The 57671-nt window shown below is 45.0% G+C and carries 48 protein-coding genes and 1 pseudogene (1 of these 49 running past the window's edge); 27 read left to right on the top strand and 22 right to left on the bottom strand.

Going from position 1 to position 57671, the window contains the following annotated elements; translation table 11 throughout:
• The 5 genes from KI655_RS06650 to KI655_RS06630 all read left to right on the top strand — a co-directional run.
• Positions 1 to 153: the 3' end of a hypothetical protein gene (locus KI655_RS06650; protein ID WP_285402924.1), read on the top strand. 333 nt of this gene lie to the left of the window's left edge; only the last 153 of its 486 coding nucleotides appear in the window; its start codon lies off the left edge, out of view; it ends in the stop codon at positions 151 to 153.
• Positions 154 to 192: 39 nt separating this feature from the next.
• Positions 193 to 606, top strand: coding sequence for a hypothetical protein (locus KI655_RS06645; protein WP_285402922.1), 414 nt, complete (start codon positions 193 to 195; stop codon positions 604 to 606).
• A 5-nt stretch (positions 607 to 611) separates the two neighbouring features.
• The gene (locus tag KI655_RS06640; protein WP_285402920.1) at positions 612 to 1070 is read left to right on the top strand and encodes a hypothetical protein; all 459 of its coding nucleotides are present in this window, start codon (positions 612 to 614) and stop codon (positions 1068 to 1070) included.
• Positions 1071 to 1230: 160 nt separating this feature from the next.
• The gene (locus tag KI655_RS06635; RefSeq protein ID WP_285402918.1) at positions 1231 to 2037 is read left to right on the top strand and encodes an arylamine N-acetyltransferase; all 807 of its coding nucleotides are present in this window, start codon (positions 1231 to 1233) and stop codon (positions 2035 to 2037) included.
• A 3-nt stretch (positions 2038 to 2040) separates the two neighbouring features.
• Positions 2041 to 2571, top strand: a complete 531-nt coding sequence (locus tag KI655_RS06630) for an NADPH-dependent FMN reductase (protein ID WP_285402915.1) — start codon at positions 2041 to 2043, stop codon at positions 2569 to 2571.
• Between the two features lie 80 nt (positions 2572 to 2651).
• Here the strand turns inward: KI655_RS06630 and grxB are convergent, their stop codons facing one another.
• The 3 genes from grxB to KI655_RS06615 all read right to left on the bottom strand — a co-directional run bounded on the left by grxB (position 2652) and on the right by KI655_RS06615 (position 4847).
• Entirely contained in the window at positions 2652 to 3284 is a 633-nt protein-coding gene (grxB, locus tag KI655_RS06625; protein ID WP_285402913.1) for a glutaredoxin 2, read from the bottom strand.
• Positions 3285 to 3545: 261 nt separating this feature from the next.
• Positions 3546 to 3704, bottom strand: coding sequence for a hypothetical protein (locus KI655_RS06620; RefSeq protein ID WP_152549216.1), 159 nt, complete (start codon positions 3702 to 3704; stop codon positions 3546 to 3548).
• A gap of 159 nt (positions 3705 to 3863) precedes the next feature.
• Positions 3864 to 4847: a Gfo/Idh/MocA family protein gene (locus KI655_RS06615; protein ID WP_285402910.1), complete on the bottom strand. Its 984-nt coding sequence runs from the start codon at positions 4845 to 4847 to the stop codon at positions 3864 to 3866.
• Between the two features lie 202 nt (positions 4848 to 5049).
• Here KI655_RS06615 and KI655_RS06610 point away from each other — a divergent pair, with 202 nt between their 5' ends.
• Both KI655_RS06610 and KI655_RS06605 read left to right on the top strand, forming a co-directional pair.
• Positions 5050 to 5532: a GNAT family N-acetyltransferase gene (locus KI655_RS06610; protein ID WP_285402908.1), complete on the top strand. Its 483-nt coding sequence runs from the start codon at positions 5050 to 5052 to the stop codon at positions 5530 to 5532.
• Between the two features lie 119 nt (positions 5533 to 5651).
• Positions 5652 to 6071: pseudogene (locus KI655_RS06605) on the top strand (murein L,D-transpeptidase family protein); the annotation flags it as partial.
• A 59-nt stretch (positions 6072 to 6130) separates the two neighbouring features.
• Here the strand turns inward: KI655_RS06605 and KI655_RS06600 are convergent.
• The 3 genes from KI655_RS06600 to KI655_RS06590 form a co-directional block, all read right to left on the bottom strand.
• Entirely contained in the window at positions 6131 to 6847 is a 717-nt protein-coding gene (locus tag KI655_RS06600) for a glycerophosphodiester phosphodiesterase family protein (protein WP_285402906.1), read from the bottom strand.
• Positions 6848 to 7052: 205 nt separating this feature from the next.
• A complete protein-coding gene (locus tag KI655_RS06595) occupies positions 7053 to 7655 on the bottom strand; it encodes a 2OG-Fe(II) oxygenase (RefSeq protein ID WP_285402904.1) in 603 nt (200 codons plus the stop codon).
• Positions 7656 to 7855: 200 nt separating this feature from the next.
• Positions 7856 to 9427: a response regulator gene (locus KI655_RS06590; protein ID WP_285402902.1), complete on the bottom strand. Its 1572-nt coding sequence runs from the start codon at positions 9425 to 9427 to the stop codon at positions 7856 to 7858.
• A gap of 304 nt (positions 9428 to 9731) precedes the next feature.
• Between KI655_RS06590 and KI655_RS06585 the strand changes: the two genes are divergently transcribed.
• Positions 9732 to 15947 (top strand): response regulator, encoded by a 6216-nt coding sequence (locus tag KI655_RS06585; RefSeq protein WP_285402900.1) that lies wholly within the window; start codon positions 9732 to 9734, stop codon positions 15945 to 15947.
• Positions 15948 to 16110: 163 nt separating this feature from the next.
• Positions 16111 to 16914 (top strand): MBL fold metallo-hydrolase, encoded by an 804-nt coding sequence (locus tag KI655_RS06580; protein ID WP_285402898.1) that lies wholly within the window; start codon positions 16111 to 16113, stop codon positions 16912 to 16914.
• Between the two features lie 112 nt (positions 16915 to 17026).
• Here KI655_RS06580 and KI655_RS06575 read toward each other — a convergent pair whose 3' ends face one another.
• Together KI655_RS06575 and rimK are read right to left on the bottom strand one after the other, a co-directional pair.
• Positions 17027 to 17452, bottom strand: a complete 426-nt coding sequence (locus KI655_RS06575) for a RimK/LysX family protein (protein ID WP_285402896.1) — start codon at positions 17450 to 17452, stop codon at positions 17027 to 17029.
• Positions 17453 to 17516: 64 nt separating this feature from the next.
• Positions 17517 to 18422: a 30S ribosomal protein S6--L-glutamate ligase gene (gene rimK / locus KI655_RS06570; protein ID WP_285402894.1), complete on the bottom strand. Its 906-nt coding sequence runs from the start codon at positions 18420 to 18422 to the stop codon at positions 17517 to 17519.
• A gap of 605 nt (positions 18423 to 19027) precedes the next feature.
• On the opposite strand from rimK, the gene KI655_RS06565 reads away from it, so the two are divergent.
• From KI655_RS06565 to KI655_RS06540, 6 genes are all read left to right on the top strand, one after another.
• A complete protein-coding gene (locus KI655_RS06565) occupies positions 19028 to 20785 on the top strand; it encodes an SgrR family transcriptional regulator (protein ID WP_285402892.1) in 1758 nt (585 codons plus the stop codon).
• Positions 20786 to 20959: 174 nt separating this feature from the next.
• Positions 20960 to 22012 (top strand): MBL fold metallo-hydrolase, encoded by a 1053-nt coding sequence (locus KI655_RS06560; RefSeq protein ID WP_285402890.1) that lies wholly within the window; start codon positions 20960 to 20962, stop codon positions 22010 to 22012.
• A 178-nt stretch (positions 22013 to 22190) separates the two neighbouring features.
• Complete coding sequence (locus tag KI655_RS06555; RefSeq protein ID WP_285402888.1) at positions 22191 to 22955, top strand: hydratase; 765 nt, start codon at positions 22191 to 22193, stop codon at positions 22953 to 22955.
• Positions 22956 to 23121: 166 nt separating this feature from the next.
• Complete coding sequence (locus KI655_RS06550; RefSeq protein ID WP_285402886.1) at positions 23122 to 23640, top strand: DUF6515 family protein; 519 nt, start codon at positions 23122 to 23124, stop codon at positions 23638 to 23640.
• Between the two features lie 100 nt (positions 23641 to 23740).
• The gene (locus KI655_RS06545; RefSeq protein WP_285402885.1) at positions 23741 to 25117 is read left to right on the top strand and encodes a Na+/H+ antiporter NhaC family protein; all 1377 of its coding nucleotides are present in this window, start codon (positions 23741 to 23743) and stop codon (positions 25115 to 25117) included.
• A gap of 220 nt (positions 25118 to 25337) precedes the next feature.
• Positions 25338 to 26411, top strand: a complete 1074-nt coding sequence (locus KI655_RS06540) for an AraC family transcriptional regulator (protein WP_285402883.1) — start codon at positions 25338 to 25340, stop codon at positions 26409 to 26411.
• A 17-nt stretch (positions 26412 to 26428) separates the two neighbouring features.
• Here KI655_RS06540 and KI655_RS06535 read toward each other — a convergent pair whose 3' ends face one another.
• The 3 genes from KI655_RS06535 to KI655_RS06525 form a co-directional block, all read right to left on the bottom strand.
• Positions 26429 to 27445 carry an alpha/beta fold hydrolase gene (locus tag KI655_RS06535; RefSeq protein WP_285402882.1) on the bottom strand — a complete coding sequence of 339 codons (1017 nt, stop codon included), beginning with the start codon at positions 27443 to 27445 and terminating at the stop codon, positions 26429 to 26431.
• Positions 27446 to 27569: 124 nt separating this feature from the next.
• Positions 27570 to 27953, bottom strand: coding sequence for a hypothetical protein (locus tag KI655_RS06530; protein ID WP_285402880.1), 384 nt, complete (start codon positions 27951 to 27953; stop codon positions 27570 to 27572).
• A gap of 261 nt (positions 27954 to 28214) precedes the next feature.
• Entirely contained in the window at positions 28215 to 29927 is a 1713-nt protein-coding gene (locus KI655_RS06525; protein WP_285402878.1) for an RluA family pseudouridine synthase, read from the bottom strand.
• A 307-nt stretch (positions 29928 to 30234) separates the two neighbouring features.
• On the opposite strand from KI655_RS06525, the gene KI655_RS06520 reads away from it, so the two are divergent.
• Together KI655_RS06520 and KI655_RS06515 are read left to right on the top strand one after the other, a co-directional pair.
• Positions 30235 to 31287, top strand: a complete 1053-nt coding sequence (locus KI655_RS06520) for a hypothetical protein (protein ID WP_285402876.1) — start codon at positions 30235 to 30237, stop codon at positions 31285 to 31287.
• A 105-nt stretch (positions 31288 to 31392) separates the two neighbouring features.
• On the top strand, positions 31393 to 31845 hold the full coding sequence (locus KI655_RS06515) for an NUDIX pyrophosphatase (protein WP_285402874.1): 453 nt from the start codon (positions 31393 to 31395) through the stop codon (positions 31843 to 31845).
• A gap of 159 nt (positions 31846 to 32004) precedes the next feature.
• Here KI655_RS06515 and KI655_RS06510 read toward each other — a convergent pair whose 3' ends face one another.
• The 5 genes from KI655_RS06510 to KI655_RS06490 form a co-directional block, all read right to left on the bottom strand.
• On the bottom strand, positions 32005 to 32292 hold the full coding sequence (locus KI655_RS06510) for a putative quinol monooxygenase (RefSeq protein WP_285402872.1): 288 nt from the start codon (positions 32290 to 32292) through the stop codon (positions 32005 to 32007).
• A 119-nt stretch (positions 32293 to 32411) separates the two neighbouring features.
• Entirely contained in the window at positions 32412 to 32870 is a 459-nt protein-coding gene (locus KI655_RS06505) for a hypothetical protein (protein ID WP_285402870.1), read from the bottom strand.
• An 848-nt stretch (positions 32871 to 33718) separates the two neighbouring features.
• Complete coding sequence (locus tag KI655_RS06500; protein ID WP_285402868.1) at positions 33719 to 34576, bottom strand: hypothetical protein; 858 nt, start codon at positions 34574 to 34576, stop codon at positions 33719 to 33721.
• On the bottom strand, positions 34577 to 35431 hold the full coding sequence (locus KI655_RS06495; protein WP_285402867.1) for an ABC transporter ATP-binding protein: 855 nt from the start codon (positions 35429 to 35431) through the stop codon (positions 34577 to 34579).
• A complete protein-coding gene (locus tag KI655_RS06490) occupies positions 35428 to 35799 on the bottom strand; it encodes a GntR family transcriptional regulator (protein WP_285402865.1) in 372 nt (123 codons plus the stop codon). Before KI655_RS06490 ends, KI655_RS06495 begins: the two co-directional genes overlap by 4 nt.
• Positions 35800 to 35965: 166 nt before the next feature.
• Between KI655_RS06490 and KI655_RS06485 the strand changes: the two genes are divergently transcribed.
• Positions 35966 to 38488, top strand: a complete 2523-nt coding sequence (locus KI655_RS06485) for an EAL domain-containing protein (RefSeq protein ID WP_285402863.1) — start codon at positions 35966 to 35968, stop codon at positions 38486 to 38488.
• Positions 38489 to 38534: 46 nt separating this feature from the next.
• Here KI655_RS06485 and KI655_RS06480 read toward each other — a convergent pair whose 3' ends face one another.
• The 4 genes from KI655_RS06480 to KI655_RS06465 all read right to left on the bottom strand — a co-directional run bounded on the left by KI655_RS06480 (position 38535) and on the right by KI655_RS06465 (position 44439).
• Entirely contained in the window at positions 38535 to 40274 is a 1740-nt protein-coding gene (locus KI655_RS06480) for an EAL domain-containing protein (protein ID WP_285402861.1), read from the bottom strand.
• Positions 40275 to 41027: 753 nt separating this feature from the next.
• A complete protein-coding gene (locus KI655_RS06475) occupies positions 41028 to 41561 on the bottom strand; it encodes a type II secretion system protein (protein WP_285402859.1) in 534 nt (177 codons plus the stop codon).
• 256 nt (positions 41562 to 41817) lie between these two features.
• Entirely contained in the window at positions 41818 to 43764 is a 1947-nt protein-coding gene (locus KI655_RS06470; protein ID WP_285402857.1) for a bifunctional diguanylate cyclase/phosphodiesterase, read from the bottom strand.
• A gap of 117 nt (positions 43765 to 43881) precedes the next feature.
• Positions 43882 to 44439, bottom strand: coding sequence for a hypothetical protein (locus tag KI655_RS06465; protein ID WP_285402856.1), 558 nt, complete (start codon positions 44437 to 44439; stop codon positions 43882 to 43884).
• Positions 44440 to 44953: 514 nt separating this feature from the next.
• On the opposite strand from KI655_RS06465, the gene KI655_RS06460 reads away from it, so the two are divergent.
• Together KI655_RS06460 and KI655_RS06455 are read left to right on the top strand one after the other, a co-directional pair.
• Complete coding sequence (locus KI655_RS06460) at positions 44954 to 45640, top strand: response regulator transcription factor (RefSeq protein WP_285402855.1); 687 nt, start codon at positions 44954 to 44956, stop codon at positions 45638 to 45640.
• A complete protein-coding gene (locus KI655_RS06455; RefSeq protein WP_285402853.1) occupies positions 45633 to 46994 on the top strand; it encodes a HAMP domain-containing sensor histidine kinase in 1362 nt (453 codons plus the stop codon). The genes KI655_RS06460 and KI655_RS06455 overlap by 8 nt, the downstream gene beginning before the upstream one ends.
• Positions 46995 to 47160: 166 nt before the next feature.
• Here KI655_RS06455 and KI655_RS06450 read toward each other — a convergent pair whose 3' ends face one another.
• On the bottom strand, positions 47161 to 47691 hold the full coding sequence (locus KI655_RS06450) for a GNAT family N-acetyltransferase (RefSeq protein WP_285402851.1): 531 nt from the start codon (positions 47689 to 47691) through the stop codon (positions 47161 to 47163).
• Between the two features lie 224 nt (positions 47692 to 47915).
• Between KI655_RS06450 and KI655_RS06445 the strand changes: the two genes are divergently transcribed.
• The 5 genes from KI655_RS06445 to KI655_RS06425 all read left to right on the top strand — a co-directional run bounded on the left by KI655_RS06445 (position 47916) and on the right by KI655_RS06425 (position 52527).
• The gene (locus KI655_RS06445) at positions 47916 to 49199 is read left to right on the top strand and encodes an HD-GYP domain-containing protein (RefSeq protein WP_285402849.1); all 1284 of its coding nucleotides are present in this window, start codon (positions 47916 to 47918) and stop codon (positions 49197 to 49199) included.
• 116 nt (positions 49200 to 49315) lie between these two features.
• Positions 49316 to 49642 carry a hypothetical protein gene (locus tag KI655_RS06440; protein WP_285402847.1) on the top strand — a complete coding sequence of 109 codons (327 nt, stop codon included), beginning with the start codon at positions 49316 to 49318 and terminating at the stop codon, positions 49640 to 49642.
• A gap of 526 nt (positions 49643 to 50168) precedes the next feature.
• Positions 50169 to 51377: a NupC/NupG family nucleoside CNT transporter gene (locus tag KI655_RS06435; RefSeq protein ID WP_285402845.1), complete on the top strand. Its 1209-nt coding sequence runs from the start codon at positions 50169 to 50171 to the stop codon at positions 51375 to 51377.
• Between the two features lie 206 nt (positions 51378 to 51583).
• On the top strand, positions 51584 to 51856 hold the full coding sequence (locus KI655_RS06430) for a hypothetical protein (RefSeq protein WP_285402844.1): 273 nt from the start codon (positions 51584 to 51586) through the stop codon (positions 51854 to 51856).
• Positions 51857 to 51912: 56 nt separating this feature from the next.
• The gene (locus KI655_RS06425; protein WP_285402842.1) at positions 51913 to 52527 is read left to right on the top strand and encodes a trans-aconitate 2-methyltransferase; all 615 of its coding nucleotides are present in this window, start codon (positions 51913 to 51915) and stop codon (positions 52525 to 52527) included.
• 101 nt (positions 52528 to 52628) lie between these two features.
• Here the strand turns inward: KI655_RS06425 and KI655_RS06420 are convergent, their stop codons facing one another.
• Positions 52629 to 53795 carry a DUF3541 domain-containing protein gene (locus KI655_RS06420; protein ID WP_285402840.1) on the bottom strand — a complete coding sequence of 389 codons (1167 nt, stop codon included), beginning with the start codon at positions 53793 to 53795 and terminating at the stop codon, positions 52629 to 52631.
• A 313-nt stretch (positions 53796 to 54108) separates the two neighbouring features.
• On the opposite strand from KI655_RS06420, the gene KI655_RS06415 reads away from it, so the two are divergent.
• Positions 54109 to 55461, top strand: a complete 1353-nt coding sequence (locus KI655_RS06415) for a diguanylate cyclase domain-containing protein (RefSeq protein WP_285402838.1) — start codon at positions 54109 to 54111, stop codon at positions 55459 to 55461.
• 150 nt (positions 55462 to 55611) lie between these two features.
• Complete coding sequence (locus tag KI655_RS06410; protein WP_285402836.1) at positions 55612 to 57264, top strand: DEAD/DEAH box helicase; 1653 nt, start codon at positions 55612 to 55614, stop codon at positions 57262 to 57264.
• Positions 57265 to 57671 lie beyond the last annotated feature (407 nt).

Here is a 57671-nt window from a genome sequence, read left to right as displayed (position 1 = left end):
ATTCGTTGGCAACAAGGGCAAAGAGTATCTCGACAAGAACTTCAAGATAATAGCGCTGTTGTTAGTCTGCAAGCTCGTATTGATATAGATGAAAATTTACTTGATGCGGATGACTATGAATTGGCAACCAATTGGGTTATCGAATGTGACTAGATTTTTAAAACCCTCGTAAGAGGGTTTTAAGGTTTTATGATGAAAACAATGATATTTCTTTTTTTGGTACTCTTTCTTTCTCCTTATGCGCTCAGTCATGTTCATAATAAAGCGTATGACAATGGCGATGAGTTAAATGAGCGCTGTGAGAGTGGTTCTGAGTATCATGAAAATCGTATATTTGATGGAATATCCAGTTCAGAATATATCAACTGGACTCAAGTAGAATTAATGAATGTTAGTAGTCGCTATGACTATTCTAATACCATGATCAATCACGTTAATGATGAGTATATATCATGTGACCTTATCATTGATTATGAATATAACGATAAGAAGATATCCATTAATTCTACGTATTTGGTTTCATTAGAGAATGATGAAATAAAAAGTACGGAAAATTCCACCAAAGAAGCGGTTAAAGACTTCATAGTAAGGGTGATAGTTAATTGAAAATCGTGGCCATATTACTTTCGGTGTTAATCTTTACTTCGCCTGTGATCGCAGCAACTCAGCATAAGACACTGAGGTTTACTAAGCATGTGCAAGAACAGTGCGGAATCACCGTTATTGATAACGCCGGAGAGCTGAATTTTGGCCAACGATTTGAAGGGCAAGCACTGCGTTTCAAGCTCACCTCAAACAAAAAGGGCGGTCGCGTGTTGCTTAAGCTGGTGTACTTTGACCTTGGTAGTTTTGAACAGGTCGTCACGCCATCTCAAGTGCACTTTCAAGTTGATGGTGCATTTCGCTATCGAGGCGATGTTGATTTCTGGCGGCAAGGTATCGAGCTAGAAGCGGACTTGCTACGCGAGTATCCAGAAGTAGCCTTAAGTGCAAGGGTAGATTTGCAAAACTACGATGCCCCTGCTGGGGAGCACTTTATCAATATGGAGTGGGGGATTGAGTGCTATTAGCTGTAATTGTTTAACTACTGGCTTTTTGGTCGATTTTTTCTTTTTCAATTGCTCTCTAAAAATAATTTAAAAAAGTGCTTTACCTAAAGTTAACTTGAGGTTTTAAGATGGCCGTCAGCAGTGAAGAGAAGAACTCTCCCATAGAATAATAAGGCACAGCATGACCCCACAAATGATTGAACAGTATTTTCAACGTATTGGCTTAGCCCAACAGTCAGAGATCAACGAGTCAACACTAAAGCTCATACATCACCATCAACATCGCACCATTCCATTTGAGAACCTATCTATCTTAAACGGTGAAGTCATCGAGATTACCGAGCAGGCATTGTTTGACAAGTTGGTTTCCAACAAGCGTGGTGGTTATTGCCAAGAGCTGAATGGGCTTTTGTTCAATGTACTTTCGCACATGGGGTTTACGGTTCGACCGTTGTTGGGGCGAGTACATTTTGGCGAACAACCCACCGGTCAGGGGCACCGTATTAATTTGCTCACCATTGATGAACAGCAGTGGATTGTGGATGCGGGCTTTGGCACCAATACGCCAAGAGCTCCACTGCCGCTGGTCTTTGAACAAGTGATAAAAACCGATCTGCAAACCTTCCGTTTCGTCGAAGATCCTTTGTTTGGCGCAATGCTACAAGTGTTTGAAGAGGAAAAGTGGATCAACTTGTACAGCTTAGACATGAACCATGTGGTGTGGAATGACTTGGAATATGGAAATCACTTTACCTCGACGCACCCCAGTTCTTTGTTTACTCGACGCTGCGTTGTGGCAAGACCAACCCAAGAGGGTATCACTACCTTGTTTAATCGCGAATTGAAGGTGCGAAAAGGCGAGGAGATACAAGAGGTTGAATTAGAGAGTGAAGCGGATTTTTATCAGGCACTCAAAGCGCATTTCGACTTAGAACCTAAGATCAATTACCAAGCATTTATACCATTTTTAGATAAACCAGAGGCTTAATTAATGAAAGTATTAGCAATTGGCGCAACCAACAGCACTAAATCTATCAACAAACAATTGGCTACCTACACAGCAGGCTTAGTAGCTGGTTCAGAAGTAGAAACCTTAGACCTTAACGATTTTGAGATGCCTATCTATAGCGAACAACGAGAGAAAAATCAGGGCATTCCGGTATTGGCTCATCAGTTCTACAACAAAATTACGGAGTCTGACGCGGTGGTTATCTCGTTTGCGGAGTATAACGGCACTTACACAGCAGCGTTTAAGAACATCTTTGATTGGGTATCACGTATCAATATGAAAGTGTACCAAGGCAAGCCCGTTGTGATGCTCGCAACTTCTCCGGGGCCGGGTGGTGCAAGTTCGGTACTGGCGTCAGCAGTCGCCTCTGCTCCGTATTTTGATGCGGATGTGAAAGGGCATTTATCGGTACCAAGCTTTTACGATAACTTCGACGTAGCAACTGGGCAGCTAAAGCACCCAGAGCTCGTCCAAGAGCTTGAGTCAATAATGAATAAAGTGACTCTGGGCTAGTAAACCGCTTATTTGTGTTACCAAGCCCATAAAAAAACCGAAGCACTAGGCTTCGGTTTTTTACTACGATGGGTATTCGTCTACTCAAGCAGCCCAACACCGAGCTCTTTGCTTTTGCGCTCCATCCAACGGTCGAGTTCTGGTGGCCATTCAATGCTTGATTCAACGTAGAAACCGCGCAGCATGGAGAAGTAAACGGCCTGATCGATAAGAGGCACGGTGGATTCTCCCTTTTCGAAGTCCAGCAGAAGCTCTGCGTCTTTGAGAAGAGGGTTGATCAGTTGCACGAACTGAGGAGTCTGCTCGATCAGCTTGTCGAAGTTGAATTCCTCGGTCTCTTTGCTCTCACGCCAAGCTGCTTTACTTTCATCTGAGCGATACTCTGGTAGATCCAGCTTCCACCAACGTGGGCGACCAATGCGCTGTGTTAATGGGAAAGCGCGAGTTTGAAATTGGGTGGTCGTGGTTGCGGGTTCGCGATGCTCGTCGCTGTTCGCAAGATCCATGAAATAACTGATGATATCTAGGCTTTCAGCCATGATAGAGCCATCGTCTTTTTCAAGAACCGGTACCATTTTCTTGCCAATAAGATCAATTAGGGTTTGTGCGTCATGGTAGTCGACAGACACCAGTTCCACAGTCAGGCCTAATGAGCGCGCGACAAAGGCAACGCGTGCGCAGAATGGACAGTGATCATAGATATAAAGCTTCATGGCTTCCCCTTAAATGTATAAGCTATCCAAGCATAAGATAACGCTAATTTACCAGAAGTTGTTTGAGACCATAAGTACTTGTATTGAAATGTAATAGAAATTTCGTAACCCGCAAAGTGGTCAACATATCAGGAGGTAGGAGTGGCTCGCAGAAATAGATAAGGCCCTGGCAATTCACTCCAATGCAGAAGAGTGTATTGACCAAGGCCCTAATTCGTTGATGTTTCTAATTACGCGTAATCGCGAGCTAAAAACGTCTAATTATGCTTTTTTAAGATCTTGCATAGGGTAAGTTAGTGTAAGACCACCCTCGATAGTTGTAACGTGAACGTAGAAACCGCCTGCGCTTAGACCTGTTACTACCATCTCACCTAGTTCGATACCCTTTGTTGCTACAACACGATCTTCGATTGAAAACATTTTAAACACCTTCAATAAATTAAAATTAACTTTGCTTTTCGAAGGCGGATTTAATCAGATGATCCAGTGATCGACTAATCAGGTAATTTGTCGTCAAGACAACTAAAGGTTATTTAAGATAAGCCGATCATTACAAATCATAGAGTTAGCGAAATGTGTTTAAAGTTCGTCCGCTGGATAATGCACACCAACTTGACGACGCATTTCTGTTATTAGCTCTGATACGGTGAGCGCGCGCTGCTGTGCTTGTAATTGTGCCTCACTATTCCCTTTGAGTACCTGAGCAAACATCTCGGCTTCATAACACATCGAGTTGTCTCTCTGAGGTTGGCTTAACTCTTCAACTTCGCCATTGCGATACTGAATCTTGACGTGCGTACACTCTGCAATATGGTCAATCAAAATCGCACCTAGCTCACCTTGAATCTCACTGTAAGCGTAAGAATCACTGACCTTAGAGTGTGCCAGTGTCACGTCGTAATCAGGGTAACGGAAGATTGCGCTGCCATGGCCGTCCACGCCAGACTCCAACAGATGAGCAGACGCTTGTACCTTTTCTGGCTTACCAAACAGAGCCACTGCTGCCGCCACTGAGTAAAAGCCGATATCAATCAGAGAGCCATTTGAAAATGCTGGATTGAAGGTGTTTGGATTCTCGCCATCTAGGTATCTTTGATAACGAGATGAATACTGGCAGTAGCTAATGTGTGCCTTATGGATTTTGCCGATCTTCGGCAGAGCTTGCTGCACGGCTTGAAAGTTTGGCAGGTACTGCGATTTATACGCTTCAAATAGAACCACATTGTGCTTTTCGGCGATAGCAAACATCTGTTGTGCTTCGTGCAGGTTCGATGCCACCGGTTTCTCACAAATTACATGCTTGTTGTGTTCCATCAGCGTAATGGCTTGCTGGCAATGAAAAGAATTTGGAGAAGCGATGTAAACCGCGTCGATGGTCTGGTCGTTGGCAAGATCGTCTAGATTGGTGTAATGAGTGGTCACGCCAAACTCTTCACCGAAAGCCACTGCGCTCTCTAGATTTCGAGAATAGACCGCTGTTAATTGCATGGCGCTGACTTCGTGAGCAGCCTGTACAAATTTCTGAGTGATCCAATTGGTGCCAATTACAGCGAACTTAATCATATCGGTTATCCCGTCCTTCTTGTTGGTGTGTTGGGATAGTAGCACCGCGATTTAATTAAATGGATGTAAATTGCGGAACAAATTTTCTGGAGTTTGAGCCTAATATAATAAGTACTGACGGAGATCCGTTTCAAACGCAGCAGTTGTGCAGCCGGTGATGGATTTTGCTAAGGTAACGCTAATCACAAACAAGGTAGTTACTATGCGTATACGCGCGGCTAAAGTGGCCGATATCCAATTCATTCTATTGCTTTCCGAGCAGATCAATCGTCAACACCATCAAGGTGCCCCTCATGTGTTTAGCCCACCAGAACAAGCAGAGGATGGCGCAGAGGCTTATTGGCTGGGTTTGATGCTAGAGCCAGACGGACACTTTCTGGTTGCGGAAGAGAACGATCAGATAGTGGCATTTTTAGTCGGAAAAATTACCCAAAACAGTGGAGTGAGTTTCATCCAAGACCATAAAGTTGCCAGAGTGAACACCATAGTCGTTGGTGAGGATGCGCAGGGGTATGGGCTAGGCAAAAAGCTGATGCGAGCATTTAATCAGTGGGCACAAGCCAATGGTGCAACCGAGCTACGCTTGGAGGTGATGGAATTTAACCAAGACGCCCAGCGCTTTTATCAATCATTAGGCATGGTGACTCAGTCACGCATTATGTCTATGCCTCTTGAGGATGTATGAGTCGCCCTGTTAATGCTTTGCTCGGGCTTGCCTGCCTATTCCCGATATCGGCTTGGTCAGGTATTCCACTCGATGCCATAAATGCCAATCATCAAGCATCAAGTTTGCAATCGCCGCAAGTGACTTTAGTTAAGGTGGATAAATCGCAGCGACGGATGTTTCTGTTTAATGGCAATAGCCTGATTCGTGAGTATCGTGTTGCGCTGGGAAAACAGCCCAAGGGACACAAGCGCTTTGAGGGCGACAATCGCACCCCAGAAGGGCAGTACCAGTTAGATTATGTTCTGGAAGAGTCGGATTTTTACCGTTCAGTGCATATCAGTTACCCAGCACCGTCGGATCTTGAGTGGGCTGAAAAGTACGACATTGATCCGGGTGGAAACATCAAAATACACGGCTTGAAAAATGGTGAGCGTCGCAGTTCTCGTTATATCCAGAGTTTTGATTGGACCGATGGCTGTATCGCATTGAACAACCAAGAGATGGATGAGTTTATCGAGTTGGTGCAAATGGGCACCCCGATCCACATTGAGTGGTAGGTGTGCCCTGCAGATGTCATTACGACTTTATCAGTCTAAGAGTCTATTAGCCTAAGAACCTAAGAACTAGAGAATCGTGTTGGGTAGTCAGTGAAAACAGCATCAACTTGGTCGAGGTAAGCAAAATCGGTACTTTGATTTACTGTGTAGCACCAGATTTCACGCTCGGAGTGTCTTAGGTAGTCGATATCTTCTTGCGTGAGGTTGGCATAGTTGAGGTGACAACTGAATGCATCAATGACGTCTAACGTTTCGTGGTCCTGCGGTTCAAGCTTTTCCGTGATCAGTCCAATTCGGTATTGGCTCAATCGCTTTGATGCCTCTTCTACGACATCGTGGCTAAAGCTCGACAGCAGAATACGGTCGGTATCCATAGAGCAGCGAATGAGCTCACAGTGCAAAAGCTCAACAATGTGTTCTGGCTGGTGGCGAGTGTCAACTTTGATCTCTAGATTGACACTTAAATCGTGTTGTTCGACCAAGGACAGTAGCTCTGACAGTGTCAGGATTTTCTCATCCTCAAACTCTTTCGACTTCCAAGCGCCAAAATCGAATTGTCTTAACTCCGCGAGGGTGTGTTCATCAACACGTCCCGTACCGTCACTACAGCGCTCTAGAGTATGGTCGTGACACACAACCAATTGGTTATCTAACGTGGGTTGAATGTCCACCTCAATCCATTTCAGACCGAGCTTGGCTGCTTGTTCAATACTGGCTTTGGTGTTTTCAGGGTGAGTACCTGCAACACCGCGATGACCAACAATCATAGGAGGCATAGGGTTTCCTTTTTCAATGCACTGTTATTCGCACCTAACTCAGTCTAAAGGATAATTCGATAAGCGTCGTCATATTGATGCATAAAGGTGCGAGTTTACTGAATGTAATTGGATTGCATTGCAGTGGGATGGTGTTTGGATGTCGAAAGCATTAATGGTGAGAGAGCCCCTCGTGTGAGGAGCTCTTATGATTGTCAGCAATGGATTAGTGTGCAATATCCAGTTGGTTGTCTTTCACGCCGTTAATGCGGAACCAGCCAGCGATACTGAAACGCTCGGTGTTTGTCGGTAGCACTTCATGAGGGAACTGCTCTGAGAAGAACACAAACAGACGCCCTGCTTTTGGTGGAATCGTTGCTACATGGTTGTCGTCTAAGTCGTACACGACCAGCTCGCCAGCATCTTGCTCAGACCACTCATCATTCATGTAGAACACGGTGGTGAGGCGGCGGTTTTCATTACCTTGGAAGCAATCAAGGTGCTTTTGGTAAAAGTCGCCTTGCTCGTATTTGGCAAAGTGCGCTTCATACTCGAACAACCCTAAAAAGAAAGCTCGGTTTGCTGCGAGACGGATTTGTTCCATCTTATCTAAAAACTGCGAAGCGGGTTGACCCATGTCGCGACTTAGCCACTGGATTTTATCGCTGCGAATACTCGCTTCACGCATCACTTCTTCATTACGGCCAATCCTAGCCTTTTTCCAGTTGTCTGGAATACAGTCCCTCAACGCCACGACTTCATCGTAAGTTAGGAAGTCATCCCAAACAAAATAGCCTTGGGTAGATAACGCATCGATCAGTTGGTTCATGTAAAGCACTCGGACATATGAATAAGGGGCACTTATATAGTCCGAATAACTCGGCTCAACAAATCAGGTTGGTTGTCGTGACGATAAAATAGCTGAAATGGAGTGAGTTGAAGCGGCTCGATACTCTGTATGAGTCGAGCCGAGAGGCGTCATGATTGTGCTTATTTAGACTCAATCAAAGAGGGAGAACCGGCTCTGTATCAATCACTAAATTCAATTGGGAAGGTGAGAATGAGAGTGGTGCCTTCTTCATAAGAGGTGGTGAAATCGATGGTTCCCCCTTGCGCTTCTGCCGCGAGTCGAGCGGAATAGGTACCAATACCTGTACCGTTTACTTTGCCATCGGTGACAAACTTGTCGAAGAAGGTTTTGTGAAGATAAGGCGGGATCTCACCCATATTGTGAATCGTGAAACGAACCGTGTTTTCGTCGTAATCGAGGTGACTAGAGACTTTGACGTTGTTGCCCGGTGGTGATGCCTCGACCGCGTTGTTGATCAGGTTAGAGAACATGGTGTAACTGAGTAACGAGTCACCCATGTATTTGTGCGAGGGTGGCACATTGTAGTGAATGAAGATATTGCGCTTTTCACATTTGGCTTGCATGCCGTAGCAGAGCTTTTTAATCAAAGAGTGGGCATCGATTAGCTTAAGTTGAACCTTATACTTGTCTTCCTCCAGCTTCATCAAAGTCTCCTGGCTGTTGACCATTTTCTGGATCATCATTGAAGACTCGCGAATCACATCGATCTCTTCATCGCAGTCCTGAGCCTTTTGCTCAAGAGCAGGTAAGCTGGTGATAATAGCAGTCAGTGGGTTGCTGAGGTCATGTTGGAACATACGGTCAATTTCGTCACGTAGGCGCGTGTTTTCGACCATGGTTTCTATTTGAAGCTGCATATCCATACGCTGCTGTACCAACTTCATGTGGTTTTTGACCCGAGCCAATACGATCTCTGGGGTAATCGGCTTAGTGATATAGTCAACAGCCCCGAGTGCTAAGCCTTTCACGACATCGTCTGTTTGCGAAAGAGCGGATACAAAGATGATCGGAATGTGTTCAGTGAGTGGGTTACTCTTGAGCGCTTTACACACCTCTAACCCTGACATCTCCGGCATCATAATATCGAGCAGAATAAGATCGGGTGGCGTGTCTTTATCGCACAGCTCTATCGCCTTTTTACCGGTACGACAGGCTTGAATCTTGTAGTGACTCTTTAATAGTTCGCCTAGCACCATCAGGTTGTTCGGTTCGTCGTCCACCAACAAGATATTTTGAGGCATTGGTTTAGGTATGTTTTCAATTCGACGACTGATTTCTGCTGAACCTGCTTTGTCGATAATGAGTTGTGGTGTGGGTGCCTTAAACGCCTTGTGTACTCTCTCTATCAACATACTGCGAGAAAATGGCTTAACTAAGTAGTCTGTCACGCCGTGTTTAATTGACGTCATGACATCGTCTTGGTCGATATTACCGGTGACCATTACAAACGGAATGTGAGCGAAATTTTCGTCGCGACGAATGGTCTTGAGCAACTCAAGACCGTTCATTTTGGGCATGTTCCAGTCAGAGATAATGAGATCGATACTGTAGGTTTTGAGTTTTATCAGTGCTTCTCGGCCATCTTTAGCGCGATGTATTCCACGAAACTTGAGGGATTCTAGGATGGTCGCCATGGTTTGAGTCATGCAATCAAAGTCATCGACGATCAGCACGCGCTTCAACTCATAGGTAGGCTCTGTGGCGGAGGGGTTGATCAATACATTGTTCATAATTGAGGTCTTCAGCATCCATGTTGAAACTTAAAGCGGTCGATGTTCCTTATCGATTAACCTCAAATTATGCCAGTTACGCACGGAGTGCAATAAAAAGATCGATGAAGGCGCAGTCGCTTCACAATAATATATAGAATAGTCTCCCAATTTTGAGCTTCTATAAGTTAATAGGATCGCATTTCCTTTTAGTTCACTGTTTTATAAAAACTATTTAATAGAATATCGTATTCAAAGTTGCTAATCTGGAGAGGTTTTCAAGGACATGAAAACGCGGTAACCCCTACATACAAGGACTGTGCTCATGCTCAATGTCACTCGGTCATGGATGATCGTGCTGTTCTCGCTGCTCTTCTTTCTTGTGCCTCTTTCGGCACATTCTGCGCTCGCCTCAACGCTTACAACCGATGAGGCTCAAACGACATCACAGGCTCTATTCAATGAGCAAGAGCGCGAATGGTTGTCGCAAAACCCCACTATAACCTTTGCTGGTGACCCAGACTTTGCTCCCGTGGAATTTATTAATGAACAAGGGGAATACGCTGGAATCGTGGCCGACATGCTCGACTATGTGGCAGATAAAACAGGCCTTAAGTTTGAGATGGTGAAGACTGACTCGTGGCAGCAGTCGGTAGATTTGATGCAGCAAGGACAGGTCGATCTGTTGCCCTTGATCTCCTCTTACGGCCGTGAGGGGCAACCGCTTCTTTTTACTGATAGCTATTTGGATTATCCGAGCGTCATTTTGGTGCGCAATGACACCAAAGGCATTCAAAATTTGGATGACCTTCAAGGTAAGAAAGTCGTGGTGGTGGCCGAGTGGTCATCAGAGAGAGAGATAAAACAAGATCATCCACAGATTGAAGTATTGGTGGCGCAAAATTCGCGCGAGGCAATCGACCGACTACTGTTTGGTCATGCCGATGCGATGATTCATTACTACCCGGTGGCTTCTTATGAGTTGTTGCAAAGAGGGATTGGCAGCTTACGAATTGCAGGGCGCACCTCCACCAAAGATGGAGCGATGGCGATAAACAGTCAGCAGCCGATGTTGCACACTATTATTCAAAAAACACTGCACGCGATGAGCTCTGAAGAGAAGCAGTCGATTCAATCTAAGTGGTTACACGCTGAGCTGACCGATTCTGAGCATGATCTGGGGCTGACTGAAGAGGAAGCAGCCTGGCTTAAGAACAATCGAACCCTTCGGGTTGCCCATGACCAAGATTGGAAGCCTTTTAGCTACTTTACCAATCAAGCATCACAGGGTTTCTCGGTTGAATACGTCAAGTTGCTTGCGCAGCTGATGGGCGTTGAGATCGAATTTGTTTCGGGCCCTTGGAACCAAGTGTATGATATTGCGTTACGCGGTAACGCTGATCTTATCTTAGATTTAATTAAAACTCCTGAACGCGTTGAACATCATTTTCTATACACGCCGCCTTATGCACGCAACCCCAATGTGATCGTGACTAAACAAACGTCGGATTTAAGTACCTTTGAAAGCCTAAAAGGAAAACGAGTCTCTTTTGTCGAAGGGTCGTTTCTTGAAGAGGTGCTGCGAGATGAAGATCTAATACTGTCACCTCGTGAAGACTCGACTCAAGCGTTGAAGGCTTTGCAGTTTGGCGAGGTGGATGCGGTACTGTCGCGTATCGTGATCGCAAGACAAGTGATTAACGAAAACGCGCTCTACGATCTTGAAATCAAAAATGAACTGAACATCGGTAACCCTGAACTCGACAACATGAACATCGGCGTACCGAAAGATCGTCAGTTGTTGCACTCGATCTTGGTTAAGGCGATGCAGCATCTTGATATGGCGGATGTGAATGAGCTCAGAAAGCGTATTTTGGCGACAGAATCGCAGCAGAGCATCGCGCTGACTCCGGATGAAATCAAATCGGTGTTGGCGGATTCGACGCTCAGCGTGAGGTCTATTGGCGGGTCGTTCTCCGATGAAGAGAGCTTTGACCTGAATGATACGATCCTCAATGCGATAGGGAGTAAGGTCGGTATCACATTTCAAAATCGTGCCCTTTCTAATCAAGCTCTTTCCCCTGAAGACAGTGGACAAGCATCATCAGGCTCGCAAGTGGATGTGCTCATTGGTGAGCGTGACTTTTTTGTCGAGCAATCCGGGTATACGATTCGTAAGCCGATCATCAGCTCATACTATGCATTGGCAACCCAAACTCAAAACAGACGCCTAACCTCCCTTAGTGAACTCAAACCAGACAGTGTGGTTGGGGTTGTCGGTTCCAATCAGTACATTGAAACACTCAATCGAACTTATCCTGAGCTGTTCTTTGCCACGGTCAACGACCCAAGAGAAGGGCTTAATCAAGTCGCCAGTGGGGAGCTGGCTGGGTTACTTGCCGATGGTATGTTGTTGGAGCATCTGCTTTCATCTAACCAGTGGATTGAGCTAGAGATTCCTATCATTACCAGCACACCAATCCAGTATTTAATGGCCTTTGGTCAACACCTAGATAAAGGCGTGATATCGGCACTCAATAAAGCGCAGAGTCATCTGACGACGGATCAGGTCAGTACAATACTGAGCCAATATCAGACACGTGAAATGACGCCGAATGAAGGGCGAGTAAGACAGAGTGAGATGTTCTCGCAGAGCCCGATCAATTCAGACCTCATAATCAAAGTGAGCATTGGCGCGGCGTTAGTTCTTGGTGCGTTACTTCTTATCCCTATTCTGTTGAACAAGTACCTGTCAAATCGAGCGATTCATAACTTGTACACCAATAAAATGATGTTGGTGGCGAGTGGGGTCATTGTTCTGGTGCTAAGTATGGTGTCGTTGGCGGCTTATCTTGTGATTGGTAAGGTAGAGCAGCAGACACGACACAATATTCAAATTTCACTGTCGGGTATTAGTGAGGCGCTTAATACCAGTATTGATATCTGGTTAGATGGCAAAACCTCACACATAGACTCACTGTCACGTGATCCCGCGTTGCTTCCGATGGTGACTGAGCTATTGAAGGTTGAGCCGAGTAAACAGGCAATCAAATTCTCGACCGTGTTGATCGACTTACGTGTGTTTTTTGCTTCACAACAAGCGCTGCATGGTGATCGCGGCTTCTTTATCATCTCACCGGAGCGTATCAACATTGGATCAATGAGAGACAGCAACCTCGGTGAGCTCAACGTGATCCAGCAGCAACGACCTGAGTTGTTAGATAGAGTATTTTTAGGCGAAACCGTGCTGATCACGCCGATTGATTCTGACATTAGCTCCGATCATCAATCTCAGCAGCAGAGCCGTGATGCGACCATGTTTATCGCGGCACCAATCATTAACCAAACGGGTGAAGTGATTGCGGCGATGACGCTGCGTTACGACCCAACGCATGAGTTCAGCCAGATCTTCACCTCAGGACGAGTAGGGCAGAGTGGCGAGTCCTATGCGTTTGACGAAGAGGGTTACTTCTTAACAACCAGTCGCTTTGAACCAGCACTGCGTGCACAAGGTGTCTTAGATAGCCATTCCAATGCGATTCTAAACCTGCAAATGGTCACACCGGAACAACAGGTGGTGGGCAATGGCACCAAGCCACGACTCTTTACTGATGACGACAACTACACCAAAGCTTTCCTTGGCGCACTCCGTGATACCAAAGGCAGCAGTGGCATTGGGTACTTAGATTATCGCGGTGTGCCTGTACTCGGAAGTTGGGTGTGGCGCGAGGGTGAACAGTTTGGTTTTGTTACTGAAATTGATGAACAAGAGGCATTAAAGGGCTACATATCGACGCGAAATCTGATTGTATCTCTGCTCGCATTTACCGTGTTCTTAACCGTTGGTTTGACGGGGCTTTCTTTGTGGTTGGGGCGTCGTACCCAAGCGATTCTACTCGAATCAAATGAGCAATTGGAGCGTAGCGTACGTGAGCGCACACTTCGCTTAACCAGCATCATTGATAACGCGACTGGCACCTCTATCTATTTGAAAGATATGGATGGGCGTTACCAGTTGGTGAATAAGCACTTTGAGTCGGTCACTGGATTGGATGCAGGCGATATTCTGAATAATCGAGACAATGATATCTTTGCTGCTGAACGCGCCGATGCGATTAAGCAAGTCGATAAACAAGTGCTATTGAGCGGTGAGTCTCAAGAGTATGAAGACAGCCTAATAGATGGGCATGGGGTTGAACATCACTTCTTAACCAAAAAGATCCCGCTGCTAGAAGAAGATGGCACCATGATTGGTATGTTCGGTTTCTCTACCGACGTCACAGAGCTTAAATCGATTCAAAATGACCTTGAGTTAGCGAAGACGGTAGCCGAAGAAGCGACGCAATCAAAGAGCGATTTCCTCGCTAATATGAGTCATGAAATCCGCACGCCGATGAATGCGATCATCGGCATGAGCTACCTTGCTTTGCAAACGGACTTAAACCGCAAACAGAGTGACTATCTCAATAAGATCCTAACGGCATCAAACTCGCTGCTTGGCGTTATCAACGACATTCTTGATTTCTCCAAGATTGAGGCTGGAAAGTTGGATCTGGAGGTGATCCCATTTGCCCTGACCAATGTGATGGACAACTTGTCTAATATTGTCAGTGTTAAATCCCAAGAGAAGAATCTAGAGCTGTTGATTGCGATTGATCCTAACATCCCGACCATGCTGCTCGGTGATCCGCTGCGTATCGGTCAGGTATTACTGAACTTAACTAACAATGCGGTCAAGTTTACTCACGAGGGTGAGGTTGTGGTTAAGGTGGAGCAAGTCGCGCAATCTGAGAATCGTGTAGGCCTTAGATTTAGTGTTCAGGATTCGGGGATTGGTATGACGCCTGAGCAGATGTCTCGACTGTTTTCGGCCTTTTCTCAAGCAGATAGCTCAACGACGCGACAGTTTGGTGGAACGGGACTTGGGTTGACCATTTCGAAAAATTTGGTTGAGCTGATGGATGGTGAGATTGGCTGCGATAGCCAACACGGTGTCGGCAGTACCTTCTATTTCGACCTTACTCTGGATATCGACCACAGTACCTCACTGAAGCAGCCTAAGCTGTCTAGTGACTATCAAGGACTGCGTGCCTTAGTGGTTGATGACTCAGCAGAGTCGAGGGATATTCTCACCAGCATGACTCAAGCCATGGGGCTAGAATCCGATGCTGTCGATTCAGGGATGCAGGCTCTGTTACAACTGACCACAGCCGACTCTGCTAACCAGCCCTACGATCTCATTTTGATGGATTACAAAATGCCGCATATGAGTGGCTTGGATACCTTAGATTCAGTTCGGAAGTTGTCTCTAAAGGTGTCGCCAAAAGTGGTGATGGTGACGGCGTATGGGGACGATGAAGTCCGAGACCAAGCCATGCAGAAGGGTGTGGATGGCTTTTTGGTGAAACCTGTCTCATCTTCATCCCTGTTTGACGCTATATCTCAATCCTTTGATAAGGAGAGCAAGGCTGAGAGTGCGATGTTGATGCACCAACCGTTGAGCGATATCGCCCTAGATCAGGGCATTAAAGGAGCGCATGTTCTTTTGGTCGAAGATAACGAAGTTAACCAACAAGTGGCGGTTGAGTTACTGGAATTGGCTCAGTGCGAAGTGAGTGTCGCTGCCGATGGTCAGCAATCCGTGTCACTAGTTTCTAAGCATCAATATGATGCGGTGCTTATGGATATTCAGATGCCAGTGATGGATGGATTTGAAGCTACTCAAGTGATTCGACAGCAGCTTGGGTTAACTGAATTGCCGATTATTGCCATGACGGCCAACGCGTTAGCCAGCGATAGAGAGGCGTGTATTGCTGCGGGCATGAATGATCATGTGGCAAAACCGATCGACCCAGAGCACCTATTCAAAGTACTTAATACGTGGGTGTCACATAATCTCAGCATAACGGATACAGAGCCTACCAAAGCGGAGGACGTTGCACTTCCAGAGCTTGAAGGCTTTGATGTTGAAGGTGCGGTTGCGCGATTTGGCGGGCGTGTAGCGTCTTACGACAAGGCGCTGACGAATGTGTCGAATACCTTACCAGAATCGCTGCCTGTGATTGAGAATGCGCTTGAGCAAGATGACCACCAACAAGCTCTGTTGACGACTCATACTCTAAAAGGTGTGTCGGGCAATATTGGGTGCGATGGCGTTTACCAAACCAGTCTCGGGCTTGAAGACGCACTGCGTGCCGATGATAAAGCGCAATATCAAGCGTTATTCAAGAGCCTGAACCGGGCTGCGCAACAAGCCTTGTTGACCATTAATGATTATCTGGCATCACGAGAGGAGTCGGAATCTACAGCGGCTATGGATGTAGAACAGATCCAACTCTTAATTGAACAGTTAGTGGCTCAAATCGAAGAGTATGACTTCGCGGCTGTTGAAACGTGTGAGGCGCTGGTGGCTTCTCTAGAGAACTCGGAGTTAACGAGTGTATTAGAAAAGCTAGAAAGTGCCGTTTCAAATTATGATTTTGATGAGGCAGCAGTCCATATCAAGGTGCTGGTTGAGTCTCTCACAGAGCCTGCGAACTAACGCTGGACTTGGATCTCAAAAGCTCAGTGTCTGGTTCAATGTTTGGTCTCGTTCTCTGTTGATTTCGTGTGTAACGGCAGCCTTATTTAACAAAATGATCACATTTGTGGGTGGTTTTGCTATGGTATAGGTCTGACCAGTTAGCAGTGAACAAGGAGTCGTTTTGCAACTGCACACGATCAAGGGGTATATCCAAGACATGTATTTGGTGGAGTACCCCGATAGGCTGTTATTGCTCGATGGCGCATGCCGAGCAGACATTCCACACTTGAAAGCCTTTATCGAGCAAGATTTAGGGCGAAATTTTCATGACCTACATACCGTTGTTGTCACTCATATGCATCCAGACCACGCAGGTGCGGCGCATAAATTACGGGCATTAACAGGCTGTAAGTTAGTGTCTGCTGATCGCGAATTCGATTGGTACGCGCGCTGGGATGGTGTCCTAATGCACTTAACCGATCTGGCGCTTGCGCGCTGGATGGCCAATCGACTCGGTAGACCAAAAGCCAACCTTTGGTATTCACGTAAGTTAAAGCCAGATTATAAGCTGTCAGACGGTGAGACCATTCCGGGTTTTGATGACTGGGTCGTGCTGGAGACCCCAGGTCATACTGATAGGGATTTGTCTGTTTATTGCCCCTCTGAGAGATTGGCCTACGTGGCTGATTTGATGGTGGAGGTGAAGCAGAAATTGATTCCGCCATTTCCTATCTTCCACCCCAACCAATATCGTCAATCAGTAGAGCGGATCTATGATCTTCACTTAGATACCTTACTGGTGGCGCATGGTGGGCAAGTGGCTTTTGACCAACCAGCGTTTGAGCACCTTTTAGTGAGTGCGCCGCGCCGACCTGTGACGCATTGGCGGGTCACTAAGATCAAGTTTAAGAGTCTACTGAAATCGATTTGGCGTTTTGGCATTACAAAAAAGGGTAAAGGCAAAAACGACAAAGGCCAGTCATAAAGACTGGCCTCTGCGGAGGGTGGTGCTCTCGATTCACTCACAGCGTGTATTCGGCAAAATAACGTGCGAGTGCCTCATTTAACCCTTGGAATAGCGTTGTGGAGCGACGCTATTAGTTCAGCAAGAATGACTCGCTTGGGTCAACAATCACTTTGTTGCTCATGCCTTGGCGGCCAAGCAGCATCATGTATGTCATGTCTTGACGGTTGCTTAGCGTTAAGTCGATAAGCCATTGCTCACCACCAATACGCAGTAGCGTCTCAATCACACAACGTGTTTCCACTTCACCATTCGAAGATTTGATCTTCTTGCTGGCTTTTAGCTTTGCTGTGCAACGCACAGTCTCTTCTAGATGGTATACGTCTGGGTGTAAGTCGAACTCAACGAAACGCTCACCGTCTTCTTTAAAGCAAAGTAAGTTGTCTACGTGTAGAGAAGAGGTTTTAGCCCCTGTATCTACGCGTGTGTGTAATCCTGTTATCCCTAACTCAGGTAAGCAAAGTGCTTCAGTGTTCCCTATGATCATTTTGTTGTTCATAATTATTCCAATCATCAGTTAACGGCTTACTTGGTTATCTTAACCGTTGTAATCTTTTCTAATATCAGCCTTTACCGCGAGTACGGTTAGCATTTGGCTTTGCATTCTTCTCGATGAATTCGAAAATCATGTCAGCAACATCTTTACCTGTTGCTTTTTCGATACCTTCTAGGCCTGGAGAAGAGTTTACTTCCATTACTACTGGGCCATTTTTAGATTGTAGGATATCGACGCCACATAGGTTTAGACCCATGATCTTCGCTGCATTGATCGCTGTTGCACGCTCTTCTTTGGTCAGTTTAACCAGTTGAGCAGTACCACCACGGTGTAGGTTAGAGCGGAACTCACCTTCACCTGCTTGGCGTTTCATTGCTGCGATAACTTTGTTGCCCACTACGAAGCAGCGGATATCCGCGCCTTTTGCTTCTTCGATGAACTCTTGAACCAAGATGTTCGCTTTTAGGCCCATGAATGCTTCAATCACACTCTCTGCCGCTTTGTTGGTTTCAGCCAGTACCACGCCGATACCTTGAGTACCTTCAAGTAGCTTGATAACCAAAGGTGCGCCACCCACGTTCTTGATCAGATCTTGGATCTTGTCAGGACGGCTAGCGAAACCTGTTTTTGGTAGACCAATACCCTTACGAGATAGCAGCTGTAGTGAACGCAGTTTGTCACGAGAGCGGCTGATCGCTACAGATTCATTGATACAGAAAGTACCCATCATCTCGAATTGACGCACTACCGCAGTACCGTAGAAGGTAATGGAAGCGCCAATACGTGGGATCACTGCGTCGTACTGAGGCAGCTCTTCACCCATGTAGCGAATCTTCGGATTGTTACTCGCGATATCTATGTCACAGTGCAACGTGTCGATAACATCGACCTGGTGACCACGAGCTTCTCCAGCCTGCTTTAGACGAGCGGTAGAGTATAGATTTTCGTTGCGAGAAAGAATTGCGATACGCATGGCGTTTCCTTAGTAAATACCTGATTGGTATGTGCAAATTAGTAAGTTGTTTTTAGGTCCTCGGTCTATTTCCTGAGGCTCCTTGTTTGCTTCGGGGCGAACCTTAAGGCTTTTCGAACAACTAAGAAAACGAATTAAATTTGTCGAGTCGACAACAGAAATTTATGAAGGGTTTGAGTTATTGGTACGCAAGGGATGCGCGCGTTTTCTGAAAGAGAAAAGCGAGTCGAAACCAAACTCAGATTGGGGGTAGGAGCAGTTTAAGAGGTGTTCGACTCGCGTAATCCAGTGAAAAATTGTGTACTCGTTAGTGGATCAACATAGCTCTAAAAGTGCACGAAGCGCTTCTTTTTCAAGCTCACTCTTGGTACGTAGGAATTGAGATAAATAGTATTTCCTCATTGGCGTTCCCCTTTGCTTGGTTGGGTCAGTATTCCTTGAGAGGTTGCTGCCTCTGTGACGTTATTTTCGATGATAATAAGGAAGGAATAAACAGACGGTTTATTTCAATACTCTTCCTGTTATTGTTCTAAGTGGAAGATTTCTTGTTGAAAAGCTCTATAATTGCGTTTATTAGGAAAACGTTTTAAAGAAAGGTTCTGAGTTTGTCTGATGTAAATATGATGCGTTACTACGCAAGGCTGACATCATTTGAGGCCAATACTCCCCATGCGGTTACTTTGGCTGACTTAGCCGATTTAATGTTTACCAGTGTCAGACATGCACGCACCTTGCTAGGGCGAATGCATCAGGCGCAATGGGTAGTGTGGGAGCCCAAAGCCGGTAGAAACCAGCGTTCTAATCTAACTCTGCGCTACGATGTGCAAGGGCTTAATCGTCATATTGCGAGTAAATTGATAGCGGAAGGTAAGTATGAAAAAGCGCTGGCGGTACTTGACGACGACCGCACCGTGTTTGGTTCCTTGTTGCAAGAGACATCCGGTGCAACCTTACGTCAAGGGTTACTGCACGTTCAACTGACTTATAAGCGTCGATTTGAAGCGCTCTTCCCTCACCATGTTCACCGTAGCAGTGAACGTTTTTTGCTAAGGCAAGTATTCAGCTGTTTGGTCAGTTGCAGCAGTGATGGTGTGCTTAAGCCTGAACTTGCTCATCACTGGGATTACCAAAGTGACAGTCAAACTTGGACCTTTTATCTCCGCCCCGGATTGACCTTTCATAATGGCCAGTTCATTGATGGTGAACAGTTAGTGCTCTTGTTTAAGCAGCTCAAGGAGCATTCATTTTACCAATCTGAGTTGGAACACGTTGAACAGGTCTACAGCGATCAACCGCTGCGGCTCTGCTTTAAGCTCTCTAAAGCGGACACTGGTTTTGCTGGACTGTTGGCTGGGGTGAAGTACTCGATACAACCAGCGGAACAATTACAGGGGCTGATAGCGCAGAACATTGTTGGAAGCGGGCCATTTATGATTGCCGAGCATGATGTGGAACGCATTAAGCTTAAGGCGTTTGAGCACTTTTTTAGTACTCGATCGCTCACTGATGAAGTGACGATTTGGCAATTTGAGGAAGAGCTCGCTAAGGTCACCAATTTTGATCAAAGTGAGATTCAAGTGGCGCAAGAGGAAGACGCGTCGTGTTTTCATCAGTTAGGGCGAGATGTGACGGCAAAAGAGACCGATGAGCAGTACAGTCGAGTTGAAGATGGTTGTTTGTTTGTGCTCTTTAATCACAACGCAGCCCAGCAAAACCTCACTATCGAACAGAGAAAGTTTCTTGCAGATTGTTTTAAACCAAGCCATGTTCATGAGCAGTTAGAGGTGAACCGTGGCATGTTTGGCTTACAACACGCCAAGAACATCTTGCCGAGCTGGAGCCCTGTCTATCGCATGCCGAATCCGGCGTGTGCGTTGCCTAAGAAACTCACGATAGCGGTTTATGATTACTACGCCTTATATCGCTGTGCCGTGAGTATTGCAGACTTATTGAGATTTCAAGGCGTTGAAGTTGAGGTCAATACCTACAGCTTTCGCGATTTGACCCAGCGCTCTCAGACGAATCAGCTGAGCGAAGATCTTATCTTGTGTAACTTAAACCTTGATGACAATGCTCCTTCATCACTGTTTTCATGGTTGATGAATGATCCCGTGCTGCACTCGGCTTTGGGCCAACCGAGTAGTGACTGGCTCAAGTCACAGCTCGATGTACATAAGGCATCGGTCAAACTTGAAGATTACCTAGAGCAACTGGAGCCAATTGCGACCAGTTTAGTCACAGATTACTGGTTGCTACCGTTGTTCCATCACCTTCAAACGGTTCGATTCCAAGGGATCTTAAAAAATGTCGCCATTACCAACTGGGGATGGCCAGAGTTTAAAGATGTGTGGTCAGTCGATTAACTTGATGAATATATAGATTATTTTCAAGCCTAGCTGGTGGGTCTCTAGCTGGGCTTTAATTTTCTTAGAATAAAAGTTACACCCACTGGTTTACTTTTTAAAATTTAAATGTAAACTCATCGGTGTAGTTTACTTTTTGGCTTGACGATCCAGAGCAAAAGAACTGAGCGTTTAATGAAAAAATATCTATTACCGATTGTAGGAGTACTTGCCGTGGCAGCGACTGTAACCGCATATTCAAATTCAAATGAGAAGCTTGATAACTTGCCTAAGAAGTTTGCAAACAGCGAGCTTGAATACAAATCTGGTATGTCAGATATTTTCTCAATTCTAAAAGCGTACGTGACCGTTGAGCGTAAAGAGCCGGTGCCTAAAACAGCGCTGCCTTTAATGCCGATGACCACAGAGCAGCTGGTTGAAGAGCAAGAGGACGTGGTTTACCGACTAGGTCACTCAAGTATCGCCATGAAGCTAGACGGTAAATTGGTGATGATGGATCCTGTGTTCAGTGACCGCGCGTCACCGGTACAGTGGATGGGGCCAAAGCGTTTTCATCCAACTCCAATCTCCATTGAACAGTTGCCAGAGGTTGACGTTGTTGTGATCAGCCATGATCACTACGACCATCTAGATAAAGCAGCGGTAACAGCGTTGGCACAAAAGGTGGAAACCTTCCTAGTACCACTGCGTGTTGGTGCGATTCTAGAGAAATGGGGTGTGAGTAAAGAGAAGATCGTCGAACTTAACTGGTGGGAGTCGGCAACGGCGGCGGGTATCGAGTTCACCTTTACACCGACCCAACATTTCTCAGGGCGTGGTTTACTCGATCGAGATCAAACCCTTTGGGGCAGTTGGGTGATTGAAGGGAACGACAAGAAAGTCTTCTTTAGTGGTGACTCTGGTTACTTCGAAGGCTTCAAAGAGATTGGTGAACGATTTGGTCCATTTGATCTTACGATGATTGAAACGGGCGCTTATAACTCACTCTGGGCAGATATTCACATGTTCCCTGAACAGAGTGTTCAAGCGCACATCGATCTAAAGGGTAAAGTGATGATGCCGATTCACAACAGCACCTTTGACTTGTCGATGCATGATTGGCAAGACCCGCTAGAGCAAGCATCAGAAATCAGTAAAGAGCGTGGTGTCGAACTGATAACCCCAATTATTGGTGAACGCTTACAACTCGCTGGCCCAGTTGAAACCAATGAATGGTGGAAGCTGTAACTCATCCCAAGTCTTGTCTTAAACTCTAAATCGTTTGAGTACTTGAGCGGATGAGTAGATGAAAAGTTCCGCAAAGCAGCAGCCGATAAAGGCTGCTGTTTTTATTTGTGATTTTATCGCTATCCAAAGAAATGAAACTCAGATATGATGCTACCCAAAAACACAAAAGTGGTATTGTATGACAATTAAGTTTAATCAAGCAGCACAAGAGTTGTTGAGCCGCAGAGCTCCGGGAACCAAAGCGCCGCGCTTAAATGAAACGCTACGTCCGTTAAACCTTGAAGATGCCCTTCAAGTGCAGTCGTCGATTATCGACCTACGCTCAGATAAGGTAGGTGGCTGGAAATGCCTATTACCTCTTGCTGAAGACAAGTTTGTCGTTGCACCTATCTTCTCTGACACAGTGCAGCAGGGAACGTCTTGTGAGATGTATGCAGACAACGGTGTTGTACGTATTGAGCCTGAAATCGCTTTTGTACTAAAAAGTGACTTGCCAGCGAATACTGAAGGGTACAGCGAAGAGCAAGTGAATGATGCGATTGGTTCTTGTCATATGGCGCTAGAACTTATGCAATCTCGCTACTCTGACGACAGTGGTGCAGAGTTCTATGAGAAGCTCGCAGATTGCCTTGTGAATCAAGGGCTATACCTAGGTCCACAGCTTGAGCGCGAACAGGCATTCAAGGCGTCGACCATTAATGTGTCAGTGACACAGAACGAAAACACCCAAGAGTTCGATGGTAAGCATCCAAATGGTCTGCCGCAAACACCTATCTACTGGCTGATCAATTACATGACGCGCCGTGGTGTTGATTTTAAAGCGGGTGAGGCGATCATTACGGGATCATACTGCGGAATCGTTGAAGTCGAGTTCGATCAACCGACAACTATCGCATATGCAGGTTTAGGTGAGTATCAGGTAACCTTCTCTCAGAAAAACTAAGCCCTGCGCTACTCGAAGCCCAATAAGTAAGCCATTGACTTAATTCAGTCAGTGGCTTTTTTGTACCTGTAGAGAGCGTGGGTCTTTACATATCTTTACTTCGATTTACGTCGCTTTAAGCCTCGATTGCTAAAATAAATAGGTAGTTTAGTTTTTGGTGAACCCTATGTTTAAAGCTCAATTTGTAAAAAGCGCAACCGTAATCTTGGTTGCTTCAGGACTGGTTGCTCCAATGTCAGCCATCGCTAAGTCGCATCCGACTTACAAGCCATCGAAGAAGGTAGTCGTTGTAAAACCCATCTATCGACCCATCAAAAAGGTGCCGAAACACCGTTACTATTATTCTTACAAGATGCCTAAGCAAACGAGTTACATCATCTTAGCGGGCATTAGCTATGCGGTGATCGATAATGTTTACTACAAGCGCAGTGGTGATCAATACATCTATGTCGAAAATCCACCGGTGACTTCATCTTCATCGTCTACTCGTATTACTACTAGTACCACGACTACAACAAGCTCTTCGTCACACTCAAGCGCAAAAGTAGGCAGCTTAGTGAATAAACTTCCTTCGAACACCACAACGGTGACGATCGATGATGCCACGTTTTACGTCAAAGACCGAGATTGGTATGCACCCATAGCAGGCAGCAACCAGTTTGTTATCGTTGAGCCGCAACTATAGCGTAGATTTACTTAATATCGGACATTTAGACGTCTAGACGTTGACAAGTCTTTAAGGTGGGATTAGTCTGCTGCCCTCCTGTTCTATAGTATGTTTTTCCATGTCTAATTCTAAGCACTCTGATGCGCCAATCGTCCCGAGCGCGGTGGCGTTGATCCCGTTAATGATTTTCCTTGCTCTGTTCATTGGAGTAGGGAGCTACCTCTCTTACCAAGGTGTTGATTTCGCCTTCTATCAGCTGCCTGCACCTATTGCGACGTTGCCAGCAATTATGGTCGCTTTATTGATCAGCAAAGATAAGATCAACCGTGCAATTGAGCACTTTATCCGTGGTGTCGGTCATCCAGACATCGTGGCGATGTGCATGATCTATCTATTGGCTGGTGCATTCGCGGCAGTCGCAAAGGCCTCTGGTGGCGTTGATGCAACGGTAAACCTAGGCTTGTCTGCGATTCCGACGAGCATGATTTTGCCGGGTATCTTCTTAATTTCAGCCTTTATTGCGACAGCGATGGGTACCTCTATGGGCACCATCGCGGCGGTAGCACCTGTTGCACTAGGTATTGCTGACTCGGCAGGCATGAGCCTTCCATTGACAGCGGGTGTGGTGTTAAGTGGCGCAATGTTTGGCGACAACTTGTCTATCATTTCAGATACCACGATTGCGGCGACACGTTCGCAAGGCTGTGAGATGCGTGACAAGTTTAAAGAGAACATCCGCATTGCACTTCCTGCTGCTTTGATCGCGATTGCTATCTTTGCGTTCAACAGTACGGCAACGCAAGTCCCAGAGACTGGCCCGATTGAGTGGTTGAAGGTTCTGCCTTACGTGACGATCTTGGTTTTGGCTGTCTCTGGTATGAATGTGTTCGTGGTACTGACGATTGGTATCCTGCTGGCAGGCAGTGTGAGCTTGGTGGGTGTTCATGACTACAGCCTGACGGACTACGCGCAAGACATCTACGCTGGCTTTGGCAACATGCAAGAGATCTTCCTGCTTTCCATGTTGATTGGTGGTCTAAGTGAGCTGATGCGCCGTCAAGGTGGTTTGGCGTATCTAACTAACCTTGTTAGCGGTATGATTCGTACCTTTGGTTCAAAGCACTCTAAACAAGCCAACGGGCGTGCGAGTGAGTTGGGTATTGCGGGTTTGGTATCGATGGTGAATGCGTGTACAGCGAACAATACCGTTGCAATCATTGTGTCTGGTAGTGTGGCTCGCCAACTAGCGGAAGAGAATGATGTTTCCCCACGTCGCTCTGCAAGCTTATTGGATATCTTCTCATGTGTGATTCAAGGTGTGTTGCCTTACGGTGCGCAGGTGCTGCTATTGGGCTCAGTGTTCAACCTATCGCCGCTTGAAATCGTCTCTCACTCTTTCTACTGTTTCGCATTGGCTATCGTGGCGGTGATCGCTGTATTTATCAAACACCCAGCGCGTCAAACACCTCAAGCAGATAACCGTTACTCAAACTGAGTAATTTTTGGTTTTTAAATCATTCTTGGTTTTAAGTAAGTCTTGTTTTAAGTGATTGTTGGTTTTAGGTAGCTCTTGGTTTTAAAGAACCATGGGTTTTGAACGAAGGCTCCTTGATGGAGCCTTTATTACATTTGGTGAATGGATTACCATTGGTTCAAGTTGTCATCACTATGTATTCAGCGATAAAAGCTGAGTAATCAGTTACTAACATGGACTTTTGATGCTCGCCATTCCCTTACCATTTGTTGCTTCGCTATTGTTAGTCATGGCTGGCATGTTGCTTCGCTGTCGTTACCCACAAACCAGTCAAAAGCCATTTTGGTTTATCACCCTATGTGCGTTAATGATCGCTGTTGTCGGGCTGCGATGGACGGTAGATATGGCGTTATTTCGCTTTCTGCAGCCAATTCTCGGAGCGATGGTGCCTGTGGCGGCTTGGCAGTGTTTTGCGGGAGCCCATCGAAGTCAGCCCAATACCTATTTGCACTGGTTAGGTCCTGTCTCTGTATTGATTGGCGCATTGTTGTATCAGCATATCTGGGTGGGAACCGTCGATATATTGCTGATTTTGCTTTATCTGGGCTATGGCAGCCTGTTGCTGAAATCGTCATTCAGCGTGCCGGAGCAAGTGCGGTTGACCGATGTATCAAGAGTATTGGTTGCTGAACGGGTTGCCGGTGTTATGCTGTTGTTCTCGGCTTTAGTTGATGGGGTACTCTCTTACGATATCTTGTTGCTCAACGCGCAGCACACCAACTTGATATTATCGATTGGCTATATGGTTCTTATTCCTGCAATTGTGGCTGCGGTGATGGTTATCAGTATGAGTATGCCTGTCAACGAAAAACACAAACAACAGCAGGTTTCCTCCTCACTGTTACACAGCTTTACAGAAGAGGCCGATACGCCAGCCACACTCGCGCGAGACGTAGATGAGAGCAAAGCTGAAGAGACCGCGCAGATTATTGCTCAGTTCGATGCATTAATGAGAGAGCATCAAGTATTCAAGGATCCTGACTTGTCTCTTAACCGCTTGGCTCGAAAGCTAGGTATCCCCGCTCGAAAAATATCGTCTGCAGTTAATCAAACTCAGCACCAGAACATTTCGAAGGTGATTAACGCCTATCGAGTTGAGCACGCTAAGACTCTCTTGAAGCAAAGTGATGAATCGATAACTGGCATCTTTTTGAGTTCAGGCTTTCAAACTAAGTCTAATTTCAATCGCGAGTTTTCAAGGATAACAGGGCAAACTCCGAGTGAGTTTCGAAGTTCGCCACAAGTGTTAGATTGAGTGTATTTGATCTCTGTTTATCTATTCAGAAAGCTAACGATGTCACTAAAGATCCATTGATGTAGCTGGTCGCGTGAAGCCCCTGAGCCATCTTTACAGATGATGCCATCGCCGGGTACCTCTTCTTCAAGCAGAAGCTCTGCCCCAAGTTTGCAACGTTGAATGAAGCTAAAGTGAGTAGCACTTTCATAGACCTTGTATCGTCTTGTATTCAGGGGCATATATTCAGCAATGTAGCCAGACTCCAATGCCTGAGGTAGATCTCCAATATCGACACCGGCCGCCAGTATTAAGGTTGGTACTGTAATGTCATTTAAGCTGCCCACTGAAAAGCTGCGAGCAAGCCCCAGATCAAGGCTAACGACACGTTGAATTCGAGTGTCTGAAAGCTGTTTATTGCTTGGCTCTTTATCTTGGGCTTTGTCTAACCCTAACTCTTCAGCAAGCCCACAAGTTCGTGGGTTCGGGTATGCCTGACAATTAGCCTTAAAGGTTGGTCTATCCAGTTTTGCTCCCGCCAATTGCATCACTGTCCAACCACCTAGTGAATGCCCGATAACCGCAACATTGTCTGCGTTAACAGACGACTTCCACGCGGTGTCAGATAATAAATAATCCAGAATACGCGATACATCTCTCGGTCTTTCCCACCATTTAGCTGCTTGCTTCGGAGACTGATCAAAAGAGGTGGTTCCCGGGTGGTCCGCGGCCGCGACGATGTAGCCATGATTCGCAAGTCTGGTCGCTAGCCAGTTTTGGTTTCGCCAGTTCCCTCGGTAGCCGTGTGAGAGCAGGACTACTGGGAAAGTACCTGCTTGAATTTTTGCATCTCTTATAACTTGTGTGCCGATGAAGGCCGGGTTATCGCCAATTAAGGTTGTGTCTGATGTATCTTGTGTGGGATACCAAATCGCAGAGTTCAGAGGGCGACTAGGATCGTCAGTTAAGGTTATTTGAGTGAATCCAGCACCGGAAGCGATGGCGGAATTACAAAGGAAAAGGAAGGGTGCGAGCAGTAAATGTGTCCATTTCATGGTTTAACTCCAATTGATTTTATTGGGGTTAATATGCGGTGAGGCTAGGTGCTGCGCGACCTGAAACACGATCGAGGACGCCCTTAATCGTGTTTCAGTACCGAGTTTAAAGACTCGGTTGTGGTTATTTGCCTCTAGGACGTTTCTCCACTAGGCCGTTTCTTTCTAAGCCTCGTCTCACACTACTGCACAGCTTGCCAAAACGACGCAGTTCTTCGAAGTTAGGGCCTTGTCCGATTGAAATGCTGTGTTCCCAGTACATCAGCTCCGTGTCGACCATCTCAAGCAATTTCTTTGAGCAACCTGAACAGTTTCCTTTATGCCCACAGATAAACGTCTCAGACTCGTAAAGAGGGAGCTCGTTTTTTACTTCTTCGATCAGGTTCAGCATGGCCGAATTTAGATCCGGCTTTTTTGTTGTGATTGGCTTCAAGCTTGTTGGTGCTTGCGCTGCAATTAAAGAAGATGATGGTGTGTTGAGTTGTAGATTCAAAGCAGCTGATGACATATCAAAGGCCTCAATGAAAAAAGAAGAGGGGCATCCTACGCCTTAAAAGAAAGCGAATCTTGATGTAGTGCAATAAGCGTGGAGATATGTCCGAAAGAGGTAGGAGAAATAAGGTGATGAAGTGCGTCGGGAGTCTACGCAATAAGAGCCACAAAGCTGTGGCTCTTATGAGAGAGAAGTGCAGCAAGTAACAATCGTTATTAGGAACCATTAATCAGAACCGCTAGTAAGATGCGCATTACTGGCGGTTTGAGGCAACGCTTAGAACTCCGCGTCGAACTGGAACTCCATCCACTCGTTGGTGATTGGGTGACTCAAGCAAAGCTTCTCTGCGTGGAGATGTAATCGGTCTGCTTTATGTCCGTAGAGGATGTCACCGACGATAGGCATATGAAGCCCCTCTTCATGGGAGCAGTGCACACGGAGTTGATGAGTACGGCCTGTTTTTGGGTGTAGGTAGACCTTGGTTTTACCGTCGTGACGTTCAATCACTTCCCACTTGGTTTCAGCTGGTTTGCCGTGTTCATAGCAAACAATTTGACGTGGTCGGTCGTATAAGTCGCCACGCAGCGGCAAACGAATATAGCCCTCGTCTTGCTCTAGGTTGCCTTCAATCAGAGCGACGTAACGCTTCTCAACTTCACGAGTAATAAACTGCTTTTGCAGGCTTTTGTTTGCGCGACGAGTGAGTGCAAAGACCAGTATTCCCGAGGTCGCCATGTCCAATCGGTGGATCACAAATGGCCCTTCAACGTTCGGGAACAGCTCCTGAACACGAGTATAGGCAGAGTCCTTGATGGTTTTACCCGGTACGGATAAGAATCCAGACGGTTTATGAGCCACAACAATGTGCTCGTCTTGATAGAGGATATCGAGCTCTTTCCCTTCGGCTGGATTTTCTAGAAGTGGATTAGGATCGACCTCTAAGCCTTTCATCATGTGCCCCAAGATTGGTACGCACTTACTCTGACACGAAGCGTAGTACTTCTTGTGTTTACGAACTTCGGATTTAGGCGAACGTCCCCACCAGAATTCAGCCATCGCTAATGGTGTGTAGCCGTGTAGGTAGGCGTATTGCAGCATTTTAGGAGCCGCACATTCGCCAGACCCTGCTGGTGGTATTGGGTTAGTCAATGGCGCGAAGATATGGTTGAGATCTTCGGTTTTACCTTCAGCATTTAGAAATGCGTATTGAGCAAACAACTTGTGCTGTAGTTGATGAGAGATGGATGCGCGTTGCTCTTTTAGCTGCTCAAGTTGTTCAGTATAAACATCAATTTTTGATTGCAGATCAGCCAGACGCTTTTCCCAAGCCGCCTTTAGGTGTTTCTGCTGATTTTTGTCTGCAACGCTGGTTTTGCCAAGTTCAATACTTAATTGCTCAAATTCGGCTTCATCAAGATCCAATTTACCTTGTTCACGCTGTTGCTTACGCACTTTACGGCCTTCAATCACTTGTTGGCGTTGGGCCTCGTTCTCTTGCTCCGCTTGCGCTTGGTTGTGCGCAAGTTGCTCACACAGTGCCAGATAGCTTTCATCGGATTTCAATGCTTTGTATTTCGCATTCACTGCCATCATGTCGGCCGTATCTTGATGGAAGAAACTCTCGCTATTCAACATATCAAATACTGGTGGCACGAAGTGTGGTAGTAGGTTTTGGTCGGCAATCTTTCCAGAAAATGCTGAAAAGTAGCCAATTTCACCTTGTGGGCTGCGCACAATAAGAACACCGAACATCTTGCCGCGGCCTTCTTGTGATTCTAGCCCGAAGTCATGCTGCCAATCGGTTTGTGTTTCAAGATGAGCTTGCAGTTGAGCTGAAGCCAATTCACACAGCGGGTGTGGCTCGTAGTAAAAAGGGAACGTAAAGCGTTCTGGCAGAGAGTATGACTCAATCGATTGGTTGAATCGGGTAAAGCACTGTTCAGGAGAGTGGGTAAATTCTGAAACATGCGAAGAAGTCGATGAGTGCATAGCGTGTCTTTTTACTGAGTGAATGACGTCGCAGAGTTTCTGCGTCAGGCGCCAGATTCTACTCTTTATCGATCATTGCCTCAAATTAGAAAAGAGTCCCAATGTAAATTTTCACACGGATTAACGTGGTTTGTCGTTCTAACGGGAGGCGCAATGATAATTGGGAGGCTTATCAAAATTAATTTGTATTATTATATTTTATTTATTTTGTAGTGGTAATCTAGCCGGACACTATCAGAATTCAACAAACACATTGTTTAAGAGATCGATGAACTTACCCATTGTGTTGACTACAGGGAATCCATTTATGGCATTCACTTTTTCGCTCGAGTCCTTCTTAGACCGCTTCTCTTCATTAATTTCTCCTTTGCGCACAAAGCGATTCGCGTTCAAACCACTATGGATCGGTGTTGGCAGCGTATTTTTGTTATCCGCTTGCAGTGCAGTGACTGAACAATCAAAAGCTTACCCTCTTGATGAGTCTGGAAATTACTATGTTGTGAGTTCAACAGAGCTTGTCGCGGATGGTGCTGAAGGGGAGGAGACTTATGATCTTATTGAAGGTGTTTTGGGGAGAGGCTCCATCGAAGCTCCTGACCTCTATGGATCTGCCAACCACGCTGGTGAACGACACATCACAGAAGCAAATGATCCCAAAGTGGGTAATCATTTTGTATTCCACATTCATGTTGATGAGGACAAAGACCGCGATAAAGTCGAGATCACTGACCGACAGCGCAATGAGATTAAAGTCTACGCGAAATCGGATGACCACCTGAAGGGGGCTTTAGGCAAAACGTTTGAGTATCGCTGGGCATTCAAGGTCAGCGATGATCTGGCAGTAAGTAAAAACTTCACGCATCTTTTCCAATTAAAGGCGGTTAAAGCGCGTGGCAGTGCGGGGATCACTAATTCTCCTTTATTGACGCTGACCGCGAATACACGCAGCGGAAAGAGTGGGTTAGAAGTGCGACACGTTCATTACAACAGTGACCGTCGCGGCACAGAAAATAATACGCTAGCGCATACGGCACGAATGAAAAATGTCGACTGGAACAAGGATATTCAAGGGCAGTGGTTAGAGGTGTTTGTACGTGCTCACTATCATGAGCAAGGGTCACTCTATATGACGGTGACTAAGCTAGGTGAAAGCCAACCACTCATCGAAGTAGATGAACCGAACTTGGAGATGTGGCGCTCTGGTGATCTTGATGGCAAGGGCCATTTTGTGCGACCAAAATGGGGTATCTACCGTTCGTTAAAATCGAAACATTTACTCAAAGACGAGCAGGTGAGTTTTGCTAACTTCGTTATTCAAGAGGTAAAGTTGATTGAAGAGGTAAAGCAGACTGAGAGGTAAACCGGTCGAAGAGTGATTGATATAAGTTATTGTTTTATTGGCATTGTATGGAGTGTGAGGGAAAAAACGTGTTACTCTTTCGCTTTAATATGAATAGGTTGGCTTATGATCCCTTTAAATACTTCGATTGTATCTGGCGTGGCTCTCTCTGAGATTGAGGGTCAGATGAAAATGTTAATCATGAAGCGCGTGAAGGGTGGCTTCTGGTGCCATGTTGCAGGCTCTATTGAGAACAATGAAACAGGCTGGCAGGCGATTGTACGTGAGTTTAAGGAAGAGACAGAAATTGACGTTCAAGCTCTGTATAACGCTCAGTTTTTAGAGCAGTTCTACGAGCACTACTCCAACGTAATTGAACTTATCCCTGTGTTTGCTGTTGTGTGTCCGCCTGATCAAGAGGTGATTCTCAACGATGAACACACCGAGTATCGTTGGTGTACGTTGGAGGAGGCAAAGCAGTTGGCGCCTTTCCCCAATCAACATGCAGTTTATGATCACGTATGGCAATACTTTGTCGACAAAGAGCCAAATCCACTGTATCGAGTAAAGCTGAGCTAACCAAGCCAGACTTAGCAGCACTTGGCTCATCAAGGGCGACCTTCATATCAGCATCGTTTGTTTTCTAAATCGGTTTTCTAAGAGCGATTTCTAAAACAGTTTGCTTTTTAAAACAGATTACTTTGCCTGAAATTTGTTTCTAAAAGCTATGTCTGAATACTAGGGCTGACCACTATCAGTGACTTGGTAGTGGCGTTCAACTCTAGCCGTTTTATTGCCCCAATCAGAGTGTTTGACGCGATGTTGGTGCTGCTCAAACGCCTGCTTATCAATAAACTCTTCATAGACATGAAATATCTGAGGATCATGTTGATCCTGTGTCACCTCAAAGACTAGGCAGCCGGGTTCTTCATGGGTAAGGGTGTAATGTATTGGCAGCGCTGCAAGCACTTCATTAAGGTCATCTAATGGTACCTTGATGTGTCCTGATAGAACGATTTTCGACATGGCGAATCTAACACTCCTTGAGCTGAATGACGGGTTTATAGGAATTGGTGGAATCGAGCCGTTATTAATCGGGACGAATTGTCACAGATTACTTTCCTGACGAGCGCTTTGTCACTGAGTTACTGTATTAGTGAATTCGTCTCTGAGACACGTTCTAAATACCAATGCCCTCGACAGGGTCCATTTGTCAGATACCACTCTCCAGTTACCTTATCAGCGCTGACTGTCCCAGAAAAGCGATAGTCCCATTGCTTATGGCTCGCATATAGGGTTAAGGCATGCGTATCGGCAGCTACCCAGCCTTTAAGTGATGTTCCGTTGTAGGTCAGGCGAAGGAGTGCTTTGCCATTTTCGATGCGACCTGTGATGGTGGTACGTTCGCATAGGTTGTTGTTGGTGGTGTCAATACGCCTTCCAACCCATTCTCCATCAAACTTATCCGTGACGGTGTAACTTGGTGTGTCTGGAAACTTTGGAAAAGACTCTGCATTGCCTGATGGAAACCAGCCGACGTAACGACCAATGAACACAAATAAGATAAACCCGGCAGTGATCGTTAACAATAAAGGCTTTTGCATTGAGAAGTCCTTGTCGATTGGAAAGTTGACGGTGCTTTGAATAGGTAAAGACTTTCCAATTAAGTCGATAAATGTCTTATGGAGCAACAACCTAGCAAAGTTATGCGACTTGGTTTGTGGATTTGGCAGCTAAAAAGGGACCAAGGTCAATTTTGGTTTCATTAAACCGTCTTGAGTTTGAAATATATTTGTCACCAAGCCAATTTAGTGTTAGATATGAAACTTAGCTCAATGGAATGAACTGAGCTATAGTTGATAACTGTGTCATATTATGATGCAACGACCACGCGCTACTCTTTATATTTTGTGATGTGTATCGTTGATTTGGCCATAAAACACAGTTAGATTCGAATAGTTGGCAAATAAAAATAGCTCATGAAGAGCAGTCAAACGGAAAGGATATAACCCTTATGAAAAAAATGAGAAGAGCACAGCTTCATCGCGTTCGTATTCAATACTGGAAAGACACAGCGAAAGAAGCTTCGAAAAAATAAGCTAATACATTTATAGCTTTAACAGCCATATTGGCATTTCCCCCATGTGCGTAGATAGGCGACTCCTGACCTAAGCACATAACCAACCCCAGAGCTGGCAAATCTTATACAGATACAACAATGCCAGCTCAGTTATCTCCCCTAAATACTTGTCACTTTAAATTCTGAACATCTCAATCAAAACTCACACTGATACTTAGCACCTTATTACTACCAATTTCGTCATAGCAAAAAGTCCCTAAAAGCAAAAAGCCTTTCAAAACAGCAAGTCCGTAAAAACAAAAGCCCCTGATGAACAGAGGCTATGAGTGGCGATTCGACCTTCAATGATTGAAAAGGCCTAAATGGGTGATGCTAACGCAGGAACAGGTTTCTCCAGCTGACATCTTCGGTTCTATTGAGTCTTAGGCTTGCTTGGTATGCCAGAGCGCCAAGCACCACGTAGACAATCATCGATAATACAGGCGCTTCAATGACAGCACTAAGCGGATTCGGACTAAACAGAGCTGTGATCGGCAAAGAAACGATCAGAGCTAGGAAATCACTCAACCACTGAGTTCCGAACAGCGTTAGCGAAAACCATTTGAGAGCGTAGCCACCGATGAACATGATCAGTAGTGGTGAATTAACGACCTGAGAAATAGCGAGGGTTATCATCGCGAGTGGCAAAAGCACCAGAGCGACCAACACCATTCTAAATAAAAACATCAGCCAGTTAGTGAGCACATAAAAGAGCGATTGCTGTTCAACCAACAGAGCCAGTTGCTTAGAGTTAAACGCTTGGATCAACCAAAGTTGAACATCTGAAATTAACACCAATAGCGAACAGATCGCAGGAATCACCAATAAACCAACGGCCAACTTAACGCCATGAGTTAGGTGGTTCGACACCGGCATGCTACGCCAAAACATAGCACTGCCTTCTTGGCGCTCTTTTCTCAATGTTTTTGGAATGTAGAGGGTGGTGAGTAGAAGCGACAGTCCGCCCGCTACCACAACAATCAGCGAGTTAATATCACGTGCAAACTCTTGATGGATTTCACTGATGTCGCCATGAACTTCCATTTGGAAGAAAACATTGTGCTGCGCTGGTGTGTTAAACATTAAGCTTGCAAACAACACTAGGCTAACTAGGGCAACAAACATTGGGAGTCGTGTGATTAGCTTATGCTCAATCAGCTCTTTTTCGATCATATAAACGCTAGGGTGCATTTAAACGTTCTCCTTTTGTGTCGCGAGGAAAAGGTCGGAAAGTCCAACATTGAGTGTTTTACCAAAGCCCTCAGTCTGAGGTTTGTACTGGCTCTCTAACAGCCATTTCGTGCTGCCTAGACTCGGTTGTGAGCTTAGTGGCTTAAGTTGAGTGATTGTCGAAGTATGTTCGTTGCTTGCATCAAGAATGAAGTAGTCACTTTCGATTTGCTCCATGCTTTTATAAAGCACAGACTTACCTTGTTTGATGATTAACACATCGGTAAGTAGATGCTCGATTTCAGCGACTTCATGGCTTGCGACAATCAATGCGCGCTCACCGTCGTGGAACCATTCGAGTAGGTGGCGATAGAAGGTGTCACGGTAGATAAGATCAAGGCCAAGCGTTGGTTCATCGAGGATCAACACCTTGGTATCGGTAGCGATAATGATGGAAAGGTGCAGTTGTACCTTCATCCCTTTTGAAAGCTGTTTGATCTTTGAAGACAATTTTATATCGGTGTTACTCAGAATACGTTCTGCGCGAGAGCGATCAAAACTCGGATGAACGCCTGCCGTATACTTGAGCAACTGTTTGACACTCATCCACTCAGGAAGAACGTTCACATCTGAGATGTAAGAGAGATGCTGCATTAGCTCTGCGTGTTGCTCGATAGGGTGACAACCATTGATTTCGATGTCGCCTTGATAGCGGTGCCCGCCAAGTAGCGATTTAATCAGAGTCGATTTTCCCGCGCCGTTATGACCGAGTAAACCTAAGACTTGTCCAGCTTTAAGCTCAAAGCTGATGTTATCTATGCCCGTGTTATTGGCATAGTGTTTAGTGACTTTGTTAGCGGAAAGCAATGTCTTCATGACTTTTCCTTTGTTTGTTGTTCTAGCAGAGAGACGAGCTCATCGATGCTCATGTCTATGTTTTTAAGCGTTACTGCGATCTCTGGAACTTTGTGAGTAACGAAATCGCGATAGGCACGCTGCTTTAATTGTGCCTCGGCCCCGAGTGCGACAAACATCCCTTGACCACGTTTTTTCTCAATCAAGCCTTCGTCAACCAATAATTGGTAGCTCTTCATAACGGTGAGGTGGTTTATCTTGAGATCCGCCGCGATCGTTCGCACGGAGGGCAAAGCTTGTTCATCTCGCCAAACCCCTTGCATGATTTGCTCGGTGATCTTGCCAGCCAATTGCCGGAAGATGGGTTGGTCATCTTTCCATTCGATCATAGTCACTTCGGTATGGTGATATACATGTGTATAACACTAAACTTATTATTGAGATTAGCAACTGTTTTTTATAAACCCTGCGGAATTTTTATTTTTAGGGATGGATGTTCAGTAAAAATAATGCGAACATATGGTACTTCGTACTAATTATTCTATAAGTCCCTGCATGCTGCACATCAATGATAAAAAGCTGGTTTGGTTTACTAAGTACCTGCCGATTGCGATCATCATCTCTTCTGCGCTCATACTGAACCTGATCATGATTACTGGTGTTGACCATAAGGTTAGGGCATTGGTTGATTTGGTGCGTTTGGATTACATTGCTGCGCAAAAGCGCCTGATTGAAGCGCAAGTATTGCAGGTCTCACAGCAGATCGAACAGTCACAACATCTAGCGGAAGCTGAATCGAAGAGAAATCTAAAAAAGCGTATCGATCGCGCTTATACCGTGGCTCAGAATATCTACTCTTCTAACCAGCACCTTTCTCATCCCGAACTGAAAGCCATGATACTCAACGAGATACGTCGAATGAGTTTTGCCAATAAGGAAAACTATATCTACGTCTATGACATGCAGGGGACAGCGCTGGTTCATCCAATAAGACCTGAATTTGAGAATACTAATCGAATGGGCGCTAGCAACGATGAAGGTCAGTTTGTGGTTGCTGAGCAGATTGCCTTATTGCAAGAAGCTAAGAGTGGGTTTGCACGTTATAAATTTAAACGTCCGGGTCATGGCGAACAAGAGTTTGAAAAGTTGAGTCACATTCGTCGCTTTGAGCCTTACGGTTGGTTCTTTGGTTCAGGCATCTACCTTGATGATATCAAAGCGACAAGTTATCAACGCATCCTAGATATTCTTGCTAATGTCACCATCGGCAAAGATGGCTATATCTTTGTGTTTGAAGAGAACGGAAACACGCTGCTACGTAGAAATGAAATCTTGATAGGCAGCGGACAGAATTTGTATCAAGAGATCGGAGAGAGCTTTAAAACTCAGGTTCTAAGTCAATCTAGAAACGGTGGATTTGTTGATTACATCACCAAAGACAGCAAAGGTGTACTTGGGCCGAAAACAAGTTATGTAAAGAAGATTGAGGGCTGGAACTGGGTTGTAGGGACAGGCATCTACCTCAACCATATTCAGACGTCTATTGAGAAACGCAAAGAAGAGTTGATGCATGATTCGCGCAATGAGTTTGGTCTTGTACTCGTATTCAGCGTTGTGGCGACGCTTATTTGCATTTTCTTGAGTGTTTTTGTCAGCCGTAAAATATCGCTTCGTTTTATGCAGATGGAGCAGCGTATCGCTGATGATTTTAATCGGTTGAAAAACAGCAGGCGTCGTCTAAAGCATATGGCGAGGCATGATGCGTTGACTGCGCTACCCAATCGCTCAGAGCTTGAACATCGAGTCAATCACGCCATTGCTAAGTCTAAATTGCAAGACAAGCTGGTGGCGATTGTGTTTGTTGATCTTGATGATTTCAAGCGCATCAATGATCAGTATGGACATGGTTATGGTGATGAACTTCTCAAGCAGATCAGTCATCGATTCGAAAAGTGTCTAGATGAACACGACATTGTGTCTCGCTTTGGCGGTGACGAGTTTGTATTTTGTCTTCCTGAATTGGACGAGTTGGCTCAAGCAGAACAGAAAGTGGCGCAAATACAGAGCATCTTCAACAAAGCGTTCGATTTGCGTGGTATCACTGTGACCACTCAATGCTCTGCAGGTGTGGCGATGTACCCGTACGATGGTATCGAAGTCGACGAGCTACTGACTAAGGCCGACATCGTGCTTTACAAGGCGAAAGATAGCCAGAAAGGTGAGGCCGTCTTTTATGATGAGGTGATCAACAAGCAAGTCACCTATGACTTCCGTGTTGAAGAGCAGCTGAAACTGGCGTTAAAAAACAGAGAGATCAGCGTGGTTTACCAACCGCAGGTTGATTCAAAGACGCAAAAGGTGAGAGGGGTTGAAGCACTGTGTCGTTGGAACAATGCTGAGCTCGGCTTTGTTTCACCGTTAGACTTTATTCCTGCTGCAGAACGTCTCGGTTTAATACAAGAGCTGGGAGAGTATGTATTGCAGCAAGCGTGTGAGGATACGCTGCTGCTTATGCCAAATGGGCAAGATGCCATCGGTGTCTCGGTTAATGTTTCACCTAAGCAAGTATTAGAGAGCGGCTTTGCAAAGAGGGTTGAACATTTAGTGAGTGCTACAGGGCTATCAGCGAATCGCGTGACCTTGGAGATCACGGAGAACATCCTGATTAAAGACCTCCATATTGTCGAGCCGGTACTCAGACAACTGCGTGAGCTTGGCTTTGGGATCTCGCTTGACGATTTTGGTACCGGGTTCTCGTCACTCAATTATCTAAACACCCTGCCTGTCAGTGAGATTAAAATTGATCGCTCGTTTATTGGTAAGCTCAATACTAGCGAGCACAGCGCAACCTTAGTTAGAGCGATTATTGATATTGGTAATTCATGCCAGATGAAAGTGGTGGCAGAGGGCGTTGAGACCGATGAACAGATGGCTAAGCTGCAGCAATATGAGTGTGACTTATTGCAAGGCTTCTATTTCGATAAGCCGCTGCCCGTAGCAGGATTAATGGCGACTTATTTTCCAAAGTCGCCACAACGTGCTCGCAACGTTAGCGAGCACGCAGAGGCTTGTATATAGAAGCTTCTAGATACATAGAGCTGATTAGCTGTCATGTTAGGGATTACTAACTTGTACGCTCAGGTCGACTGTAGAGGTAACCTTGGTGCAAGTTGTAGCCTAATTGGCACAGTATGTATTGCTGCCTGCGTGTCTCGACACCTTCGTAGATCATGGTCATGTTCGATAAGCGACCAATCTCAGAAATGTTGAGTAATACGCCTTGGTGATATTCACCAGACTCAATATCCTTCACAAAGCAGCGGTCTAACTTGAGATATGTTGGTGAAATTGCACTAATGATTTCGATATTGTTGTTCCCAGTACCAAAGTCGTCGAGTGCAATGGTGATCCCAAGTTTCTTGATCGTCTTGATATTGTCGATAACCTCATCGCCATAACCGATATTGGAATATTCGGTGATCTCTGCGACAAACTCATTGGCCTCCATTGCCGCCAAGTGAGGCTTGATTTTAGCGAAATTCGCGCCCACCAAGTTGCTTGGACAAACATTGACGCCATATTTGTCATGGCTGTTGTTGTTCTTCGCGCTTCTCACCGCTTCTATCATTAAAATGGTATGGAAGGTCAGCAAGTTAGAGCGTCTCATCGAGTTGATGAAATCTAACACTCCTACTGAACGCACCCTAGATAGCAGCTCATAATAGAGAACGCTGTTATCTTCGGTGTTGATGATTGGTTCTTCTTCAAATGAGATTCGCTTCCAGCGCAGCATGTACAGCACCACGCCGAATAGGTGGCGATGGTAGAGCAGTGCCGTTAACAGCAGGGTTAATGTTACCCAGATAACGCTGATATTGTGGCTATAGAAGCTGATGGTTGCTCCTGTGGCTAGCGAGTGATCATAAAGGGGAGAGTGGTTCTCGTTGTGATGGAGGATGACATTGCCATGCTTTTGAATCGACACGGAATCAACGAACAAAGGCAACAGTGAATTTCGATAGCGAGCTTCAATCGAGCGCTTAGGGATACGCACCGTGAGAAAGATGTTTTCGTCGGGGTAAGAGAAATCTGAGTAGGTAAAATCTAAACTGTCGTAGAACTCTCCGATGTTATCAGGAATAACGGCTTTTGATCGCGTTGTAGAGATATAGCAGGAACCATCAGGAGTGGTCATCACTGCAGAGTCTAGATTTAAAGAGTGCCTCATCGCTTGAACAGCATCGCTGTTATCACACCCATAATTTTTAAGCTCTTGGGTGACGAGCTTGGTATTGTCGCTGAATTGGTCGGCGATCTTTGTCGTATAAAGGATTTGAAAGAAGTAGATAACAAACAAGATCAATGACGAAGCGGACAGGACGATAATGGTCCCTTTAAATAGCTCTTTATAGTAGGTACGAAGCAAGAGCAACAGCACCTTAAAGTGGGTTGGTTTGAATTGGTTGATGTCTACCCTAGAGTTAACTTGACTGGTTGGCGCTCTGTCGAGGTCAATAAAGTATCCGACTTTGTAGAGATTTGAAATGAGTTCACTCTGGGATTCAACATTCGCCTTTTTGCACAGGTTACGGTATTTTCTTCTTATTGATGCAATGGTGTTTTTTAGTGCGTATAAGCTGAACTCTTCATTGAAATTTTGTTTAAATGATTCTTCAACATCTCTCGCAGAACGAGGGTTTGAAATTGAAGAGTTATCAATTAAATACTTTATTACAAAACTCTCCTTACTATTGAGAGTCTCTTCCGATATTTTGCAACTGTTCTTTTTTATATATATTTTTTCTTCATTATAAATTAACTGTAAGCTTTCATTGTCGTTATATATATTCAGGGAACAGTGCATAGCTTAACTCCTAAGTGATGGTTGTTTTCGTTATTATGTTAATAATCAGTTTATTATTGCTCATTAAACCCAGCGTCCCTTCTAAACGGCATCACGTAAAAGTCACTATTTCTCTCAATACTTTGATACTTATCGCAGAATTTGGGCGTCAATGAAGAATTGTAGAGATGTTCATTCAAAAGAAGGATTTATAAATCAATAAAGGAGTTTTACAAGAGGGAAGAAGGATAAATCCATTTGTTTTGGTATTTATCCAATCTGAATTTGCCGTTTATGATGATTTTTGGTTCAGTTTAGCTAACCTAAATTAGCGATACCTAATATAAGTAATTTTTATTGTACGGGTGTGTTATATAGATTTTAACTGGGAAATTATGATTAGAGCTTTTAAACTACAATATAGGGTATGAAAGACTCTTTAATTTAAAATTAAAGTTCATTCAAACTAAGGAAAAATATTTTCAGTTTGCACGAATAAAAATGTATTCATACAGAGATGATTATAAAAACTACACTCTAATTACATAAGGCTATAGATTATATTGTTGGATGAGTTTTGGTTATAAATTGATTATGAAATAATTATGTAACTAACGGTGTTATTCTCTTAAAAAATATATACGAGTACATTAATTATCGAAGAGATTTGAAATGAGAATATACGATGAGTAATTATACTCTTAGAGTCGATGACGCAGGGAGGAAGATATTTCCCGTAACGTCATCAACGGTTGATTTTAACCCTCGCAACTTTTAGCAAGCACTATCAAGAACAACAATTTGAGGTTCTCTTTCGGGTTGATAAAGCACTTGGCAGTAATCCCCCTTGGGTAAGAATGTATATGTTGTTCCTGTAAAATGGATTGCAGAAACAAGCTCTTGTGGATGTGTAGTGATTACATCTTTCTCTTTAATTTCTATGTTACGGACGGAGAGTGGATAATCTTGGTTGATCTCGTTTCCGTTTCCATCGGTTTTCGGTGGGATGTTCATTAACTCGCTAACAGAACTAATGTAAGCAATAGGGTATGCATGGCAGACAGGATAATCGTATATTCTCGTATATGGTTCCGCATACGAGCATTCATTCTCTACGCCTTCGACCATCGATTTTGCATATATCATATCGATACCCGTTTGAAGGTTTGCAGCGATTTCGCGTATTTTATTGGCACGTGCATCACTCTGAATTTCCAGAAACCTCACCATGGCCGTTGTTGCGATGATAGCGACAAGCACCAAGCAGACAATAAGTTCGAGTACAGTAAAGCCGGATTTCTTGTGCATAGTATCTCTGTTTCATCTAGTAACTTAGAGTGGCTTTGGTAAGTGATTAATCGGACAAAGCCTTGTGTGTAATGAGGTTAAACGAAGCGCACTTAACAAAACAGATAGCCGATGGTTTCAAATATTGATTAGATTGTTTTAGTTACATTAAATATCAATAAAAACAATCAGTTAAGACTACCCCTTTTAGATTTGTACAATGTAAGCCTGTGTAAGGGGTATCATTGTTAACCATATGAAATTATTGAATAAAATATCAGTGATAGCTTGGAGTTAGAAAGTACTCTTCGATCTCGTCGGGGCAAATAGGCTTACCAAATAGAAAGCCTTGAAAGTATTGATAACCACAATTAATTAGAAACTGTTTTTGGCTTTCAGTTTCGACACCTTCTGCCACCACTTTAAGCTCAAGCTTTTCACAGATAGCATGCGTTGCTTTGACGATCGCCTTACTTCCCTGATGTGAGCCATGAACAAAGCTTTTATCCAGCTTTACCGTGCTGATGGGCAGGTCATGCAACATCGAGAGTGACGAGTAGCCGGTTCCAAAATCATCAAGGTGTAGCTCAACTCCGAGTGCTGCAATGTCATAGAGCACTTGTTTAACTTCACCGTGTTTGAAGATCATCGCCGACTCAGTGATCTCCAGAGCGACTTTGTTTGCTGGCAGTTGGTAGAAGTTCAACATCGCCGACAGTTGTTCAGCAAAAGCGGAATGGATCTGCTTGCCAGAGATATTGATATTCAGTGAGAGCTCTGGGCTAAATTTTTTATGCCATTGTGCTAGCTGCTTGAGGGCCGCGTTCAATACCCAGCGGCCTAACGGAACAATTTGCCCTGTCTCTTCAGCAAGGCCGATAAACTCACGTGGTTCAATTTGGCCTAGGTCTTTATCTTTCCAGCGCAGAAGAGCCTCAAAGCCAGTGATCTTGTTAGATTCACTATGAATAATGGGCTGATAGTGCAGGTGTAGGTTATCGTTCTCTATCGCACCTGCTAGTCGGTGGCGAATATCAACTTTGCGATGCAGCGCATTAGCAAGATCAGGCGTAAAGGTTTGGTAGCGATTCCTGCCGTTGGCTTTTGCCATGTGCATCGCCATACCAGCTTGTTTGAGCAGTGATTCTTGATCCATCGCGTTGTCTGGGAAATGGGCGGTCCCAATGCTGCATCCCACGGATAAGGAGCCAATGCCAGCGATATGGAAGCTTTTGTTCAGTGCGTTGATAATTCGCGAACAAAGCAGAGGGATGTTTTGGTTACGACAGGCGTGTGCGATCACAATGAACTCATCACCCCCAAAGCGACCTATCATGCAAGTATCATCTAGCAATTCTTTGAGCCTGATACCCACCTGTTTGAGTAGCTGATCACCGACATTGTGGCCATAGGTATCGTTGACCAGTTTGAAACCGTCTAGATCGAGAAACATCAGTTCGAATGGGGAGCGGTAATCAATACTAGTAACCAACAAGTTAGTGATACCACGGCGATTATAGAGTTCGGTTAGGCAGTCATGCTCGGCGTTGTACTTTGCTAGTAAAAGGCGTTCTTTTTGACGAGTAATGCAGGTCAGGTTAAGCAGTAATTGGCTCTTGTCGAACAACCACTTCCCCTGAACATCGAAGTAGTGGATCTTGCCACCTATCTTACAGCTGACTTCTTCAAGGAGCTCTTGCCCACGCATGGCAGAATACAACCAGAGGTCGACGGTCTCCTCGTTCCCGAGGAAGTCGATCAACTGATTGAAAGGGTTGCCGTAGTTTTGATAAAACGCTGTGTTCACGCTGACCACTGCGCCTGTTTTATCAAATAGTAAAGACAAGTTAGAGCCGTCAGAACAAGCAAGGTCGTGCTTTAGGCTGTTCTCCTCAGCGACAACTTGAACCAACATACCGATACGACCATCGGGCAGGGGAATACCTGAAAACTGACACAAAGCACGCTTGGCTATGTGTTTTGGGGTGAAGTTCCACCAGGTCTTGATGGTTTGATTGAGATGAAATTGCCTTTGATACTCTTCGAGTGTCGCCTCAATAGCTTTTGACATCTCTTGCCCAAGGTCGCGAGAAGCCAACTCTTGAAAGGAGTCAGCCTCCCAGAGTGGCAGTGCGCTCTTATTCGCCCAAACGATCAGTTTATGGTCGATGTCGTAAACCCAGATAGGGCATTTTAGATGCTCAAATGGTAGGTAAGTTTGCATAACTAAGGCTTAACTGAAAGAGTGAAAAGAGATAAGCAGCCATTTGTATCAAGGCTGCTGCAATTCGCCATGAGTGTTTTATTTATGCTTGGAAGGGCGATCATGGACAATTCGAAACTAGAGGTTCAATGAGCGAATGACTTTAGTCACACGCCCTTGAGTGTTGACCTCGATGACATACCCCTTTTTGTCATCAAAAATTTCACCATCAATGAGATGCCAAGCCCCTTCTTGTTTGATGATCTCTTTAGCGTAGTTTTGATCAAACATTGATTCATTCGGATAGACGGTCTCTATAGCTTCAAACAACAGCTGTGCTTGGTCTTTATCTGTTACTTTGAAACCACTCTTGATACACAGTTGAAGCTCAGGGAGAGGCTGGGTGGTGTAAGGTTCTGTCATTGAACCGAGAACGCCGTTGTGCGAATAGAACTGATAACGGCCAAAGCTGCTCTCGCTGCCGTTCGGAGATTTTAACGCCGGTATTGCGCTGTAGAACTGACAATCAAACACCATTTTCTGAATGATGCTGCTCTGCTTCATCACATCGACTTTCATCCAAGACATGACATGTTGCTCAATCTTTTGTGCCGTCTCATCTAATGGGGCGGCGTTAACCGTGTTAAAAGATAGGAAATTTGCCAAAAATAGTGCAGCAAGGTGTTTTTTGTTCATACGATAGACCATTGAGAGAGTTATTTATTTGGTGAATAATTCATGTCATCGATACTAATCAATCACTGAGAAGAAAAATACACTCGCAAATAGATTGTGAGGTTGATTCCACTGTCGGCTTGTTGAAGTAATCGTTTTCCCTGTCATGATCACTTATTCCTCTAGATTTTATTACTGCTATCTATCTTTCTATTAGTAATAAATTTTGCATAAAGACAGTGGATAGAATGAATGAACTTTTGGTTAGTTGTAAATAATCTGTATGTAAGGGAGGGTAAGAAAATAAAGGAGATGTAAGAGGAGCAAGTTACTATGCTGTCAGTTTTATAAATTTGTTTTTAAGGATATAGATAAAGGCGCAACAGACTGCATTTAAGGTCAAAACCGTAAAAACAGGTGTACAGAGATGAATACATTGTTTTGCGTACTGTAAAATTGCAAGTTCAGTTACAGTATTGATGATGTATTTTCAGTCTATATACTGCCCGCGCATTTATAAATACTGGTGATGGAAATGTCTAAAGCAAAAGTGCTCATAATTGAAGACGACCAAGAGATCGCGCGCTTAACCACTCTGTATCTTGAAGCCGAAGGCTATCAGGTTGAGGTTGTTGATCAAGGCAACTTGGCAGTGCAAGCGATTCGAGAAGTAGAGCCGGATTTAGTGCTTTTAGATTTAATGCTACCAGGCCTCAGTGGTGCACAAATTTGCAGACAGGCACGTGAGTTTTACAAAGGCATCATCTTGGTATTGACCGCCTCAGCCGACGAAATGAGCGAGGTAAGCTTGTTTAAGTTTGGGGCTGATGATTACGTAACAAAACCCATTCGAGGCCACGCGCTTCTGGCAAGAATTGAGGCCTTACTGCGCCGCGCAGCGTCAAGCACACCGCTAGGCTCAAACGAAGAACAAAGCTGCGATATCGTCGTTAATACCACCATTCAAAGTGCCACTTTATACGGACAAGACTTGCAACTCACTTCTGCGGAGTTTGAGATTCTCAACCTATTGGTCAATAACCTTGGTGAGGTGGTGACACGTGATCAGTGCTGTCAGTTGTTCCGTGGTATTGATTACGCCTTCAACGACCGTTCGATTGATATGCGTATCTCTGGTCTACGTCGTAAATTGCGGGCTCACGCTAAAGATAAGCAATTGATCAGAACGGTGAGAAATAAGGGGTACATGCTTGTTGCGTAAACGAATAGTGAGCCAGTTGAGAAGAATTTCAATGTTCGCTCGGCTCTATATTGGTATCGTTACAGGGATGATTGCGACGATCTTTCTGTTTGTGACCTTAGGGGAAGGGCACATGCGTCGAACTGAAATCGAGAGCTTTCTTAATGATGGCTCCTATTTTGTTGATCAGTACATCCATCAACGCAATAGTCAAACCTCCCTTTATCGAGAGCTAGATAGAACCGGTTACCAGCAGTTTTACATTTTCAACCTCCGCCTTATTGAAAACTGGGATAACCAAGCCCCTTGTGCCAAGTGCGAGCATTTTACGACACTGAATGGTGTCCCTATCTACCTCAGCGATAGAAACCTCTATTCCGCAGTGTACCAACTGCCGAACTCCAAATTCAGCTTCGTCTTCAGTGAGGTCGGTGATTTTTTCGCCCCTCATATCGAGTGGTATGAAGACTCAGAGCGCCACTTCCTTATTGCGCTCCTAATCGCTGTCATTATCGCCATTGGTGCCAGCATTTATTTACCTGTACGTCGATTTCAAGAACGAATTGAACTCTTGGTGGAAAAACAGCAACAATTTGGTAAAGGTAAGCTGAGCACACGCTCGGATATGGACGACATACATCCGGTTTCTGATCTGGCGAATAGCTTTAACCTGATGGCAGACGAAATCGAGAGCAAAGTAAAACAGAGCCACATTTTTGCACAGGCGATCCCTCACGAGGTGAGAACTCCGCTCAGTCGTATTCAATTGGCGACCGATCTGCTGCGACGAGGAGCGCCCAACGAACAGCAGGTATTGTTTGATGACATTGATGGCTACATCGACGATATCAATCAGCTAACCTCTGAAATCATCATGCTGTCTAAACTGAATGTGGTGGATAACTCATTCTTCGAACTGATTAAGACCAGTTGCGATTTGAATGAATACTGCTTGGACAGAGTGCGCTACTCCAAGATAAAGAACATTGAGTTTGAATCGCATGTGGTCAACAGCTTTGCAACCAAGTGTGACTGCACAATGGCTCGATTGGTGCTAGATAACATTCTCAAAAACGCCGGTAATTATACTCGAAACAAGGTGTGGGTGACTCTCGATGAAAACTCAGAGAGCTGGTTGATCGTGATCGAAGACGATGGCGAAGGGATCCCAGAAAATAAACGCGATGAAGTGCTAATGCCGTTTGCGCGTTTAGATCAAAGTCGAACCGCAAAAACGGGTGGGTTTGGATTAGGGCTTGCGATTGCAAGTGCGGCAGCGAAAAAGCTGAGATGGCAAATTAAATTAGATCACAGTATTCATGGCGGGGCGAAGTTTATTATTGTTGTCCCGAAACGAAATGCTGAGGATAATTAACTGAATTAGAGTTATTATTCAATAATAAAGCGCCGACTATTTTGTCGGCGCTTTATTTCGTATCGAGTTCTGATTCAGGTGATTACGTATTTCATATTTAATACAATAACGGAAAAATAGCTTTAAATAGATCTTATCCTCTATTTCTCAAACCGACTTCCAGTTATTACTTACGTTCTAATCCATAAATGGCATGATCGACGATGCGCCCATTTAAGTTTTCGCTTCTGGTAATGATCCCTTCGAGTTGACACCCGAGTCTTTCACAAACCGCTCGACTTGCGGTGTTCTCGACCGCGGCAGATATCTCTACTTTTTCCATATCAAGCTCTTCAAAAGCGATCTTAATGAGTTTTGTAACCACCTGAGTCACAATCCCTTTACCCTGTTGAGACTCCGATAACCAGTAACCAACAGTGGCTTTCTTGAGGTCGTGATTGATGGTGTTGAAACTGCAGTTACCAACAATGGCATCTTGATAGACGATCGCACAGGTCATACTTTTTCCCTCTGCGTAATCGTGCAGCGAGCGCTGGATAAATATACGGAAGTCTTGCTCGGTTTGACAATGAGGTGGCCATGCTAACCACTGACTTAAATAATCGATTTGTGCCGAAACGAGTTGTGCATATTGTGCTGCGAAACTCTCTTGTACCAACGCGATCGAAATTTCATTATTGATTTTTATTTTAAACATCGTGTCCTCATTGACTGCTTAAGGGGCATTATACTTTGGTACTAGTTTGCTCTTTATACTGTTAACTGTCTAATTTTTATGCAAATTGTAGCACGAAAAATGCGTTATACGTTATTTATGTCACGAAACTCAATAAACCTTACTTAATTTGTGACTATATGTTTTGTAATCGATTAGTATTGGCCTCCAATAAATATAAAAAACATAATAACTAGGCTTAATTAATGAATTTGTACTGCCAGAGTGTGACGGTAGATTTGCGCAAGGCGCTATTTGGTATTGCTAAAGCACTCGATAACGTCGGCTTTGAAAGCAAGCACCATGGACAAAGAGTAGGGTATATCGCGTATCGCTGCGCACTGAGTGTCGGTTGGGAAGAAGAGCAAGCTCAACTGGCATTCTCACTTGGACTTATTCACGATTGTGGTGTTTCACAAGTCGATGAACAGCTTAGCTTGATCGCCGGTTTTATTCCGGACTCAACGCATCATCATTGTAAGAAAGGCTATCAGATTCTCAAACAGTGCCCGGTACTCTCCATTTTTGCAAAACCCGTTTTGTACCATCATACACCTTGGAATGAGCTGAAAGACCTACCCGTTAGCCAACTTGAGAAAGAGTTAGCGGCTGTAGTGATGCTGGCAGATAGGGTTGACTACTTATGTGGCGTCGCATCAGCTGATCGCTTTGGCAATCTTACTCCGACGGGAAAGGCTTACATTATTGAGCGCCTCACCGAGCAAGCGGACCTGTTGTTTGAAAGCAATCTTGTTCAGCATATGTGTGAGCTTGTGGACACCGATGACTTCTGGTTTTCGATGGATGTCTCGTACATTCAGATCATGAGCGATAGGTTTAAACCTGTGCCGTTCTTTTCCCAGCAAATGTCATTGGATGAAACCGTCGCCTTTGCAGAGTTTATTGCCAATGTGGTGGATGCCAAAAGTTCGTTTACGTTCCAGCACTCACTCAAAGTCGGACAACTATCCGAGTACCTTGGTAAGCAGCTGGGTTACTCCTATACAACCCAAAGAAAACTCTATCTCGCAGGATTGGTACACGATATTGGTAAGTTGCAGACGCCCAGAGAGATCTTGCACAAACCGGGAGCGCTCACTGATGAGGAGTACTGCTGCATTAAGCGTCACGCAACGGACTCTCGCTTTGCGCTGCATGAGTTATTCAGTTCACCGCAGATCTGTGAGTGGGCATCCAATCACCATGAACGATTGGATGGCTCAGGCTACCCTATGGGGAAAACCGCCGAACAACTCGACAAGCCAAGCCGTATTGTCGCAGTGGTTGATGTGTTTCAAGCATTGACTCAGTCTCGTCCTTATCGACCGGGGATGAGTTTAGAACAGACACTGGCGATATTGGACGACCACGTTCAAAACCACAAGCTCGACGTTGAGGTGTTCCAGTGTTTGAAAAAACATGCAGAGTACTGCTTTGAGCTATCGACAGATAAAACCAGCGCGGCGTTTGTCACCGCAGAGCAATATTGATCGGTAAGCCATGGCAATGACGTTATGCCACACGGATAGAATCCTCTCTTACAACAGCTTACAGCCTTTACACCCCTTTAGTGGTAGCCTTCGAGATTGAGTTTAGGAGAGGTATTGTGTTGAATAAATCATTGCTGATGTTGTTGGCTCTGTTGATGGGAGCGGTTTGGATGTCGTTTTCAGATGAGTTGCGTCAGATGATCGAGAGACCAGAGCGGTTTGATGCCGCAAAGCTTGAATTGCTGATTGAAAAGCGCACGACCAGAGAACAAGTTATTGCCCTTCTGGGAAAGCCAAAACAGGTACTCAACAAACAACATTCGGTCTCTTACCTGTACGAATATAGTGATCAATTACTCGCACTGACCTTCCACGAAGACGTGTTATTGATTAGAGAGCGAGCAGAAAACGATGGTCGATACGACTTTCAATTGGTTGAATGATGATAAATGAAAGTTGGAACAAATCGCGTAAATTCGCAACGTGGACGTTATAAAGTCACGTTCTGCTACCTAATTATAGTGATTGGAATTGTTTTAATTCGCTGGACGTATGTGCCATAAAGCTAAAAGTCATGAAAAGCGACAGTGAAAATTGTCGCTTTTTTTAATGGAAAAACTCACCCATTCCGATCAAATTCGACCGAATTGATGAATCTTTGACCGCGCGATCGTTTGCGTTTAAAAATGTGATGAAAGTCTCATTAAGTTGTTTATACTTCTCTTCCGGTTTTAAGCCGGTGCTTAGCCAATACAAGCCGTCACATGGATATGTGAATGACCCCACGGACCGGACCAGCTGCGTTCCACTGCTTGTATAAGGTGATCTTACATGAACAACTCGTTGTTACATTCGTTAACTTTGTTAACGCCCTCTTCGCGTAGCGTATTGCTCGCGATTCTTTGTCCTTTTCCTTTGATGTCATTCGCTTGGCTCATGTTTACTCTTTAAGGATCTCTAGGACAATTTATGAATATTTTATTTGGTTTTGTTGGTGTTTTTGCACTAATTGCTTGCGCGTACCTGCTATCTGAGAGCCGTTCGGCAATCAACTGGAAAACAGTCATTCGTGCCTTCTTGCTTCAAATCAGTTTCGCAGCCTTGGTGCTGTACTTCCCTTGGGGACAAATGGCGCTAACCAGCTTAAGTAGTGGCGTATCAAGCCTGCTTGGCTTTGCGGATGCGGGTATATCATTCCTATTCGGTGGCCTTGCGACAGAAGGGTTTATCTTCGCTGTACGTGTACTGCCAATCATCATCTTCTTCAGCGCGCTGATCTCTGCACTTTACTATCTTGGTGTGATGCAGAAAGTGATTCAAGTTCTAGGCGGTGCGGTGCAAAAGCTTCTAGGCACCAGTAAAGCAGAATCATTAGTTGCAACAGGCAATATCTTCCTATCTCAAGGCGAGTCGCCACTTCTTATTCGTCCCTTCTTAAAATCAATGACTCGTTCAGAACTGTTTGCGGTTATGGCTGGTGGTATGGCATCGGTTGCGGGCAGTGTGTTGGGTGGCTATGCAGGTCTAGGTGTTGAGCTTAAATATCTGATTGCAGCAAGCTTCATGGCAGCGCCTGGTAGCCTGCTTATGGCTAAGATTATTGTTCCAGAGTTAGATACCCCAAGTAACTATGAAAACATTGAGCTAGACAAGGCTGATCAAAGCAACGTGATTGATGCATTGGCAAGCGGCGCAATGAACGGCATGAAAGTCGCGGTAGCGGTGGGTACTATGCTGATTGCGTTTGTGAGTGTTATCGCGATGGTGAACACGGGTCTTGAGAGCTTGGGTGAAACACTAGGTTTCACTGGTATCACGCTACAAGCGGTGTTTGGCTACCTGTTCTCGCCATTGGCGTGGGTAATTGGTATCCCAAGTGAAGAAGTTCTGATGGCGGGTTCTTACATTGGCCAAAAGATCATCATGAATGAGTTTGTTGCCTTCATCGACTTTGTTGAGAACAAAGCACTGTTGTCTGAGCACAGCCAAGTCATCATTACTTTTGCACTGTGTGGCTTTGCCAACATCGGTTCAATTGCGATTCAGTTAGGTTCTATCGGTGTGATTGCTCCGGAGCGTCGTGCTGAGGTTGCAAACTTGGGTCTTAAAGCGGTTGCTGCGGGCACGCTGGCTAACCTGATGAGTGCATGTCTAGCGGGCATCTTTATCTTGCTATAAGCGCGGCTAAACAGAGCTGTACCTGTCTTTAACGGGCACTCAGGTATCTCCCTGAGTGCCCGTTTTTTGTTGCTGCAGTTATCTTATTGAAAAGACGCTGTATCGCTCGTTAGGGGAATAGTGAGGTAGAGGCAACTAATATATACTTTAAGCGTGCGTAGAAACTTAAAGATGAGTTTTATCGCTTTATTTAATAAAGGTTTTTTATGAAAGCAAGAGTGTGTGTTGGCTTGTTGGTTGCCGTTTCGTTCGTGTCAGCGTTGATCGTTTTACTGGCGGGTGACAGTCATTTTCCTGTGACGCAATGGCCTAAAGAGGCGTATTTAGGCTTGGTATTTAGTGTGGTATGGGGGGCTGGCGTCATGGCAACGGTCGCGTATGTGTTTTCTGGGATGGTTTTCGTTACGGTCGCTGTGGTTGGTTATGCCATCGGCTATAAGCTTGGTAGTTATCTTCCCGGAACAAGCCATGAAACATAACCGAATGTATTATCTTGTTGTTAGCAGAGACAGCTCAGCATGCGAGGAGTCGTGTCATGCACTGGTATGATAGGCTCCGCGTTTATTGGTACCACAGAAAGCAGTCTAAGCGCTGGCCTGAAGATAAAGCGCGTTCACTCGGTTGGACGGATCGCGACTCACAGCACTCGCGTTTTGCAGCGATTGCCAGCAATGTAGAGTTTGAAGGCTGTTCTGTGCTTGATCTCGGGTGCGGTTATGGCGATTTGTATCCTTTCTTAACGTCACAATACGCCATCCATTCCTACCTAGGGGTAGAGCAACACGCTAACTTCATTCAACAAGCCAAAGCTCTTCATCAGAGCCCAGCGTGTCATTTCAAGCGCGGCGATATCAGCACGCTTAGTCTCAATCCTCATGACGTGGTTGTGGCGAGTGGCTCTCTTAATTACGCTTCAAACAATGAACATTACTTAACATCCATGATCACACGCATGTATGCATTGGCTGATAAAGCGGTGGTATTTAATTTGCTCGACAAGCACTACTATCCCGCACGTCAGTTGCTTGTTAGTTACCACCCTCAAGGGGTTTATCGGTTCTGCAAAACGCTGTGTGAGGATGTCAGGTTAGTGGATGGCTATTGCGATGGTGACTTTACCATTGTGATGACAAAGCCAAAGGCTAACTAATACTTCAAGTCCTATAATACAGCTCCTATTAGACACCACCATACGACAAACCCAAAGCGACAGGCTTGGGTTTGTTGTATTGATGAAAGGACTGCGAGTGCTTAATGTGGTTTGTTTTCCACTAAGCCGTATGGCAAGTTGCTGAACACTTTAGGGTGCTTTTGAAATGTTGGGGCTTCATTCACCTGTTGCCAATCGAGCAGCATGATTGCGAGAACATTTCTATGCTCGCCATACTCTAAGTCGAAATCACCGGTGATGGATGGAATCATACCTTGTTGCTTGTCTATTGAAGCCTGAATTGCAAGGCGGGTTTTCTCAACAACGGGGTCATCTTCTAAACCTGCCAGCAAGAAGGTCAAACCGACTTCAGCTATCACGTCCTCTTTCGCACGCAGCAAAATGGTGTCGATGTTTTCTCGGAAATAGTCGTATATCCATTGGTGCTCTTTTTCACTCACTTGGTGTTGATAGTACTCCGAGTCACCGAAAATGATGTGGGTCATTCCGTATATCTTATTACCATACTGCTGAGTCGAGAGCTTTTTGTCTTGGCTATCAGGGTAGGCGGATTTGAATGTTGTAACGAATTCATCAACAACATCTTGCTCACCAAGTTGACGCAACCAATACACTTGGTTTGCCAACTGTGCAGCCCATGCTTTCACCATATCCTCATTGTTGACGTATGTTGAGAAGTCGTAACGACGGATAATCTCTCTTAGTTTGTCGTCATTGAGATGTTCTAAGCCGTATTCGTTGGCACGAGCCATCGATCCCAGTAAGTCAACACCTAAGAATAGATACTCTGGCATATGCTTGGTGATGTTGTAACGACGAACGCTGCGCTCATCTTCTTCATCTAAATATGAAGAGATGCGTTTTTCTGAATAGAGAACGATCTCTTCTTGAGTGTAGACGTCGTTAGAAAGGCGACTTAGTTTGCTAGCAACACGTGCCATGTCACTCCATACAGCTGCCGCATATTTTTCATCTTGCGTTTGTCGGAACATACGAACGCCATAATGGCCTTCTTTAAAAGCAGCTAGGGTGTAAAGTTGGCTTTCGTAGGTATTTCTTATGATGTCTGCAGAGGCTTTGAAGCTTTCTTGGTTAGAGGCGTCCAGGTTATGCGAAGCGTTGAGTTGCTGCGAAGCGTTAGAGTTGCTTTGATTGGCGTTTTCTAAGATTGCATTTTGCTCGGCGTAAGCGCCTGCGACAGCGGTTGTCGATAGCAAAATACAGAGTGTTATTGTTTTTAGCTTCATATCAAAGGTACCGAACTAAGAAAGAGAGTAAAAGAAAATAGCATTGAGCCATACTCACAATGTAAGTGTTTGGTCAGCTTGTTGTTATTTTATAGCTCACACAAACAACTTGCAGCAAAGTAATAACTTCTATAAATGTTTATTGGTGATGAAAAGCTCACTATTTACATGTGGATTTTACAAGTTATAGATTTTTGGCCTGTTAGCTGCATACTATGAGATAAACGAGAGCAAAAAGTAGTGATTGATGTTTATTTAGCCTTATTTTAGGGCGATAAACATACAAAAATAGACAGAGCAGGGGGAACGAAGTATGACGAATCGTTCAAGCAAGCAGTGGTCTGCCAGGATATTGTCTTGTTTATTTTTGCTAACGACGATAAGTGCGGTTGAGATTTTCCACCAAAAACAGATAGCTTTCTTAAAAAATGAATCCTTTTCAGAGGCACAAAAACAGCTGTCGATTGTTCGCTCTCGCATCGAGGCGGTAATTGTCACTGACATGTATCTGCTTAATGGTATGTCGACACAGGTCGCCATTGCCCCACAAGGCAGTACTCAAGAGTGGAATAAGATTGCAGACAGCATCATTCAAGACGGCTCTCATATCCAGTTGATAGGACTGGCTCAAAACGATGTGCTTAGCTTTGTTTATCCTCGCGAAGGTAACGAGAGCATACTAGGCATCGATTATCGAGATCACCCTGAGCAGTGGTTTTCGGTTGTTCAGGCTCGAAAAATCGGAAAAACCTTTATCTCAGGCCCTGTCGAGCTCTTTCAGGGGGGCTGGGCGCTTATCACTCGTACACCCATCTTCATGGATCCTCCATTCAATCAAGAGTATTGGGGCGTTTCCAGTGCGGTTATCAGCCTAGAATCCATACTCAAAGACGCTGGTGCAGCGCAGTTGGAGAACCGATATCAATTTGCGATTCGAGGCTTTAATAGCGCGGGCAAGGATGGCGCGGTGTTCTATGGCAGTGAAACTGTGTTTAACAACGCCTTTGCGACCGAGATGGCGAACTTTCCTTACGGAGGGTGGTTTCTCGCACTTGCAGGTGACGACAATGTGCTGATGGACGTTCCATGGATAAGAGTTCACATTGTTCGAATTATCGGTTATACCCTTTTGCTGCTGTTGTCGCTGGCTTACTTTATGATCTATCGACTCTACACGATAGCACATGGGCGGTCGATGCATGACGAACTTACTATGCTGCCTAACCGACGCTACTTTATGTACAGCCTTAAAATGGCGTTTAAAAATGCGCAACGTAATGGCTCAGAGCATTTTGCTGTCATGAACATTGACCTTGATGGCTTTAAGTCGATCAATGATACCTATGGGCATGCTGCCGGTGACAAGGTGCTGGTGGAAGTCGCTAAGCGAATCCGTGGAGTACTAAGAAGCTCCGATATCGTTGCTCGTATGGGGGGAGATGAATTCTTGATTTTGTTACCGCGCGTGCATGACGATCAGCATTTGCTTTCAATCCGTAGCAAGCTTGAACGGGACATCTGTTTGCGACCAGTACAGTTTGATGGAAGAGAGATTTCTCTGGATGTCAGTATCGGTTGGGTGGCTTACACCGAAGTCTATCGAGATGTCGATGAGTTGCTAAAAGCAGCTGATGAAAAAATGTACCAGAGAAAGCGCGCAAGTTAATGAAACTAGATTTAGAATTTAGTTGCTGAATTTGGTTAAAAGCCTCAGAATACCGCGCTCTGTAACGCGATGCTGGTCACGATTTAGCGTTACACAGCCCAGGCGCATCTCGCACTGAGCTTACCTTTTCGTTAACTGAGACATTAATCTATGAGTTTTACCTCCCTAGGCCTTTCTGCACCAATCCTAAAAGCGATTGAAGCACAAGGTTATGACAAGCCATCACCTATCCAAGAAAAAGCGATTCCAGCGGTTCTAAAAGGAAAGGATGTCATGGCCGCCGCTCAAACTGGTACAGGTAAAACCGCAGGCTTCACGCTACCTATTCTAGAGCTGCTTTCTAACGGGCCACGTGTCCGTGCAAACCAAGTTCGTGCATTGGTGCTGACACCAACTCGCGAGTTGGCTGCACAAGTGAATGGCAGTGTTGTGAAGTACGGGATTCATTTACCACTGACTTCATCGGTGGTATTTGGTGGGGTGAAGATCAACCCACAAATGCAGAAACTGCGTAAAGGTAGTGATGTGTTGGTCGCGACGCCGGGACGCCTATTGGATCTTTACAACCAAAATGCAGTGCGTTTTGATCAGCTTGAGATTCTGGTTTTGGATGAAGCAGACCGCATGTTGGACATGGGCTTTATTCGTGATATCCGCAAGATCCTAGCCTTCTTACCTAAGAAACGCCAAAACCTACTCTTCTCTGCAACCTTTTCTGATGAGATTCGTAGCCTTGCAAAAGGATTGGTGAACAACCCAGTAGAAATCTCAGTAAACCCAGCTAACTCAACGGCGAAAACAGTTGAGCAGAGCATTTACCCTGCGGATAAGAAGAAAAAAGCACCGATGCTAGCTAAGCTGATCAAAGATAATGATTGGCAGCAAGTGCTTGTGTTTAGCAAAACAAAACACGGCGCAAACAAGCTGGCGCGTTTCCTTGATGACCAAGGTATCACTGCGGCCCCAATTCACGGCAACAAAAGCCAAGGTGCGCGAACCAAAGCTCTAGAGAACTTTAAAACTGGTCAGGTAAGAGTGCTGGTCGCAACGGATATCGCCGCGCGTGGTATCGATATCCCTCAACTACCTCAAGTTGTTAACTTCGACTTGCCACATGTTTCGGAAGACTATGTACACCGTATTGGACGTACAGGTCGTGCAGGTGAGGTGGGTAAAGCGATCTCGCTAGTGTGTGCGGATGAAGCCTCTGAACTGTTTGGTATCGAGCGCTTGATTCAACAAGTTTTAGAACGCCGCGAACTGGAAGGTTTTAGCCCAGTAAACAAGCTGCCTGAATCTAAGCTTGATACACGTCCAATCAAGACTAAGAAACCGAAAAAACCTAAGAAGCCAAGAACAGAACATTCTGATGGCCAGCGTTCATCAGAGAATGCACGTGGTCACAAGCCTGTTGGCAAAAACAAGCGTCACGCACCGGGTACAGGTCCTGCGCCAAAGCGTCAGCCATCTGCAGCGCCTAAGACGCAAGGTCACGGGGCCGACGAAGCTTCGGTTAAGAACAATGGAAGCAACTTTAAACGTGGTAAAGGTAAGAAGCCTCTAAACAGTTCAGCGTCGAACTCGAACCCTGCTGAGAAAGGTAAAAAGCCATCACCAACGCAGTCGTCTTCAAAGAGACCATCTACCAATAAACAAAACGGTGGAAAATCAAAGCCGAGTCAAGGTAAATCAGGTTACGGCGCAAGCTATGGGCCTAAAGGTTCTGCATCTTCGGGCAAACCAAACACCGGTAATCGCAACAAGCCAAAACCAGGCGGTCACAGCAAGCCAAACGCTCGCTAGTGATGTATCGATAAGATAACAAACAAAAAACGCAAACTGATTAAATCATGTTTGCGTTTTTTTTGGCTGGTACTCAATTGATGTTTATTTTCAATGTATTACGTATTGATTATGTAATTTGAGTCTAGTTCCGGTTGAAAGTGACTTAATAAAAAGTTCATCGGAACACAGTAATAACAACATAATCACTAGCGTTATTAGTATTGATTGCAAAATGCAATTTCATATTGCAAATGAACCGCTGTCAAACGGCCAATAAGTGTGCTGATGCGTAGTAAAATGGGGTTTTAAAAGTTGGCACGCATAGTGCATTAAGATAAGTGACCCTTCTTAAGCCGAGGGTCACCTAGCCAACTGACGTTGTTAGTGAACCTTTATTGTTCACACAAAATATATAGCCAATCACC

Origin of the sequence: Vibrio sp. D404a, from assembly GCF_030248535.1 — a bacterium.
Classification (GTDB): domain Bacteria; phylum Pseudomonadota; class Gammaproteobacteria; order Enterobacterales; family Vibrionaceae; genus Vibrio.
The sequence above is the reverse complement of the archived record's forward strand: the minus strand, read 5'-3'. Positions and strand labels throughout refer to the sequence as shown.

Excerpts from the sequence above, each read along its gene's own strand:
- KI655_RS06500 (WP_285402868.1), bottom strand. The coding sequence starts at position 34,576 with ATGCACCCTAGCGTTTATATGATCGAAAAAGAGCTGATTGAGCATAAG.
- KI655_RS06425 (WP_285402842.1), top strand. The coding sequence starts at position 51,913 with ATGCACTGGTATGATAGGCTCCGCGTTTATTGGTACCACAGAAAGCAG.
- KI655_RS06460 (WP_285402855.1), top strand. The coding sequence starts at position 44,954 with ATGTCTAAAGCAAAAGTGCTCATAATTGAAGACGACCAAGAGATCGCG.
- KI655_RS06470 (WP_285402857.1), bottom strand. The coding sequence starts at position 43,764 with ATGCAAACTTACCTACCATTTGAGCATCTAAAATGCCCTATCTGGGTT.
- KI655_RS06620 (WP_152549216.1), bottom strand. The coding sequence starts at position 3,704 with ATGTTTTCAATCGAAGATCGTGTTGTAGCAACAAAGGGTATCGAACTA.
- KI655_RS06555 (WP_285402888.1), top strand. The coding sequence starts at position 22,191 with ATGACAATTAAGTTTAATCAAGCAGCACAAGAGTTGTTGAGCCGCAGA.
- KI655_RS06495 (WP_285402867.1), bottom strand. The coding sequence starts at position 35,431 with ATGAAGACATTGCTTTCCGCTAACAAAGTCACTAAACACTATGCCAAT.
- KI655_RS06595 (WP_285402904.1), bottom strand. The coding sequence starts at position 7,655 with ATGAACCAACTGATCGATGCGTTATCTACCCAAGGCTATTTTGTTTGG.
- KI655_RS06505 (WP_285402870.1), bottom strand. The coding sequence starts at position 32,870 with ATGCAAAAGCCTTTATTGTTAACGATCACTGCCGGGTTTATCTTATTT.
- KI655_RS06490 (WP_285402865.1), bottom strand. The coding sequence starts at position 35,799 with ATGATCGAATGGAAAGATGACCAACCCATCTTCCGGCAATTGGCTGGC.
- KI655_RS06450 (WP_285402851.1), bottom strand. The coding sequence starts at position 47,691 with ATGTTTAAAATAAAAATCAATAATGAAATTTCGATCGCGTTGGTACAA.
- KI655_RS06560 (WP_285402890.1), top strand. The coding sequence starts at position 20,960 with ATGAAAAAATATCTATTACCGATTGTAGGAGTACTTGCCGTGGCAGCG.
- KI655_RS06585 (WP_285402900.1), top strand. The coding sequence starts at position 9,732 with ATGCTCAATGTCACTCGGTCATGGATGATCGTGCTGTTCTCGCTGCTC.
- rimK (WP_285402894.1), bottom strand. The coding sequence starts at position 18,422 with ATGCGTATCGCAATTCTTTCTCGCAACGAAAATCTATACTCTACCGCT.
- KI655_RS06600 (WP_285402906.1), bottom strand. The coding sequence starts at position 6,847 with ATGCCTCCTATGATTGTTGGTCATCGCGGTGTTGCAGGTACTCACCCT.
- KI655_RS06630 (WP_285402915.1), top strand. The coding sequence starts at position 2,041 with ATGAAAGTATTAGCAATTGGCGCAACCAACAGCACTAAATCTATCAAC.
- KI655_RS06475 (WP_285402859.1), bottom strand. The coding sequence starts at position 41,561 with ATGCACAAGAAATCCGGCTTTACTGTACTCGAACTTATTGTCTGCTTG.
- KI655_RS06420 (WP_285402840.1), bottom strand. The coding sequence starts at position 53,795 with ATGAAGCTAAAAACAATAACACTCTGTATTTTGCTATCGACAACCGCT.
- KI655_RS06465 (WP_285402856.1), bottom strand. The coding sequence starts at position 44,439 with ATGAACAAAAAACACCTTGCTGCACTATTTTTGGCAAATTTCCTATCT.
- KI655_RS06615 (WP_285402910.1), bottom strand. The coding sequence starts at position 4,847 with ATGATTAAGTTCGCTGTAATTGGCACCAATTGGATCACTCAGAAATTT.
- KI655_RS06480 (WP_285402861.1), bottom strand. The coding sequence starts at position 40,274 with ATGCACTGTTCCCTGAATATATATAACGACAATGAAAGCTTACAGTTA.
- KI655_RS06610 (WP_285402908.1), top strand. The coding sequence starts at position 5,050 with ATGCGTATACGCGCGGCTAAAGTGGCCGATATCCAATTCATTCTATTG.
- KI655_RS06410 (WP_285402836.1), top strand. The coding sequence starts at position 55,612 with ATGAGTTTTACCTCCCTAGGCCTTTCTGCACCAATCCTAAAAGCGATT.
- KI655_RS06510 (WP_285402872.1), bottom strand. The coding sequence starts at position 32,292 with ATGTCGAAAATCGTTCTATCAGGACACATCAAGGTACCATTAGATGAC.
- KI655_RS06485 (WP_285402863.1), top strand. The coding sequence starts at position 35,966 with ATGCTGCACATCAATGATAAAAAGCTGGTTTGGTTTACTAAGTACCTG.
- KI655_RS06635 (WP_285402918.1), top strand. The coding sequence starts at position 1,231 with ATGACCCCACAAATGATTGAACAGTATTTTCAACGTATTGGCTTAGCC.
- KI655_RS06645 (WP_285402922.1), top strand. The coding sequence starts at position 193 with ATGAAAACAATGATATTTCTTTTTTTGGTACTCTTTCTTTCTCCTTAT.
- KI655_RS06415 (WP_285402838.1), top strand. The coding sequence starts at position 54,109 with ATGACGAATCGTTCAAGCAAGCAGTGGTCTGCCAGGATATTGTCTTGT.
- grxB (WP_285402913.1), bottom strand. The coding sequence starts at position 3,284 with ATGAAGCTTTATATCTATGATCACTGTCCATTCTGCGCACGCGTTGCC.
- KI655_RS06515 (WP_285402874.1), top strand. The coding sequence starts at position 31,393 with ATGATCCCTTTAAATACTTCGATTGTATCTGGCGTGGCTCTCTCTGAG.
- KI655_RS06535 (WP_285402882.1), bottom strand. The coding sequence starts at position 27,445 with ATGAAATGGACACATTTACTGCTCGCACCCTTCCTTTTCCTTTGTAAT.
- KI655_RS06445 (WP_285402849.1), top strand. The coding sequence starts at position 47,916 with ATGAATTTGTACTGCCAGAGTGTGACGGTAGATTTGCGCAAGGCGCTA.
- KI655_RS06550 (WP_285402886.1), top strand. The coding sequence starts at position 23,122 with ATGTTTAAAGCTCAATTTGTAAAAAGCGCAACCGTAATCTTGGTTGCT.
- KI655_RS06520 (WP_285402876.1), top strand. The coding sequence starts at position 30,235 with ATGGCATTCACTTTTTCGCTCGAGTCCTTCTTAGACCGCTTCTCTTCA.
- KI655_RS06590 (WP_285402902.1), bottom strand. The coding sequence starts at position 9,427 with ATGAACAATGTATTGATCAACCCCTCCGCCACAGAGCCTACCTATGAG.
- KI655_RS06525 (WP_285402878.1), bottom strand. The coding sequence starts at position 29,927 with ATGCACTCATCGACTTCTTCGCATGTTTCAGAATTTACCCACTCTCCT.
- KI655_RS06435 (WP_285402845.1), top strand. The coding sequence starts at position 50,169 with ATGAATATTTTATTTGGTTTTGTTGGTGTTTTTGCACTAATTGCTTGC.
- KI655_RS06545 (WP_285402885.1), top strand. The coding sequence starts at position 23,741 with ATGTCTAATTCTAAGCACTCTGATGCGCCAATCGTCCCGAGCGCGGTG.
- KI655_RS06530 (WP_285402880.1), bottom strand. The coding sequence starts at position 27,953 with ATGTCATCAGCTGCTTTGAATCTACAACTCAACACACCATCATCTTCT.
- KI655_RS06575 (WP_285402896.1), bottom strand. The coding sequence starts at position 17,452 with ATGAACAACAAAATGATCATAGGGAACACTGAAGCACTTTGCTTACCT.
- KI655_RS06430 (WP_285402844.1), top strand. The coding sequence starts at position 51,584 with ATGAAAGCAAGAGTGTGTGTTGGCTTGTTGGTTGCCGTTTCGTTCGTG.